A 55987-nucleotide genomic window follows, 5' to 3' on the forward strand; every position below is an offset into this window, starting at 1 on the left:
CTGATGACCATAGCGAGTCGGTACCACCCCTTCCCATCCCGAACAGGACCGTGAAACGACTCCACGCCGATGATAGTGCGGATTCCCGTGTGAAAGTAGGTAATCGTCAGGCTCCCAAGCAGCAAGCACAAACCCCACCCCTTCAAGGTGGGGTTTTTGCGTTTAACAGCGGCAGAAAAATGCCATATAAGTGAGAGCTGTGAGTTTGGGGCTGTCAAGCAAGTCTTGACAATGAGCGTCTGTTCCCTCATAATCGTCAGTTCTCTGCGGAGGGGTGCCCGAGTGGCTAAAGGGGGCAGACTGTAAATCTGTTGGCTTACGCCTACGTTGGTTCGAATCCAACCTCCTCCACCAGAATGCAGGTTGTAGCTGTTGTTGGGAATCCAGAAGTTCTTGCGGGTGTAGCTCAATGGTAGAGCAGAAGCCTTCCAAGCTTACGACGAGGGTTCGATTCCCTTCACCCGCTCCAGCAACACGAAAGTAGCGCCCATGTGGCTCAGTGGTAGAGCACTCCCTTGGTAAGGGAGAGGTCGGCAGTTCGATCCTGCCCATGGGCACCAGAAGTACTCGGTGATTGTTTGCGCGCGGCGCAACGTACGGATAAATCCTCTTAGGAGTCGAAAATGGCCAAGGGTAAGTTTGAGCGGACCAAGCCGCACGTGAACGTCGGCACGATCGGTCACGTTGACCACGGCAAGACCACGCTGACGGCAGCGATCACGACGGTTCTGACCAAGAAGTTTGGTGGCGAAGCGAAGGCATATGACCAGATCGACGCGGCGCCGGAAGAAAAGGCACGTGGTATCACGATCAACACGGCGCACGTCGAGTACGAAACGGCTAACCGCCACTACGCACACGTCGACTGCCCGGGCCACGCTGACTATGTGAAGAACATGATCACGGGTGCAGCGCAGATGGACGGCGCGATCCTGGTGTGTTCGGCTGCAGACGGCCCGATGCCGCAAACGCGTGAGCACATCCTGCTGGCGCGTCAGGTTGGCGTTCCGTACATCATCGTGTTCCTGAACAAGTGCGACATGGTGGACGACGCTGAGCTGCTGGAGCTCGTCGAGATGGAAGTCCGCGAACTTCTGTCGAAGTACGACTTCCCGGGCGACGACACGCCGATCATCAAGGGTTCGGCCAAGCTGGCGCTGGAAGGCGACACGGGCGAGCTGGGCGAAGTGGCAATCATGAACCTGGCCGATGCACTGGACACGTACATCCCGACGCCGGAGCGCGCAGTTGACGGTGCGTTCCTGATGCCGGTGGAAGACGTGTTCTCGATCTCGGGTCGTGGCACGGTGGTGACGGGTCGCGTTGAGCGCGGCATCGTGAAGGTCGGCGAAGAAATCGAAATCGTCGGTATCAAGCCGACGGTGAAGACGACCTGCACGGGCGTGGAAATGTTCCGCAAGCTGCTCGACCAGGGTCAGGCGGGCGACAACGTTGGTATCCTGCTGCGCGGCACGAAGCGTGAAGACGTGGAGCGTGGTCAGGTTCTGGCGAAGCCGGGCTCGATCAACCCGCACACGCATTTCACGGCTGAAGTGTACGTGCTGAGCAAGGACGAAGGCGGCCGCCACACGCCGTTCTTCAACAACTATCGTCCGCAGTTCTACTTCCGTACGACGGATGTGACGGGCTCGATCGAGTTGCCGAAAGACAAGGAAATGGTCATGCCGGGCGACAACGTGTCGATCACGGTGAAGCTGATCAACCCGATCGCGATGGAAGAAGGCCTGCGTTTCGCTATCCGCGAAGGCGGTCGTACGGTCGGCGCCGGTGTGGTTGCCAAGATTCTCGAGTAACGCCAGATAGTTCTCGTTGATCAGTGGTTTCGGGGTTGGCGATGTCGTCAGCCCCAAATGGTTTAGGGGTATAGCTCAACTGGCAGAGCGTCGGTCTCCAAAACCGAAGGTTGGGGGTTCGATTCCCTCTGCCCCTGCCAACTCTCGCGTCGTATGTGACGCTTCGTTAAGGTGTTATGGCGAATCCTTCCGTCGAAACTGTAAATACATCCGGCGACAAGCTGATGCTCGTCGCGGGCGTATTCTTGGTCTTGGCCGGGTTCGTGGGGTTCTTCTGGCTCGGTGGCCAGGAATGGTACGTCCGCGGAGCTGCCTTGGCTGTTGGTGCGATCGCGGGTGTTGCAGTCGGTCTTCTCTCCGCGCCTGGCAAGGGTTTCATCGCTTTCGCCAAAGATTCTTATAAGGAAGTCCGTAAGGTTGTCTGGCCGACTCGCAAAGAGGCAACGCAGACAACGCTTGTAGTGTTCGGCTTCGTCTTCGTCATGGCAATCTTTCTTTGGGTTAGCGACAAATCCATCGAATGGGCGATTTTCTCGGTGATTCTGGGTTGGAAATGATATGAGCGACATTCCGGTATCTCCGAGCGGCAAGCGTTGGTACGTGGTGCACGCCTACTCCGGCATGGAGAAGAGCGTGCAACGTGCGCTTCAGGAGCGCATCGATCGTGCTGGCATGCAAGATCAATTTGGTCAAATCCTCGTCCCGACCGAAGAAGTGGTTGAGGTGAAAGGCGGTCACAAATCAGTGACTGAGCGTCGTTTCTTCCCCGGTTATGTGCTGGTGGAGATGGAAATGACGGACGAAACGTGGCACCTCGTGAAAAACACGGCAAAGGTGACGGGTTTTGTGGGTGGTGCACGCAATCGTCCTAGCCCGATTTCTCCGCGAGAAGTCGAAAAGATCATGTCGCAAATGCAGGAAGGCGTGGAAAAACCGCGTCCGAAGACCCTGTTTGAAGTGGGCGAGATGGTGCGGGTGAAGGATGGTCCGTTCACGGATTTCAACGGCAGCGTCGAAGAAGTGAATTACGAAAAATCACGCGTGCGCGTTTCCGTTACAATCTTCGGCCGCGCAACGCCGGTCGAGCTTGAGTTCGGTCAAGTCGAAAAGCTGTAGACAGAATTCTACGGAGCGCATCATTCGGTGCGTTTCGTATTTCGCGCTTATGGTCCGCGTAATGGCCGTTGAGGAGCGTAAGTAGCCAGTTTTTTGGGTGAACGCGCGCTACTACTCACTGAATGACTGCACGTATCGCTGCGTCGTTCCAAAGAGGTTTCCAATATGGCAAAGAAAATCATTGGCTTTATTAAGCTGCAGATTCCTGCAGGTAAAGCCAACCCGTCGCCGCCGGTCGGTCCGGCATTGGGCCAGCGCGGCCTGAACATCATGGAGTTCTGCAAGGCGTTCAACGCGCAGACTCAAGCCATGGAGCCGGGTCTGCCGATTCCGGTCGTGATCACCGCGTTTGCTGACAAGAGCTTCACGTTCGTTCTGAAGACGCCGCCGGCTACGGTTCTGATCAAGAAGGCAGCCAAAATCGACAAGGGTTCGAGCAAGCCGCATACCGATAAGGTCGGTAAGATCACCCGCGCTCAGGCTGAAGACATCGCCAAGGCCAAGATGCCCGATCTGACGGCAGCTGATCTGGACGCAGCGGTTCGTACGATCGCTGGCAGCGCCCGCTCGATGGGCATCACCGTGGAGGGCGTGTAAATGGCTAAGCTTTCGAAGCGTCTGCAAGCATTTGCAGCCAAGGTTGACGGTCAAAAGCTGTACGCGATCGACGAAGCTCTGTCGCTCGTGAAGGAATGTGCAAGCGCGAAGTTCGATGAATCGATCGACGTCGCAGTGCAGCTCGGCATTGACGCGAAGAAGTCGGACCAAGTGGTTCGTGGTTCCGTCGTGCTGCCCGCTGGTACTGGCAAGTCGGTCCGTGTCGCAGTGTTTGCGCAAGGTGAAAAGGCTGAGCAAGCACGTGCAGCCGGCGCTGAAATCGTCGGCATGGAAGACTTGGCTGAACAAGTCAAGGCCGGCAAGCTGGATTTCGACATCGTGATTGCTTCGCCGGACACGATGCGCGTCGTCGGTACGCTTGGCCAGATCCTTGGCCCACGCGGCTTGATGCCGAACCCGAAGGTCGGTACCGTTACGCCGGACGTCGCTACGGCAGTGAAGAACGCCAAGGCTGGTCAGGTGCAATTCCGTGTCGACAAGGCCGGTATCATCCACGCCACGATCGGCCGCGCTTCGTTCGAGTCGACGGCTCTGCGTAGCAACCTGAATGCTCTGGTCGACGCGCTGCAAAAAGCGAAGCCGGCAACGAGCAAGGGTGTGTACCTGCGCAAAGTTGCGCTGTCGAGCACGATGGGTGTTGGCGTTCGCGTCGACCAGACATCGATCGCAGCACAGTAAGTTTTCATCGTCTCGACGGAAGTCGAGGCGGTTTTATGGGCTTTGGGCGGTTGTGTCGTGGCTGTTTGCACGGCGCAGCCGGTTGTCAAAGACCGTTGGCGGGCACGCATCAGGTAGGCGAGTCCTTAATGTAAAGCCAACGCAGATGGCGAACCCGAAAAGGTTTTGTAGTGATGAAGCTGTTTGGTGGTTGCAGCAATGCAAACATTAAGTGGTCGAAATACTCCTGACTGGTCGGACGCCGTTATTGAACGCGGTACACAAGGCGCACGCTGCGTGTATCGAATCTGGAGGTTAACCGTGCCACTTAACAAAGAAAGCAAGCAGGCCGTCGTCGCTGAGGTTGCCGCGCAAGTCGCGAAAGCCCAGACCGTGGTTCTGGCTGAGTATCGTGGAATCGCGGTTGGCGATCTGACCAAGCTGCGCGCGAAAGCGCGTGAGCAACAGGTTTACCTTCGCGTGTTGAAGAACACGTTGGCGCGCCGCGCTGTCGAAGGTACCCCGTTTGCTTCGCTGGCAGAGCAGATGACTGGTCCGCTGATCTACGGCATCTCGGAAGATGCAATTGCTGCTGCTAAGGTCGTCAACGACTTCGGCAAAACCAATGACAAGTTGATCATCAAGGCTGGTTCCTACGAAGGCAAGGTGATGGACAAGGCTGGCGTGCAAGCGCTGGCAAGCATCCCGAGCCGCGAAGAACTGCTCTCCAAGCTGTTGTACGTTATGCAAGCACCTGTTTCTGGCTTCGCGCGGGCTTTGGCCGCGCTGGCTGAAAAGAAACAAGGCGAAGAAACCGCTGCGTAACGCACATCAGTCGAGCGTGATTGATCGCTGGCTGTATCCGAATTCAATTTAGGAGTATTTCAAATGGCAATCGCAAAAGATGACATCCTCGAGGCAGTAAGCTCGATGTCGGTTCTGGAACTGAACGAGCTGGTTAAGGCGTTCGAAGAAAAGTTTGGCGTGTCGGCAGCTGCTGTTGCAGTGGCAGGCCCGGCTGGCGGCGCTGCAGCCGTTGCTGAAGAGCAAACCGAATTCACGGTCAACCTGACGGAAGTCGGCGCGAACAAGGTTTCGGTCATTAAGGCAGTTCGCGAACTGACGGGTCTTGGCCTGAAGGAAGCGAAGGATCTCGTCGACGGTGCACCGAAGCCTGTGAAGGAAGCGGTACCGAAGGCAGCTGCTGAAGAAGCCAAGAAGAAGCTGGAAGAAGCCGGCGCGAAAGCTGAAATCAAGTAAGTTTCAGCGCGTTGTGCGAAGGCTGGCGGTTTTCCACCGCCGGCCTTTTTGTGCTTTGTGGGAAGCGCGTTTTTGCAGAGTTGTATCGGCAGAAACGTGACTCCCAGAAGCCAAAGAAAATCGCCATTCGGCAACATTGACCGGCGTTTCTCTTTGTCTTCTGAAGCGACTGCAGAAGGCAAGTTTGGTCGGGTAGCGGGCAACATAGGCATCCGCTGCCGTCAGCCAGCGGTTGGTAGCGGCCAACCACCAAGCTTCTAGGCTCGTTCAGGCCATCGGACGGCCATCGGGTCTCAGTCGGTGAACACTCGGGTTGTCTCATCAAGGTATCCTGCCTCGACAACAATGCCCGCCGTGATTCGGAGATCGTATGCAATATTCCTTCACCGAGAAGAAGCGTATTCGCAAGAGTTTTGCGAAACGCCCCATCGTTCACCAAGTACCTTTCCTGCTGGCTACCCAGCTTGAATCATTCAGCACGTTTCTGCAAGCAGACACGTCGCCCACGCAACGCAAGCCGGAAGGCCTGCAAGCTGCGTTTACTTCCGTTTTTCCGATTGTTTCGCATAACGGGTTCGCTCGTCTAGAGTTCGTCAGCTACATGCTGTCGCCGCCGGCATTCAACATCAAGGAATGTCAGCAGCGCGGTTTGACGTACTGCTCGGCACTACGCGCGAAAGTGCGCCTGGTGCTGCTCGACAAGGAATCGCCGAGCAAGCCGGTCGTCAAGGAAGTGAAGGAACAGGAAGTCTACATGGGCGAAATTCCGCTCATGACGCCGACCGGTTCGTTCGTCATCAACGGCACGGAACGTGTGATTGTTTCGCAGTTGCACCGTTCACCTGGCGTTTTCTTCGAACACGACAAGGGCAAGACGCACAGTTCGGGCAAGCTCCTGTTCTCGGCACGTATCATTCCTTACCGCGGTTCGTGGCTCGATTTCGAGTTCGACCCGAAGGACGTGCTGTACTTCCGCGTCGACCGTCGCCGCAAGATGCCGGTCACGATCCTGCTGAAGGCCATCGGCCTCACGCCGGAACAGATCCTCGCCAACTTCTTCGTGTTCGACAATTTCACACTGATGCCGGAAGGCGCGCAGATGGAATTCGTGCCGGAGCGTCTGCGTGGCGAAGTCGCACGTTTCGACATCACGGACCGTGACGGCAACGTGATCGTCCAGAAGGACAAGCGGATCAACGCGAAGCACATTCGCGATCTCGACAACGCGAAGACCAAGTTCATCTCGGTCCCGGAAGACTATTTGCTCGGCCGCGTGCTGGCGAAGAACGTCGTCGACGGCGACACGGGTGAAGTCATCGCTAACGCGAACGACGAAATCACGGAAACGGTCCTCGAGAAGCTCCGCGAATCGAAGATCAAAGACATTCAGACGCTCTACACGAACGATCTGGATCAAGGTCCGTACATCTCGTCGACGCTGCGTATCGACGAAACCGCGGACAAGATGGCTGCACGCATCGCGATCTATCGCATGATGCGTCCGGGCGAACCGCCGACCGAAGAAGCGGTCGAGGCACTGTTCAACCGCCTGTTCTACAGCGAAGACGCATACGACCTGTCCAAGGTGGGTCGCATGAAGTTCAATCGTCGCGTGGGTCGCGACGAGATCATCGGACCGATGACGCTGCAAGACGACGACATCCTCGCAACGATCAAGATCCTGGTCGAGCTGCGTAACGGCAAGGGCGAAGTGGACGACATCGACCACTTGGGCAATCGTCGTGTGCGTTGCGTCGGCGAACTGGCGGAAAACCAGTTCCGCGCAGGTCTCGTGCGAGTCGAACGTGCTGTGAAGGAACGTCTGGGTCAGGCTGAAAGCGAAAACCTGATGCCGCACGACCTGATCAACTCGAAGCCGATTTCGTCGGCGATTCGCGAGTTCTTCGGCTCGTCGCAGCTGTCGCAGTTTATGGACCAGACCAACCCGCTGTCGGAAATCACCCACAAGCGCCGTGTTTCGGCACTTGGCCCGGGCGGTTTGACGCGTGAGCGCGCTGGCTTTGAAGTCCGCGACGTGCACCCGACCCACTACGGCCGTGTGTGCCCGATTGAAACGCCGGAAGGTCCGAACATTGGCCTGATCAATTCGCTGGCTCTGTACGCTCACCTGAATGAATACGGCTTCCTCGAAACGCCGTATCGCAAGGTTGTGGACAGCAAGGTCACGGATCAGATCGATTATTTGTCGGCGATCGAAGAAGGCCGTTACGTGATCGCTCAGGCGAACGCGGCGGTGGCTGCCGACGGCTCGCTGACCGACGAACTGGTGTCGTCGCGTGAAGCTGGCGAAACGCTGATGGTCACGCCGGACCGCATCCAGTACATGGACGTGGCGCCGTCGCAGATCGTCTCCGTGGCTGCTTCGCTGATTCCGTTCCTGGAGCACGATGACGCGAACCGCGCATTGATGGGTTCGAACATGCAGCGTCAGGCTGTGCCGTGTCTGCGTCCTGAAAAGGCCGTGGTCGGTACGGGTATCGAACGCACGGTGGCAGTCGACTCGGGTACGACGGTTCAGGCATTCCGCGGTGGCGTGGTCGATTACGTCGACGCAGGCCGTATGGTGATTCGCGTGAACGACGATGAAGCCGTTGCTGGCGACGTCGGCGTGGACATCTACAACCTGATCAAGTACACGCGTTCGAATCAGAACACGAACATCAACCAGCGCCCGATCGTGAAGGTCGGCGACATCGTGTCGCGTGGCGACGTGCTGGCTGACGGTGCATCGACCGATCTCGGCGAACTGGCTCTCGGTCAGAACATGCTGGTCGCGTTCATGCCGTGGAACGGCTACAACTTCGAAGATTCGATCCTGATCTCGGAGAAGGTGGTTGCTGACGACCGTTACACGTCGATCCACATCGAAGAACTGAACGTCGTAGCTCGCGATACGAAGCTCGGACCGGAAGAAATCACGCGCGACATCTCGAACCTGGCCGAAGTGCAACTTGGCCGTCTCGACGAGTCGGGCATCGTCTACATCGGCGCGGAAGTCGAAGCGGGCGACGTGATGGTCGGCAAAGTTACGCCGAAGGGTGAAACCCAGCTGACGCCGGAAGAAAAGCTGCTGCGCGCGATCTTCGGCGAGAAGGCTTCGGACGTGAAGGACACGTCGCTGCGCGTGCCGTCGGGCATGAGCGGCACGGTCATCGACGTGCAAGTGTTCACGCGTGAAGGCATTCAGCGCGATAAGCGTGCGCAACAGATCATCGACGATGAACTGAAGCGTTATCGCCTCGACCTGAACGACCAGTTGCGCATCGTGGAAGGCGACGCGTTCCAGCGTCTCGCACGTATGCTGAGCGGCAAGGTCGCGAACGGCGGTCCGAAGAAGCTCGCGAAGGGCACCAAGATCGACCAGGCTTACCTGGAAGATCTGGATCATTACCACTGGTTCGACATCCGCCTCGCGGACGAAGAAGCAGCGGCACAGCTCGAAGCCATCAAGGACTCGATCGAACAGAAGCGTCACCAGTTCGATCTGGCGTTCGAAGAAAAGCGCAAGAAGCTCACGCAAGGCGACGAATTGCCGCCGGGCGTGCTGAAGATGGTCAAGGTGTATCTGGCAGTCAAGCGTCGTCTGCAGCCGGGCGACAAGATGGCCGGCCGTCACGGTAACAAGGGTGTGGTGTCGAAGATCGTTCCGATCGAAGACATGCCGTACATGGCTGATGGCCGTCCGGCCGACGTCGTGCTGAACCCGCTGGGCGTTCCGTCGCGGATGAACGTGGGTCAGGTTCTCGAAGTGCATCTGGGTTGGGCCGCGAAGGGTCTCGGCTGGCGTATCGGCGAAATGCTGCAGCGTCAGGCGAAGATTGCTGAACTGCGCGAATTCCTGACCAAGATCTACAACGAGTCGGGCCGCGCTGAAGAGCTGGACAGCTTCACCGACGACGAAATCGTCGAACTGGCAAAGAACCTGCGCGAAGGCGTGCCGTTCGCTACGCCGGTGTTCGACGGTGCGACGGAAGAAGAAATGTCGCGCGCGCTGGATCTGGCATTCCCGGACGACATCGCGAAGAACCTCGGCATGACGCCGTCGAAGAATCAGGTTCGTCTGTACGACGGCCGCACGGGCGAGATGTTCGAACGTACGGTGACGGTCGGCTACATGCACTACCTGAAACTGCACCACTTGGTCGACGACAAGATGCACGCGCGTTCCACGGGCCCGTACTCGCTCGTGACGCAGCAGCCGTTGGGCGGTAAGGCGCAATTCGGTGGCCAGCGTTTCGGTGAAATGGAAGTGTGGGCGCTCGAAGCGTACGGCGCATCGTACGTGCTGCAGGAAATGCTGACGGTGAAGTCGGATGACGTGGCAGGCCGGACCAAGGTGTATGAGAACCTGGTCAAGGGCGATCACGTGATCGATGCAGGCATGCCGGAATCCTTCAATGTGTTGGTGAAGGAAATCCGCTCGCTCGGTATCGACATCGACCTCGACCGCAACTAATCGGACTACGGAGAGAAGGCAATGAAAGCTCTGCTCGATCTATTCAAGCAAGTCCAACAACCCGAAGTTTTTGACGCGATCAAGATCGGTCTGGCTTCGCCAGACAAGATCCGTTCGTGGTCGTTCGGCGAAGTGAAGAAGCCGGAAACCATCAACTACCGGACATTCAAGCCGGAACGCGATGGTCTGTTCTGCGCGAAGATCTTCGGGCCGATCAAAGACTACGAATGTCTGTGCGGCAAGTACAAGCGCCTGAAGCACCGTGGCGTGATCTGCGAGAAGTGCGGCGTGGAAGTCACGCTGGCGAAGGTGCGTCGCGAACGGATGGGCCACATCGAACTGGCCTCGCCGGTTGCGCACATCTGGTTCCTGAAGTCGCTGCCGTCGCGTCTGGGCATGGTGCTCGACATGACGCTGCGCGACATCGAACGCGTGCTGTACTTCGAAGCGTACGTGGTGATCGATCCGGGCATGACGCCGCTGAAAGCGCGGCAGATCATGACCGAAGAGGATTACTACAACAAGGTCGAAGAGTACGGTGACGAATTCCGTGCCGAGATGGGCGCGGAAGGCGTTCGCGAACTGCTGCGCGCGATCAACATCGACGAACAGGTCGAGATGCTGCGCACCGAACTCAAGAACACGGGCTCGGAAGCGAAGATCAAGAAGTACGCGAAGCGCCTGAAGGTGCTCGAGGCTTTCCAACGTTCGGGCATCAAGCCTGACTGGATGGTGCTCGAAGTGCTGCCGGTGCTGCCGCCGGAACTGCGTCCGCTGGTGCCGCTCGACGGCGGCCGTTTCGCGACGTCGGACCTGAACGACCTGTATCGCCGCGTGATCAACCGTAACAACCGGTTGAAGCGTCTGCTCGAACTGAAGGCTCCTGAAATCATCGTCCGCAACGAAAAGCGGATGCTGCAGGAAGCCGTCGATTCGTTGCTCGACAACGGTCGTCGCGGTAAGGCCATGACTGGCGCGAACAAGCGCCCGCTGAAGTCGCTCGCTGACATGATCAAGGGTAAGGGCGGTCGTTTCCGTCAGAACTTGCTCGGTAAGCGCGTTGACTATTCGGGCCGTTCGGTGATCGTGGTCGGCCCGACGCTCAAGCTACATCAGTGCGGTCTGCCGAAGCTGATGGCGCTCGAACTGTTCAAGCCGTTCATCTTCAACAAGCTCGAAGTGATGGGTGTTGCTACCACCATCAAGGCTGCGAAGAAGGAAGTCGAGAACCAGACGCCGGTGGTGTGGGACATCCTCGAAGAGGTGATCCGCGAACATCCGGTCATGCTGAACCGTGCACCGACGCTTCACCGTCTCGGTATTCAGGCTTTCGAGCCGGTGCTGATCGAAGGTAAGGCAATCCAGTTGCACCCGCTCGTTTGCGCGGCATTCAACGCCGACTTCGACGGTGACCAGATGGCCGTTCACGTGCCGCTGTCGCTGGAAGCGCAGATGGAAGCGCGCACGCTGATGCTGGCGTCGAACAACATTCTGTTCCCGGCCAACGGCGATCCGTCGATCGTGCCGTCGCAGGATATTGTGCTCGGCCTGTATTACGCGACCCGCGAAGCGGTGAACGCCAAGGGCGAAGGCCTGACGTTCACCGGCGTTTCGGAAGCGCTGCGTGCGTACGAGAACAAGGAAGTCGAGCTGGCATCGCGCGTCAACGTGCGGATCACGGAAATGGTCCACAACGAAGACACGTCGGAAGGTGCGCCGAAGTTCGTGCCGAAGATCACGCTGTACGCGACGACCGTCGGCCGTTCGATTCTGTCGGAAATTCTGCCGCCGGGCCTGCCGTTCTCGGTGCTGAACAAGCCGCTGAAGAAGAAGGAAATCTCGCGCCTCATCAACACCGCATTCCGCAAGTGCGGTCTGCGTGAAACGGTGATTTTCGCCGATCAGTTGATGCAGTCGGGCTTCCGTCTGGCCACGCGCGCTGGTATCTCGATCTGCGTCGACGACATGCTCGTGCCGCCGCAGAAAGAGCAGATCGTCGGCGACGCCGCGAAGAAGGTGAAGGAATACGACCGTCAGTACATGTCGGGTCTCGTCACGTCGCAAGAGCGCTACAACAACGTGGTCGACATCTGGTCGGCAACGTCGGAAGCGGTCGGCAAGGCGATGATGGAGCAGTTGTCGACGGAACCGGTCACGGATCGCGACGGCAACGAAACGCGTCAGGAATCGTTCAACTCGATTTACATGATGGCGGACTCGGGTGCTCGTGGTTCCGCAGTTCAGATTCGTCAGCTGGCCGGTATGCGTGGCCTGATGGCGAAGCCGGACGGCTCGATCATCGAGACGCCGATTACGGCGAACTTCCGTGAAGGCCTGAACGTGTTGCAGTACTTCATCTCGACCCACGGTGCACGTAAGGGTCTGGCTGATACGGCATTGAAGACGGCAAACTCGGGTTACCTGACACGTCGTCTGGTCGACGTGACGCAGGATCTGGTGGTGGTCGAGGACGATTGCGGTACGTCCAACGGCGTTGCCATGAAGGCGTTGGTCGAAGGCGGTGAAGTCGTCGAAGCCCTGCGTGACCGTATTCTCGGTCGCGTGACGGTGGCTGACGTCGTCAATCCGGAATCGCAGGAAACGCTGTACGAAACGGGCACGTTGCTCGACGAAGATGCGGTCGAAGAAATCGAACGCCTCGGCATCGACGAAGTGCGCGTGCGTACGCCGCTGACTTGCGAAACGCGCTACGGTCTGTGCGCGGCCTGTTATGGCCGTGACCTGGGCCGCGGCTCGTCGGTCAACGTCGGTGAAGCAGTCGGCGTGATCGCTGCTCAGTCGATCGGTGAACCGGGCACGCAGCTCACGATGCGTACGTTCCACATCGGTGGTGCGGCGTCGCGTGCGGCAGTGGCTTCGTCGGTTGAAGCGAAGTCGAACGGTACGGTGCGTTTCACGGCAACGATGCGTTACGTCACGAATGCAAAGGGCGAGCAGATCGTCATCTCGCGTTCGGGCGAAGCGATGATCACCGACGACCACGGTCGCGAGCGCGAACGTCACAAGGTGCCGTACGGCGCGACGCTGTTGCAACTCGACGGCGCGCAGATCAAGGCCGGCACGCAACTGGCAACGTGGGATCCGCTGACCCGTCCGATCATCACCGAGTGGGGCGGTACGGTGAAGTTCGAAAACGTCGAAGAAGGCGTGACGGTTGCGAAGCAGATCGACGATGTGACGGGTCTGTCCACGCTGGTCGTGATCGACGTGAAGCGTCGTGGTTCGCAGGCTGCGAAGACGGTGCGTCCGCAGGTCAAGCTGCTCGACGCGAACGGCGACGAAGTCAAGATCCCGAACACCGAGCACTCGGTGCAAATCGGCTTCCAGGTCGGCGCTCTGATCACCGTGAAGGACGGTCAGCAAGTGCAGGTCGGTGAAGTGCTCGCACGTATCCCGGTTGAATCGCAGAAAACGCGTGACATTACCGGTGGTCTGCCGCGGGTGGCTGAACTGTTCGAAGCGCGCTCGCCGAAGGACGCCGGTATTCTGGCGGAAGTCACGGGCACGACGTCGTTCGGTAAGGACACGAAGGGCAAGCAGCGTCTCGTTATCACGGACCTCGAAGGCAATCAGCACGAGTTCCTGATCGCGAAGGAAAAGCAGGTTCTGGTGCACGATGGTCAGGTCGTCAACAAGGGCGAAATGATTGTCGACGGTCCGGCTGATCCGCACGACATTCTGCGTTTGCAGGGCGTCGAAGCGCTGGCGCGCTACATCGTGGACGAAGTGCAGGACGTGTATCGTCTGCAGGGCGTGAAGATCAATGACAAGCACATTGAAGTGATCGTCCGCCAGATGCTGCGCCGCGTGCAGATCGTCGACAACGGTGATACGCGCTTCATCATGGGCGAACAAGTCGAGCGCTCGGATATGCTCGACGAGAACGACCGGATGGCTGCCGAAGACAAGATCCCGGCAACGTACGAAAACGTCTTGCTCGGTATCACGAAGGCGTCGCTGTCGACCGATTCGTTCATCTCTGCGGCATCGTTCCAGGAAACGACCCGCGTGCTGACCGAAGCGGCGATTATGGGCAAGCGCGACGACCTGCGTGGTCTGAAGGAAAACGTGATCGTCGGCCGTCTGATTCCGGCCGGTACGGGTCTCGCGTTCCACAAGGCGCGCAAGACCAAGGAACTGTCCGACCGCGAGCGTTTCGACCAGATCGCAGCAGAAGAGTCGTTCGAATTCGGTACGCCGGAAACCCCGGCCGCCGAACAGCAGCACTCCGGCGAGTAAGTACGAGCGGCGCAAGCCACTTTTACTGAAGGCTGACAGAACCGCCCGGTTTCGACCGGGCGGTTTTTTTTCGTCCGTCGATCTGTCACATTGGTGATTCAGATCCCCTGGCTAAGCTCAAATTGGCATTAGCCGATCGTCATTAATTCGGAATCCTCTTATATTTAGCGAAAATCACCGTGCCTAGTATGCGGGATCGTCGGCGCGTGCCGACATCACGCTAAGCCTGGTGGTCGAATGAGTTTTGATGTCCGGAAGGTGCCGCTATGCGACGCGGCTTTGTGGGTAGGTCTTTATCTCGTCGCCGGTGTCGTGTCGGGGCAGTTCAATGTTCCAACCGTTGCCCGCGCCCCCTACGTCTGGTTGCCCGCGGGTGTCAGTCTCGCGGCCATGGTCCTGTCGCGTTCAGGTTCAAGCGCTCTGCTCGCCGTCGCTTTCGCGCTGGTTCAGTCCGTTCTCTCGCATTTAGGTGGGCGCGATATTCCGTCGTCGCTCGTACTCGGCGCGCTGGCAGGCGTTGCGCCATGGATCGCTTCGGCCGTTGTTCGTCGGATGGAGGTGCCGCTGGAAGGGCTGCATCTTCTGCGCGCGGTCGTCGTGGCAGCATTGGTGAGCGCCGTGTTGCTCGGCGGCGGAGGTGCGCTCTTCTTTGCCGTGACGAAAGGCACGCCGTTCGTGTCGCCATTGCGCGAATGGAGCGCCGCGATTTTCGTCGGCGTCTGCATCACGACACCTTTGATCGCGGTTTGGGCGCAGCTCCGGCCTAAGCGATCCATTCGGCACAATTGGAGGCGTGAGTGGGTTGGCTACGCCGCCTTCGGCACGATGGTCCTTTTGACGTGGGGCGTTTTCGATGGCGCCACGGCCGAATGGCTCGGGTCGGTTGCGAGTCCCCTGTATCTGCCGATGTTCTGCGTCGTCATCGTCGCCATTGTGGGCGGGGCACGAGGCGGTACGCTCGCCGTTCTCGTGCTGACGCTGATCTGCCTTGGCCATACCGCTCACGGCGAGGGGCCCTTCGCCTCCGGCTCAGCGTCGCCGGCTTTGTCGCTGTTGCAAGCGCAACTTTATGTCGGCGTGTCGGCGATGCTCGTGCTAATCGTGCACGCGTTGCGCGATGCCGAACTGCAGGCGTACGCCAACGCTGACCGCTGGCGTACGGACCTCGAGCTTGCGCTCGCGGGCAGCGCGCTCATCGCCTATACCGTCGACCCGCAGAGTCAATCAGTGCAATGGCGCGGCGACGTCCAATCCCTCACTGGCTATACCACCGGTTCGCTGTCCACAGTCGAAGGCGTGCTCGCCTGCGTGCACCCACTCGACCGCGATCGCCTGCGTGTTCGCTGGAGCGCGGACACACCGGCAACGTCGCCGGTGCAACTTCCGTTTCGTATGTCGAGGCCGCTCGCTGCGAACGATTGGCTCGAATTGATCGACCTCGGCTCGCCACTATCCGATAACGAAGGCCATGTCGCATTCGTAGCAGGCGTTTGGCAGCGCCAAGCGCGCGCAGCGGGGTAAGCCATGTCAACGCGTACCGGCGCTCTTCTGATTCACGGATTGGGCGGAACTCAGTTCGACCTCGGCTCCATGCACCGCCATCTGAAGCGCTGCGGCATCGAGACACACTCGTTGACGCTGCCAGGGCACGGTGCCACACCTGAAGCGCTCGTTTCGGTTCGCGCCGAAGATTGGATCGACGCGGTGACCGACAAATACCGCGAACTCGTCGGCCAATACGATACTTTCCATGTGATGGGCATGTGCATGGGCGCATTGCTCGCAGCCGCGTTATGCGCTCGGGAGGGACACAGTAAAGGTCGCCTCGTGACCTTGGCGCCGCCAATCTACATTGACGGATGGAGCACGCCCTGGTGGCGATTCGCGCGATACGTTGTCTACTGCCTGCCGCTGCTGCCCGCCAGAATGAAGATCGAAGAGGGCGAGCCCTACGGGATCAAGAATGCGCTGGTCCGGAACATCGTCAAGGCGAAGTTCGAGCGCGGCGACAACTTCCACTACCGGTGGGTCCCGCTTGCATGCATCCGCGAAGTGGACCGCTTGCGCCGTTGGGTCATGCGCGATTCGTCGCAGATCCAATGTCCAACGCTGGTCGTCCATGCGCGCGAGGATGAGCTGACCAGCCTTAAGTCGGCGGAGTTTATTCGGCGCACCGCTGGGGACGCACGCGTCGTCGTGCTCGAAAACAGTTATCACATGATCTGCGTCGACAACGATCGCGAGCAGGTTGCCAGCAGCGTGCTGGATTTCCTTGGCGTCGCGAGGCGCGAGTCGGCTGTGTCTGTCGCGGTAGAACCTTGTTCGCCGGACGAGATTCATTCGCTCGTTGAGCGCTTTGTCGAGGGAATGCGTGCACAACGGTATGAGGACGTATTCCCCCTGTTCGCCGCCGACGTTCGATGGGATCAGCGCGGCTCGAATCCATTGGCACGTGTCTACGCTGATCGCAATGCACTGATCGACCTGTTTTCGCAGTTTGTGACTTTGTCCGCCAACACGTTCGCGGTGACGGGGTTTGCGGAACCTTCGTTTGGCCCTGACGGCGTGCACCTGGCGATTCGTAGCGAAGCCTCGGCGGACGGCGCAAAGCTGGTGGCGAACGGTACTCTGGAAATGGGTTTCGGCAACCACCGGATTCGCACGGTCACGTACATCGCGGATCATCCCGCCGACGAAGACGCGTTCTGGTGTGCGGTAGCTCGTGCGGCAAGCAACGCTTCCGCGCCGGCTGGGCCGCATCGCGAGCACGATCGCATTGCGTCGCTTATGACGGGCGCGGCGCTCGATTCGGCGTTCAAGCAGGCAATTGCCCAAGTCGGAATAATCAGACGCCCGCTTACGCCATCCGTCATGCTCCGTTTGCGCGGGCTATACAAGCAGGCCCTCGAGGGCGACGTCAGCGGAGATCGCCCAGGTGTAACGGACGTAATTGGGCGCGCGAAATATGATGCATGGGCCGGATTGCGAGGCACCGCGCGCGAGTTCGCCATGAACGAGTACGTGACGCTCGCACGAAAATTGGCGGCCGAGTAGCGACGTGTTGCGAAGTTTTCTCTGCGTAGTACTGCTGGCCGCAAGCAGCTTGCTGACGAATGCCACGCTTGCTGCAGTCGTGACGCCGGTATCGAGGCAAATGGCGGATCCGGCAGCGTTGCATGCAACTCAAGCGCGTCCGCGAATCTGTCTCGCGCTGTCTGGTGGTGGCGCGCGTGGTTATGCGCACATCGGCGTGTTGAAGCAACTCGAAGCGCTGCACGTGCCGATCGATTGCATCGCGGGCACGAGTATGGGCGCCGTGATCGGCGGGCTGTACGCGAGCGGGATGTCGGCTGCGGAAATCGAGGGAGCACTAGCCGGTATCGACTTGACCGACGTCGCATTCGACCGTGAGGCACGCACCAATCAACCCCAGGAAGTGCGCAAGGATAACCTCGACTATCCCGTTGGATTTCCGCTTGGTTTCGGCAGCGGTGGCATACGTTCCGCAAAGGGGCTGATTCAGGGCAATCAGTTGCTGGCGCTTTTGCAGGAACACACTAGCCGGGTTGCTGGCGACGTCGATTTCGACGATCTTCCAGTGCCTTTCCGGGCCATAGCGACCGACATCGAAACCGGTGATCGGGTTGTCCTTCACAAGGGCTCGTTGCCGCAGGCGATCCGGGCCAGCATGGCCGTGCCGGGGCTATTTGCACCCGTTGTGCTTGGCCGTCGCACGCTCGTGGATGGCGGTATCGTCGACAATCTGCCGGTCGACGTCGCGCGCCAGATGGGCGCCGATATCGTAATTGCTGTCGATATCGGCACGCCGCTCAAGCATGCGGACGAACTGACCTCGATCGCAAGCGTCACGCAACAGGTGCTCGGCGTGCTGGTCAGCCAGAACGTGAAGAGGCAGAAAGCGCAGCTTGGCGCATCGGACATTCTGTTGCAACCGGATCTCTCCGGTCTGGCATTCGCAGATTTCGCCGACGCTGCTCGGGGCATTGCCGCGGGCGCTGCCGCGGTCGCGGCGTCGCGGGAAAAAATCGATGCGCTGTCGCTCGACTCGAACGGGTGGTCGGCTTATCTCACCGGGCGCAATGGGCGCGCGTTTTTGCCCGACGGCGTAAAGATCGACCGTATCGAGGTGGTTACGAACGGTCGAGTGCCGGCTGCGCGGGTTCGCCAGGTCCTGCGGGCGAAGCCCGGCGATGTCTACGATCCTGTCGAAATCGACCGGGACCTGGCCAAGTTGACCAGTGCGAGCGACTTCGAAAGCGTCGCGCACAACCTTGCCGGGTCGGAAGGCGAGCGCGTGCTGCAGGTCAGCGCGAACTCGAAGAGCTGGGGCCCCAACTTCCTGCTATTCGGTCTCGGTCTTTCCAGCAACTTCAGCGGTGACGGCGCATTTTCGTTGCGCATTGGACACCGCATGCCATGGATCACGCCAAGCGGACTCGCCTGGCGTAACGACGTGGTACTCGGCAGTCGCGATCTGATGCTGAAAACCGAACTACGTCAGCCGCTCTTCTCGCAGGACGGCATCTACGTGGCGCCGTTTGCAACGTTCAAACGAAACCAGTTAGACGTCTATGACGATGACGCACCCGACGGCCAACCTCCCGCGATGAAGCTTCGTCTGCAGGAGATGAGGGTGGGGCTCAATGCCGGCCTGCCGCTAGGAAAGCTCGGTGAAATACGCGCCAGCGTCGAGCGCGTCAAAACGTCTTACAGTCTATTGACCGCAGCGCCGATGTTCGTTATTCCGCTCGACGGAGACGAAACCGAGGTGATACAGCAAACGCCGGGTTCATCTTCGCAGACCGTCGGTCGCCTCGAGGTAGAAATCGATCAACTCGACGACGCGTTGTTTCCCCGGCATGGGTACTACATCGACGGATATGCGGAGATGGCGCTCGACCAGTCGGAAGGTAGCTACAACACGGCGCACCTCCGTACGCGCTGGGCGGCCAGTTACGGAGCGCACACTGTGAATGCCGCGTTCGAAGCGGGTGGCCAATTCGGCAACAAGGATGTGAATGCCTACACGTTCAGTCTGGGTGGCTTCCAGCATCTGGCGGCATACGCACAAGATCAGTTCAATGGCAATTACGTCATGTATGGTCGCTTGACTTATCTCGCGCAATTGAAGCACTTCAACTCTGCGCCGATACGTGACACGTTCGGCGGCGCCAGTGCGGAAGTCGGAAATGTCTGGAACGGCGGCGCCTCGTTCGGGCGCGGACCATGGCGTTCCAGCGCCAGCGTCTTTCTCGGCGCGACGACTTCATTGGGGCCGATCTACCTCGGCTTCGCAATGGCGCCCGGCGGCGTCCGCAATGTCTATTTTCAACTCGGCAATCAGTTCTGAGGCGAATCGGCGCGGGGTCCGAATTTCCTAATCCGAATGGCTAACGTAGGCAAACGTTTCGGGCGGGACGCGTGGGGGTTGGTAAAATCCGGTCACCGGCATCGCGCTGTTCAATCCCTACTCCATGTCCCGTCCGCTCGAAATCCTCAACGAAGTATTCGGTTACCCCGCGTTCAGAGGGCAGCAGGGCGAAATTGTCGACCATGTTTCCAATGGCGGCGACTGTCTCGTGCTGATGCCAACGGGCGGCGGCAAGTCGTTGTGCTATCAGATTCCTTCGCTGGTGCGCCGTGAAAGCGGCTTTGGCGCCGGTATCGTCGTTTCGCCGCTGATCGCGCTGATGCAGGACCAGGTGGCAGCGCTCACTGAAGTGGGCGTGCGCGCGGCTTATCTGAATTCGACCCTTTCCAGCGCCGAAGCGATGGCGACCGAACGCGCCTTACGCGAAGGCGAAATCGATCTGCTATATGTCGCGCCCGAGCGGCTGATGACGCCCCGTTTCCAGGAGTTGCTGGAACGCACTCGCATTGGCCTCTTCGCGATCGACGAAGCGCATTGCGTTTCACAATGGGGGCACGATTTCCGGCCGGAATATATCCAGCTGTCCGTGCTGCACGAGCGTTTCCCGAACGTGCCGCGCATCGCGCTCACGGCAACAGCGGATGCGATTACGCGCGACGAGATCATCCACCGCCTCGCGCTCGATGACGCGCGCATCTTCGTCTCGAGCTTCGACCGGCCGAACATCCGCTATCGGATTGTCGAAAAGGACAACGCGCGGACCCAATTGCTGGATTTCATTCGCGCCGAGCATTCGAAGCCCGATGGCACCACCGACGCCGGCGTGGTCTATTGCCTGTCGCGGCGCAAGGTCGAAGAAACTGCGGAGTGGCTCAAAGAGAAGGGCATGCGCGCGCTGCCGTATCACGCCGGTATGGAATTCGAGATTCGCCAGAAGCATCAGGAGATGTTCCAGCGCGAGGAAGGCATCGTGATGTGCGCGACGATTGCATTCGGCATGGGTATCGACAAGCCTGACGTGCGGTTCGTGGCTCACCTCGATTTACCGAAGAGCGTTGAAGGCTATTACCAGGAAACGGGTCGTGCGGGGCGCGACGGCATGCCGGCGAACGGCTGGATGGCCTATGGTCTCGGCGACGTCGTGCAGCAGCGCAAGATGATCGACGAATCGGACGCCGATGACGCACACAAGCGCGTGCAAACCGGCAAGCTCGATGCGCTGTTAGGCCTGTGCGAAGCCGCAACTTGCAGACGCGTGCGGCTGCTCGCGTACTTTGGCGAGTCGAGCGAGCCTTGCGGCAACTGCGACAACTGCCTCGAGCCGCCAGACACGTGGGACGCAACGCGCGAGGCGCGAATGGCGCTTTCATGCGTGTTCCGTGCGCAGCGGGCCAGCGGCTTCCATTTCGGCGCGGGCCATTTGATTGACATCTTGCGGGGCAATCGCGGCGAGAAGATTCTTCAGCGTGGGCACGAAAAACTCACGACATTCGGGATTGGCGCGGAGCTTGGTGAGGCGGAGTGGCGCGCGATATTTCGTCAACTGGTCGCATTCGGCTACCTCACGGTGGACCACGAAGGCTTTGGCTCGCTGGTGCTGACCGAAGCAAGCAAGCCCGTGCTCAAAGGCGAACAAAACGTCACGATGCGACGTTACGTGAAGCCGACGCGAACCCGTCAGTCGTCCGGCCGCACCAGCGAGCGCGCCGATCCCACGATCGGCATGGGACCGCGCGAACGCGCCCGCTGGGACCGCCTGCGCACATGGCGCACCGAAACCGCAAAGAGCGACGGCGTGCCAGCCTACGTGATTTTTCACGACGCGACGCTGGCGGAAATTGCTCGCAACGGCCCCGATTCCATTGAGGATTTACGCGGCATTCCGGGCATGGGCGTACGCAAGCTTGACCGTTTCGGCGACGAATTGCTCGAGGTCGTGGCAGCTGATTGAGCGGCTGACGGGCCCGCGGAACGCAAGACAGAGGTGCAAAACATCGCAACCTGTTGACTCCCTTAGCATTTTCGGAATATTATGCTAGGTTCCGGTTCTTGGGATGCCTATGTGCGTGGTCAATCCATGCAATGCACTCAGGGTCAGGAAGTTCGATGCGCAATCGTTTCTGCTTTGCCCGGAAACAGATGCGTCGATTTTGTTCAATTTCAGGAATAAACAATGCCAACCATCAATCAACTGGTTCGCAAAGGCCGCGCGTCGGAAACGACGAAGAGCAAGAGCCCGGCTTTGCAGGACTGCCCCCAGCGTCGCGGCGTGTGCACCCGTGTGTACACCACGACGCCTAAGAAGCCTAACTCGGCACTGCGTAAGGTTGCCAAGGTTCGTCTGACGAACGGCTTCGAAGTTATTTCGTACATCGGTGGTGAAGGCCACAACCTGCAGGAACACTCGGTCGTGCTGATTCGCGGCGGCCGTGTCAAGGACTTGCCGGGTGTGCGTTACCACATGGTTCGCGGCTCGCTGGATACCCAGGGCGTCAAGGATCGTAAGCAGGCTCGCTCGAAGTACGGTGCGAAGCGTGCCAAGGCTGGCAAGTAATTAGCCGGTCAGTAGTTTCAGGTCGCCTGTAAAGGCGGTAATAGCGGTGGTGCCGGAATCGCCGGTGCTGTCGAGTAAGTGGTCACCCGACCAGGCTGGTAAGTCGTTAGAGATGAATCGGGTTAGTTGGTGACCGTGGGGCTAAATAGCTCCAACTGAAAAGTCAAAGGAAGAAACATGCCGCGTCGTCGCGAAGTCCCCAAGCGGGAAGTGTTGCCGGATCCGAAGTTCGGTAACGTTGATGTAGCTAAGTTCATGAACGTGCTGATGCTCTCCGGCAAGAAGTCGGTTGCTGAGCGCATTGTGTACGGCGCTTTCGAACAGATCCAGACCAAGGGTGGCAAGGACCCGCTGGAAGTGTTTACGGTAGCGCTCAACAACGTCAAGCCGGTGGTCGAAGTGAAGAGCCGCCGCGTTGGTGGTGCGAACTACCAGGTTCCGGTCGAAGTGCGCCCGTCGCGTCGTATGGCATTGGCGATGCGTTGGCTGCGTGAAGCCGCGAAGAAGCGTAGCGAGAAGTCGATGGCCCTGCGTCTGGCAGGTGAACTCTCCGAAGCGGCCGAAGGCCGTGGCGGCGCGATGAAGAAGCGCGACGAAGTTCACCGGATGGCAGAAGCCAACAAGGCGTTCTCGCACTTCCGTTTCTAAGCTTCCCGGTCCCGGGTTTAGCAGAAAAAGCGGAAAGAAATTCCGGGCGGGTGCGCTTACAAAGCGCCTCGCCCGTTTGTGTTACAGCGCGATGGGTATTTTCTCGCATCGCGTCATCCCAATAGAGGATCAAAGTGGCTCGCAAGACACCTATCGAGCGCTACCGTAACATCGGTATTAGCGCTCACATCGACGCCGGCAAAACGACGACGACCGAGCGCATCTTGTTCTATACCGGCGTGAACCACAAGATTGGTGAAGTTCACGACGGCGCTGCCACCATGGACTGGATGGAGCAGGAGCAGGAACGCGGCATTACGATCACGTCCGCTGCTACCACGGCGTTCTGGAAAGGCATGGCCGGCGACCGCGCTGAGCACCGCATCAACATCATCGACACCCCGGGCCACGTTGACTTCACGATTGAAGTTGAACGCTCGATGCGCGTGCTCGACGGTGCATGCATGGTCTACTGCGCAGTGGGCGGCGTTCAGCCCCAGTCGGAAACCGTGTGGCGCCAAGCTAACAAGTACAAGGTTCCCCGTCTCGCGTTCATCAACAAGATGGACCGTACCGGCGCGAACTTCTTCAAGGTTTATGACCAGCTGAAGCTGCGTCTGAAGGCAAACCCGGTTCCGGTCGTGGTGCCTATCGGTGCAGAAGAAAACTTCACGGGCGTCGTCGATCTGCTGAAGATGAAGGCGATCATTTGGGATGAAGCGTCCCAAGGCACGAAGTTCTCGTACGAAGAAATCCCGGCTGAGCTGGTTGATACGTGCAACGAATGGCGCGAGAAGATGGTCGAGGCTGCCGCTGAGTCGAGCGAAGAGCTGATGAACAAGTACCTCGAAGAAGGCGAGTTGACGGAAGCGGAAATCGTTAAGGGTCTGCGCGACCGTACGATCGCTTGCGAAATTCAGCCGATGCTGTGCGGCACCGCCTTCAAGAACAAGGGTGTGCAACGGATGCTGGACGCCGTGCTCGACTTCCTGCCGTCGCCGATCGACATTCCGCCGGTTACGGGCGAACTCGAAAACGGTGAGAAGGCTGAGCGTCGTGCCGCTGACGACGAGAAATTCTCGTCGCTCGCATTCAAGATCATGACCGACCCGTTTGTCGGCCAGCTGATCTTCTTCCGTGTGTACTCGGGCACGACGAAGTCCGGCGACACGCTGCTGAACGCGACCAAGGACAAGAAGGAACGTCTCGGTCGTATTCTGCTGATGCACGCAAACCAGCGCGAAGAAATCAAGGAAGTGCATGCAGGCGACATCGCTGCTGCGGTTGGCCTGAAAGATGCAACCACGGGCGACACGCTGTGCGATCCGCTGCACCCGATCGTGCTCGAACGCATGATTTTCCCGGAGCCGGTGATTTCGCAGGCTGTTGAGCCGAAGACGAAGCCGGACCAGGAAAAAATGGGCTTGGCACTGAACCGTCTGGCTCAGGAAGATCCGTCGTTCCGCGTTCAAACGGACGAAGAATCGGGCCAAACCATTATTTCGGGCATGGGCGAGCTCCACCTGGAAATTCTGGTTGACCGTATGAAGCGCGAATTCGGCGTGGAAGCAACTGTCGGCAAGCCGCAGGTTGCATACCGCGAAACGATTCGTGGCAAGGCGGAAGACGTTGACGGCAAGTTCGTCAAGCAGTCGGGTGGTCGCGGCCAGTACGGTCACGCGGTCATTACGCTCGAGCCGAATGAGCAAGGCAAGGGCTACGAGTTCCTGGACGAGATCAAGGGCGGTGTGATTCCGCGCGAGTACATCCCGGCAGTGGACAAGGGTATCCAGGAAACGCTGAAGGCAGGCGTGCTGGCGGGCTTCCCGGTCGTCGACGTCAAGGTTCACCTGACGTTCGGTTCGTACCACGACGTTGACTCGAACGAAAATGCATTCCGCATGGCCGGTTCGATGGCGTTCAAGGAAGCGATGCGCAAGGCTCAACCGGTCATCCTCGAACCGATGATGGCCGTGGAAGTCGAAACGCCGGAAGACTACATGGGCAACGTGATGGGCGATTTGTCGGGCCGTCGCGGTATTGTTCAGGGCATGGAAGACATGATCGGCGGCGGCAAGATCGTTCGCGCCGAAGTGCCGTTGTCGGAAATGTTCGGTTATTCGACGTCGCTGCGTTCGCTGAGCCAAGGTCGTGCAACGTACACGATGGAGTTCAAGCACTATTCCGAAGCACCGCGCAACGTGTCTGAAGCGATCATCAACGCGAAGTCGAAGTAAGCGCGCGGCAAGTCATTCAACGATTAACTTTTGAAAGAAGAGAAACATGGCTAAAGGTAAATTCGAACGGACCAAGCCGCACGTGAACGTCGGCACGATCGGTCACGTTGACCACGGCAAGACCACGCTGACGGCAGCGATCACGACGGTTCTGACCAAGAAGTTTGGTGGCGAAGCGAAGGCATATGACCAGATCGACGCGGCGCCGGAAGAAAAGGCACGTGGTATCACGATCAACACGGCGCACGTCGAGTACGAAACGGCTAACCGCCACTACGCACACGTCGACTGCCCGGGCCACGCTGACTATGTGAAGAACATGATCACGGGTGCAGCGCAGATGGACGGCGCGATCCTGGTGTGTTCGGCTGCAGACGGCCCGATGCCGCAAACGCGTGAGCACATCCTGCTGGCGCGTCAGGTTGGCGTTCCGTACATCATCGTGTTCCTGAACAAGTGCGACATGGTGGACGACGCTGAGCTGCTGGAGCTCGTCGAGATGGAAGTCCGCGAACTTCTGTCGAAGTACGACTTCCCGGGCGACGACACGCCGATCATCAAGGGTTCGGCCAAGCTGGCGCTGGAAGGCGACACGGGCGAGCTGGGCGAAGTGGCAATCATGAACCTGGCCGATGCACTGGACACGTACATCCCGACGCCGGAGCGCGCAGTTGACGGTGCGTTCCTGATGCCGGTGGAAGACGTGTTCTCGATCTCGGGTCGTGGCACGGTGGTGACGGGTCGCGTTGAGCGCGGCATCGTGAAGGTCGGCGAAGAAATCGAAATCGTCGGTATCAAGCCGACGGTGAAGACGACCTGCACGGGCGTGGAAATGTTCCGCAAGCTGCTCGACCAGGGTCAGGCGGGCGACAACGTTGGTATCCTGCTGCGCGGCACGAAGCGTGAAGACGTGGAGCGTGGTCAGGTTCTGGCGAAGCCGGGCTCGATCAACCCGCACACGCATTTCACGGCTGAAGTGTACGTGCTGAGCAAGGACGAAGGCGGCCGCCACACGCCGTTCTTCAACAACTATCGTCCGCAGTTCTACTTCCGTACGACGGATGTGACGGGCTCGATCGAGTTGCCGAAGGACAAGGAAATGGTCATGCCGGGCGACAACGTGTCGATCACGGTGAAGCTGATCAACCCGATCGCGATGGAAGAAGGCCTGCGTTTCGCTATCCGCGAAGGCGGTCGTACGGTCGGCGCCGGTGTGGTTGCCAAGATTCTCGAGTAAAATCGCGGATCGAATTTGCAGTACGTGGTGCCCGGAGCCGGGCATCAGCCCACAGCGGGTGCCCGGCTCTACGTTCTTTTACTATCTGGCGGTGCAATACCGCCTCGCTCTTTCCAAGGAATTGTCATGCCGAACCAAAAAATCCGTATTCGCCTGAAGGCGTTCGACTATCGCCTGATCGACCAATCGGCAGCTGAAATCGTCGACACGGCAAAGCGGACTGGCGCAATCGTTCGTGGTCCGGTGCCGCTGCCGACCCGCATCCAACGCTTCGACATTCTGCGTTCGCCGCACGTCAACAAGACGTCGCGTGATCAGCTCGAAATTCGCACGCACCAACGCCTGATGGACATCGTCGACCCGACGGATAAGACCGTCGACGCATTGATGAAGCTCGATTTGCCGGCTGGTGTGGACGTCGAAATCAAGCTGCAGTAAGGCTTTCAGCGGTTGTCCGTCTTGCTGGACAACGCTAAGTCATTGATTGCTTGCGGAAAACGAAAGGTCTCGCTATAATAGTGGGCTTTTCGCGCATTTGCGCAAAAAAGTCGGTGCGCTGCAGCATGATTTCATGCCCGAAACGGCACCGGCATTTGTAAATTAGCCCCGACCAATCGCAGTCGGGAATGGAGAAAACGATGAGCCTTGGACTCGTAGGTCGCAAGGTTGGCATGACCCGTATCTTCACGGCAGAAGGGGATTCGATTCCCGTTACCGTGCTGGACGTGTCCGACAACCGCGTGACGCAGATCAAGACTGTTGAAACCGACGGCTACACGGCCGTGCAGGTTGCATTCGGTACGCGCCGTGCATCGCGCGTGACGAAGCCGTTGGCCGGTCATCTCGCCAAAGCCGGTGTTCAAGCCGGTGAAATCCTCAAAGAATTCCAGATCGATGCCGCTAAGGCTGCCGAGTTGTCGAATGGCACCGTGGTTGGTCCCGAGCTGTTCGAAGTAGGCCAGAAGGTCGACGTGCAAGGCGTGTCGATCGGTAAGGGCTACGCCGGTACCATCAAGCGTTACAACTTCGCATCCGGCCGTGCATCGCACGGTAACTCGCGCTCGCACAACGTGCCGGGTTCGATCGGTATGGCGCAGGATCCGGGTCGTGTTTTCCCGGGTAAGCGCATGACCGGTCACATGGGTGACGACACGGTAACGGTGCAAAACCTCGAAATCGCTCGTATCGACGCTGACCGCAAGCTGTTGCTGGTCAAGGGCGCCGTTCCGGGTGCGAAGGGTGGCAAGGTATTCGTTACGCCGGCCGTGAAGACGCGTGCCGTGAAAGGAGCGAAATAATGGAACTTAAGCTCCTGAACGCCAATGGTCAGGAAGGTGCAGGCGTTAGCGCGTCGGACGTAGTGTTCGGTCGTGACTACAACGAAGCCCTGATTCACCAGGTCGTGATCGCGTACCAGGCGAATGCCCGTAGCGGCAACCGCGCGCAGAAGGATCGTGAGCAAGTCAAGCACACGACCAAGAAGCCGTGGCGCCAAAAGGGCACGGGCCGTGCTCGTGCCGGTATGTCGTCGAGCCCGTTGTGGCGCGGCGGTGGCCGTATCTTCCCGAATTCGCCGGAAGAAAACTTTTCGCATAAGGTCAACAAGAAGATGCATCGCGCAGGTCTCTGCTCGATCTTCTCGCAGCTGGCCCGCGAAGGCCGTATCTCGGTGGTCGACGAGCTGACGCTCGAGGCGCCGAAGACGAAGCTGCTGGCCGAAAAATTCAAGGCGATGGGTCTCGACTCCGTGCTGGTTATCACCGACACAGTTGACGAAAACCTGTACCTCGCGTCGCGCAACCTCGCCCACGTGGCGGTTGTCGAGCCGCGTTACGCCGACCCGCTGTCGCTGATCTACTTCAAGAAGATCCTGATCACGAAGGCTGCGGTCGCCCAGATCGAGGAGTTGCTGTCATGAGCGAGATTCGCAAAAACGATCATCGTTTGATGCAGGTCCTGCTCGCGCCGGTGATCTCCGAAAAGGCGACGCTGGTGGCCGACAAGAACGAGCAAGTCGTGTTCGAAGTCGCGCCCGATGCTACGAAGCAGGAAGTGAAAGCTGCAGTCGAGCTGCTGTTCAAGGTGGAAGTCAATTCCGTCAACGTGCTGGTCTCGAAGGGCAAAGCCAAGCGCTTTGGTCGCTTCATGGGTAAGCGCAAGGACGTGAAGAAGGCATATGTCTGCCTGAAGCCCGGCCAGGAAATCAACTTTGAAGCGGAGGCCAAGTAATCATGGCAATCGTTAAAGTTAAGCCGACTTCGCCGGGTCGCCGCGCGATGGTCAAGGTGGTCAACAAGGATTTGCATAAGGGCAAGCCGTTCGCACCGCTGCTCGACGCGCAATCCTCGACTGCCGGCCGTAACAACAACGGTCACATCACCACGCGTCACAAGGGTGGTGGTCACAAGCATCACTATCGCGTCGTCGATTTCCGTCGCAACAAGGACGGTATCGCAGCGAAGGTCGAGCGTCTTGAGTACGATCCGAACCGTAGCGCAAATATCGCGCTGGTTCTGTACGCGGACGGCGAACGTCGCTACATCATCGCTCCGAAGGGTATCACCGTCGGTCAGCAACTGATGTCGGGTTCGGAAGCACCGATCCGCGCAGGCAACGCACTGCCGATCCGCAACATTCCGGTCGGTACGACGATTCACTGCATCGAAATGCTGCCGGGCAAGGGCGCGCAAATGGCGCGTTCGGCTGGTACGTCGGCGATGTTGCTGGCTCGTGAAGGCATCTACGCACAGGTCCGCCTGCGCTCGGGTGAAATCCGCCGCGTTCACGTTGAATGCCGCGCGACGATTGGTGAAGTTGGCAACGAAGAACACAGTCTCCGTCAGATCGGTAAGGCTGGCGCAAATCGCTGGCGCGGTATCCGCCCGACGGTGCGTGGCGTTGCAATGAACCCGGTCGATCACCCGCACGGTGGTGGTGAAGGCAAGACGGCTGCAGGTCGCGATCCGGTGAGCCCGTGGGGCACGCCTGCTAAGGGTTATCGCACCCGCAGCAACAAGCGCACGACGAGCATGATCGTCCAGCGCCGTCACAAGCGTTAAGGAGTAGGCAATGGCACGTTCTGTAAAAAAAGGTCCGTTCTGCGACGCCCATTTGCTGAAGAAAGTTGAGTCGGCAGCTGCTGCGCGTGACAAGAAGCCGATCAAAACCTGGTCGCGTCGTTCGACGATTTTGCCGGATTTCATCGGTTTGACGATTGCTGTGCATAACGGCCGTCAACACGTTCCGGTGTACATCTCGGAAAACATGGTCGGCCACAAGCTTGGCGAGTTCGCACTGACCCGTACGTTTAAGGGTCATGCAGCCGACAAGAAGGCTAAGAAATAAGGGGATCATGATGGAAGTGAAAGCAATTCATCGCGGTGCCCGCATCTCGGCGCAGAAAACGCGCCTTGTGGCTGACCAGATCCGCGGTTTGCCGGTCGACAAGGCGCTGAACGTTCTGACGTTCTCGCCGAAGAAGGCTGCGGGAATCGTGAAAAAGGTTGTGCTGTCGGCGATCGCGAATGCGGAGCATAACGAAGGCGCTGATATCGACGAGCTCAAGGTAACGAGCATCATGGTCGACAAGGCTGCCTCGCTGAAGCGTTTTACTGCGCGCGCTAAAGGCCGCGGTAACCGCATCGAGAAGCAATCCTGTCACATCACTGTGACGGTCGGGAATTAAGGGGTCATACGATGGGACAGAAAATTCATCCGACTGGCTTCCGTTTGGCCGTCAGCCGCAATTGGGCGTCGCGTTGGTACGCGAACAACAACAATTTCGCGGCGATGTTGCAGGAAGACATCGGTGTTCGTGAATACCTGAAGAAGAAGCTGAAGAACGCTTCGGTTGGTCGCGTCGTCATCGAGCGTCCGGCGAAAAACGCGCGCATTACGATTTATAGCTCGCGTCCGGGTGTGGTCATCGGTAAGAAGGGCGAGGATATCGAGTTGCTGAAGTCGGAACTGCAACGCCGTATGGGCGTTCCGGTCCACGTCAACATCGAAGAAATCCGTAAGCCGGAAACCGATGCGCAACTGATCGCGGATTCGATCACGCAGCAACTCGAGCGCCGGATTATGTTCCGCCGCGCGATGAAGCGTGCGATGCAAAACGCCATGCGTCTGGGTGCCCAAGGCATCAAGATCATGAGCGCAGGCCGCCTGAACGGTATCGAAATCGCTCGTACGGAATGGTATCGCGAAGGTCGCGTTCCGCTTCATACGCTGCGTGCTGATATCGACTACGCAACTTCGGAAGCGAAGACGACGTACGGCATCATTGGCGTGAAGGTGTGGGTCTACAAGGGCGACACGCTCGGTCGCAACGACGCTCCGGTGGTTGAAGAAACCGCCGAAGAAAAGCGTCCGCGCCGTAACGCACGTCCGGGTGGCGATCGCCGTCCGCGTCGCGATGGTGAAGGTGGTGGCCCGGCAGGTGCACGCCGTGGCGCTCCTCGTCGTGCTGGCGGTGCCGGCGGCGACGGGAAGACTGGAGAATAACGATGCTGCAACCGAAACGCAGAAAGTATCGCAAAGAGCAGAAGGGTCGTAACACCGGCATCGCTACCCGCGGCAACGCGGTGTCGTTCGGTGAATTCGGCCTGAAGGCTGTCGGTCGTGGTCGCTTGACCGCGCGCCAGATTGAAGCGGCACGTCGTGCAATGACGCGTCACATCAAGCGTGGTGGCCGCATCTGGATCCGCATCTTCCCGGACAAGCCAATCTCGCACAAGCCGGCTGAAGTACGGATGGGTAACGGTAAAGGTAACCCTGAGTACTATGTCGCAGAGATTCAACCGGGCAAGATGCTGTACGAAATGGACGGCGTAACCGAAGAGCTGGCACGCGAAGCGTTCCGTCTGGCTGCAGCTAAGCTGCCGCTTAAGACGACGTTTATCGTGCGTCAGCTCGGCGCCTAAGGAGCAAATGATGAAGGCTTCCGAACTTCACCAGAAAGATCAGGCCGCGCTCAACAAGGAGCTGTCGGACCTGTTGAAGGCGCAATTCGGCCTGCGCATGCAACTCGCGACCCAGCAGCTCACGAACACGAGCCAGCTGAAGAAGGTCCGTCGCGACATCGCACGTGTGCGGACCGTCCTGACTGAGAAGGCGAACCAGAAATGAACGATAGCGTAAAAACCTCGCTCAAGCGGACGCTGGTCGGCAAGGTCGTCAGCAACAAGATGGACAAGACGGTCACCGTGCTGGTTGAGCACCGCGTGAAGCACCCGATCTACGGTAAGTACGTTGTGCGCTCGAAGAAGTACCACGCGCACGACGATGCGAACACGTACAACGAGGGTGACCTCGTTGAAATCCAGGAAACGCGTCCGATTTCGAAGACGAAAGCTTGGGTTGTGGCTCGCCTGGTCGAGGCTGCTCGCGTCATCTGACGCCGCAAAGTTGTAGAAGTAATTGAAATCGCAGTAAGTTTCGCTTGCAAGGCCGGGATTATGTGATATGATCTCGGTCTTCCCTCTTTTATGGGAGCCCCGTCGCGGGCGAAGTTGGTGGGGGAAGCGGTTCAGGCGCCAGTCTGTTCCGAAGGATTCACCGGATTGCGATGGCGGGTTTCGTTTGCCGTCGCTGCTGTTCTAACCCAAGCAGCCGATTGGCTGACGGGACCAAGACTGACCGGGTACGCCATGGTGGTGTGACCGGATTAAGTTGGGAAAGATAAACCATGATCCAGACCGAAACTCGGCTTGAAGTGGCCGACAACACGGGTGCGCGTGAAGTTATGTGCATCAAGGTGCTCGGCGGCTCGAAGCGTCGTTATGCCAGCATTGGCGACATCATTAAGGTGACCGTCAAAGAAGCAACGCCGCGCGGGCGCGTGAAGAAAGGCGAAATTTATAACGCCGTGGTGGTTCGCACCGCTAAGGGCGTGCGCCGTCAGGACGGCTCGCTGATCAAGTTCGATGGCAACGCCGCCGTGTTGTTGAATGCCAAGCTCGAACCTATTGGCACCCGTATTTTCGGGCCTGTCACGCGCGAGTTGCGTAGCGAACGATTCATGAAGATCGTTTCGCTGGCACCTGAAGTGCTGTAAGGAGTCGCGATGAACAAGATTCGCAAAGGTGACGAAGTTATCGTCATCACCGGCAAAGATAAAGGCAAGCGCGGCGTCGTGCTGTCCGTTGGCGAAGACAAAGTTATTGTCGAGGGTATCAACCTCGTCAAGAAGCACGTCAAGCCGAACCCGATGAAGGGTACGACGGGCGGTGTTGAAGCCAAGACGATGCCGCTGCAAATTTCGAACGTCGCATTGGTCGACGCGAATGGCAAGGCGTCGCGTGTAGGCATCAAGGTCGAAGGAGACAAGAAAGTCCGTTTCCTTAAAACGACCGGTGCCGAGCTGAGCGCCTGACGCTGCGGAGTAAAAAAATGGCTCGTTTGCAAGAGTTTTACAAAGAAAAGGTTGTACCCGGTCTCATCGAGAAGTTCGGTTACAAGTCCGTGATGGAAGTGCCGCGCATTACCAAGATCACCCTGAACATGGGCCTTGGCGAAGCGGTTGCTGACAAGAAGATCATCGAAAACGCCGTCGGCGACCTGACGAAGATCGCAGGCCAGAAGCCGGTGATCACGAAGGCACGCAAGGCAATCGCTGGCTTCAAGATCCGTCAAGGCTATCCGATCGGTGCAATGGTCACGTTGCGTGGTCAGGCAATGTACGAATTTCTGGACCGTTTCGTGACGGTTGCGCTCCCCCGTGTGCGTGACTTCCGTGGCGTTTCGGGTCGTGCGTTCGATGGTCGCGGCAACTACAACATCGGTGTGAAAGAGCAGATCATTTTCCCCGAAATCGACTACGACAAGATCGACGCACTGCGTGGGCTGAACATCAGCATCACGACAACTGCGAAGACCGACGACGAAGCAAAGGCTCTGCTCGCCAGCTTCAAGTTCCCGTTCAGAAACTGAGGTTACCGTGGCTAAACTGGCACTGATCGAACGTGAAAAGAAGCGTGCTCGCCTCGCTGCTAAATACGCTCCCAAGCGTACGGAGCTGAAGGCGATCATTAGCGATATGAGCAAGTCGGACGAAGAGCATTACGCAGCACGTCTAGAACTGCAACAACTGCCGCGTAACTCTAACCCGACCCGTAAGCGCAATCGTTGTGCAATTACCGGTCGTCCGCGCGGTACGTTCCGTAAATTCGGGCTGGCGCGTAACAAGATTCGCGAAATCGCGTTCCGCGGCGAGATCCCTGGCCTGACCAAGGCGAGCTGGTAATAGGAGAAACGTAAATGAGCATGAGTGATCCTATCGCCGATATGCTGACTCGCATCCGCAATGCGCAGATGGTTGAGAAAGTCTCGGTGACTATGCCCTCGTCGAAAGTCAAGGTTGCGATTGCGCAGGTCCTGAAGGACGAAGGCTATATCGATGATTTCGCAGTGAAGTCCGAAGGTGCGAAGTCTGAATTGAACATCGTGTTGAAGTACTACGCTGGCCGTCCGGTGATCGAGCGCATTGAACGCGTTTCGAAGCCTGGTCTGCGTGTGTACCGCGGCCGTAACGACATCCCCGTGGTCATGAATGGCCTCGGCGTGGCAATCGTGTCGACGCCGAAGGGCGTGATGACGGACCGCAAGGCGCGTGCAACGGGCGTTGGCGGCGAAGTCATCTGCTACGTCGCTTAAGGCCGAAAGGAGAGAAACATGTCTCGAGTAGGTAAAAGCCCGATCGCGCTGGAAGGCGCAGAAGTGGCCCTGAGCGACGAACGCATCACCGTCAAGGGTCCGCTGGGTACGATTTCGCAGGCTGCTAACAGCCTCGTGAAAGTGGTGAACGACAATGGCACGCTGAAGTTTGAGCCGGTTGACGAAAGCCGCGAAGCGAATGCGATGTCGGGCACGATGCGCGCACTGGTTGCGAACATGGTGAACGGCGTGACGAAGGGTTTCGAGCGCAAGCTGACGCTGGTTGGCGTCGGTTACCGCGCACAGGCGCAAGGCGACAAGCTGAACCTGTCGCTGGGTTTCTCGCACCCCGTGGTGCACCAGATGCCGGAAGGCGTCAAGGCTGAAACCCCGACGCAAACCGAAATCGTGATCAAGGGGATCAATAAGCAACAAGTTGGCCAAGTCGCTGCAGAAGTGCGCGGCTATCGCCCGCCGGAGCCCTACAAGGGCAAGGGTGTGCGTTACGCCAATGAGGTTGTGATCCTCAAAGAAACGAAGAAGAAGTAAGGGTGCGCAATCATGGATAAGACTCAATCTCGCCTGCGCCGCGCTCGTCAGACGCGTATCAAGATCTCTGAGCTGCAGGTCGCGCGTCTCGCCGTGCATCGCACGAACACGCACATTTATGCGCAAGTGTTCTCGCCGTGCGGCACCAAGGTGCTCGCCAGCGCGTCGACGCTCGAGGCCGAAGTGCGTGCGCAACTGGCTGATCAGACAGGCAAGGGCGGCAACGTCGCTGCTGCGACCCTGATTGGCAAGCGCATCGCAGAAAAGGCTAAGGCTGCCGGCATCGAATCCGTCGCCTTTGATCGTTCGGGTTTCCGTTACCACGGCCGCGTGAAAGCGCTGGCTGATGCGGCGCGCGAAGCCGGACTCAAGTTCTAAGGGAAGAATTCGTCATGGCAAAGATGCAAGCGAAAGTTCAGGCTGACGAACGCGACGACGGCCTTCGTGAAAAAATGATTTCGGTCAACCGCGTGACCAAGGTCGTGAAGGGTGGCCGGATTCTCGGCTTCGCCGCACTGACCGTGGTTGGCGACGGTGATGGCCGCGTCGGTATGGGCAAGGGCAAGGCAAAAGAAGTGCCGGTCGCTGTTCAGAAGGCGATGGAACAGGCTCGCCGCAACATGTTCAAGGTGCCGCTTAAGAACGGTACCCTGCAACACGAAGTGCACGGTAAGCACGGCGCATCGATGGTCCTCTTGGCTCCGGCCAAGGACGGTACCGGTGTGATCGCCGGCGGTCCGATGCGCGCAGTGTTCGACGTGATGGGCGTGCAGAACGTTGTGGCCAAGAGCCACGGTTCGACGAACCCTTACAACCTCGTTCGTGCAACGCTGGACGGTCTGCGCAAGCAGTCCACTCCGGGCGACATCGCGGCGAAGCGTGGTAAGTCCGTCGAAGATATTCTGGGCTAAAGGTGGGCACCATGTCTGATAAAACTGTCAAGGTTCAGCTCGTCAAGAGCCTGATCGGCACCCGTGAAACGCACCGTGCTACGGTGCGAGGCTTGGGTCTGCGCCGACTCAACTCGGTTAGCGAGTTGCAGGACACGCCCGCTGTGCGCGGCATGATCAACAAGGTTTCGTACCTCGTTAAGGTCATCGGCTAAGCGGCTGACCAGGACTCAAGGAGTTGATAATGGAATTGAATAACCTGAAGCCGGCTGAAGGCGCGAAGCACGCAAAGCGTCGCGTTGGTCGCGGCATTGGCTCTGGCCTCGGCAAGACTGCTGGCCGTGGTCACAAGGGTCAGAAGTCGCGTTCGGGCGGCTTTCACAAGGTTGGCTTCGAAGGCGGTCAAATGCCGCTGCAACGTCGCCTGCCGAAGCGCGGCTTCACCTCGCTGACGAAGGAATTCGTCGGTGAAGTGCGCCTCTCGGATCTGGAAAAGCTGCCGGTCGACGAGATCGATCTGTTGGCCCTGAAGCAAGCCGGCCTGATTGGCGAGATGATCACGAGCGCCAAGATCATCAAAACCGGCGAGCTGAAGCGTAAGGTCGTTGTGAAGGGTCTGGGTGCGACGAAGGGTGCGCGCGCTGCTATTGAAGCAGCCGGCGGCTCGTTCGCCGAGTAACGCGCAAGTCGATTTTGCCGTCACTAGCATTAGCATCGGAGAAGGTACTTGGCTAACAGCCCGAGTCTCGCAAAACCCGGTCGTAGCGCGGCGAAGTTTGGCGATCTGCGTCGGCGTGCAGTGTTCCTGCTGCTGGCGCTGATCGTCTACCGTATCGGCGCGCACATTCCGGTGCCGGGTATTGACCCGGACCAGCTGGCAAAGCTGTTCCAAAGCCAGTCCGGCGGCATCCTTGGCATGTTCAACATGTTCTCGGGTGGTGCGCTTTCGCGGTTCACGATTTTTGCGCTGGGGATCATGCCGTACATTTCGGCGTCGATCATCATGCAGTTGTTGGCAATTGTTTCGCCGCAGCTGGAAGCGCTGAAAAAAGAAGGGCAGGCAGGTCAACGGAAGATTACGCAGTACACGCGCATCTTTACGGTCCTGTTGGCGACGTTCCAGGCTTTCGGCATCGCCGTGGCACTGGAAAATCAGCCGGCTCTGGTGATCGATCCGGGGATGGTGTTTCGTTTGACGACGGTCGTGACGCTGGTGACCGGCACGATGTTCCTGATGTGGCTGGGTGAGCAGATCACGGAGCGCGGGCTTGGTAACGGTATCTCGATCATCATTTTCGGCGGAATTGCAGCGGGTTTCCCAAATGCAATCGGTGGCTTGGTCTCGCTGGTGCAAACCGGCTCGATGAGTCCTGTATCCGCGATTATCGTCGTCGCGCTGATTGCTGCTGTGACGTATCTGGTGGTGTTCATCGAACGCGGCCAGCGCAAGATTCTTGTGAACTACGCAAAGCGGCAGGTCGGTAACAAGATTTACGGCGGACAGTCTTCGCATCTGCCGCTGAAGTTGAATATGTCGGGTGTGATTCCGCCGATCTTTGCATCGTCGATCATTCTCTTCCCGGCAACTATCCTGAACTGGTTTAGTTCGGGATCGCGTACCAGCTGGTTCGCAGACACGTTGCACAATGTGGCCGAAGCCCTTAAGCCCGGTCAGCCCGTGTACGTGTTGCTGTACGCGTTGGCGATCGTTTTCTTCTGCTTCTTCTACACCGCATTGGTGTTCAACAGCAGAGAGACGGCCGACAACCTGAAAAAGAGTGGCGCTTTCGTCCCAGGCATCCGCCCGGGCGATCAAACAGCGCGATATATCGACCGCATCCTCACGCGTTTGACGCTGGCCGGTGCGATCTACATCGTGTTCGTTTGTCTGCTGCCCGAGTTTTTGGTACTGCGCTGGAACGTGCCGTTTTATTTTGGTGGAACGTCGCTGCTGATCATTGTCGTCGTCACAATGGATTTCATGGCGCAGGTGCAGTCGTACGTTATGTCGCAACAGTATGAATCGCTGCTGAAGAAAGCTAATTTCAAAGGCGGCGGCGTCCCGATGCGTTGAAAGGACTTATGGCCAAAGACGATGTTATCCAGATGCAGGGTGAAGTCATCGAAAACCTGCCTAACGCTACCTTCAGGGTGAAGCTGGAAAACGGCCATGTCGTATTGGGACACATATCGGGCAAGATGCGGATGCACTACATCCGAATCTTGCCGGGCGATAAGGTGACGGTTGAATTGACGCCTTACGATCTGTCGCGTGCGCGGATCGTGTTCCGGGCGAAGTGATTTGAAAAAAGGGTAATATCATGAAAGTGATGGCATCGGTTAAGCGCATTTGCCGCAATTGCAAGATCATCAAGCGCAAAGGCGTTGTGCGCGTGATTTGCAGCTCTGATCCGCGCCACAAACAGCGTCAAGGCTGAACGCCGCGCTTTTTGCTGCGCTTTTTGTTTGAGGAAAAACAATGGCTCGTATCGCAGGGGTTAACATCCCGAATCACCAGCACACCGAAATCGGCCTCACGGCAATTTACGGTGTAGGCCGCACGCGCTCGCGCGACATTTGCGTCGCTGCTGGTGTGGCATTTTCGAAGAAGGTCAAAGACCTGAACGACGCAGACCTCGAAAAGCTGCGTGAAGAAGTCGGCAAGTTCATCGTTGAAGGCGATCTGCGCCGTGAAACGACGATGAACATCAAGCGCCTGATGGATCTCGGCTGCTACCGTGGCGTCCGGCATCGTAAGGGCTTGCCCCTGCGCGGCCAACGTACGCGTACGAATGCCCGTACGCGCAAGGGTCCGCGTCGTGCAGCGCAATCGCTGAAGAAGTAAGCGGAACTGACAGTTACAGGAAAACGTAATGGCTAAGGCTTCGAACAACTCCGCGGCGCAACGCGTTCGCAAGAAGGTCAAGAAGAACGTCGCCGAGGGCGTGGTTCACGTTCACGCGTCGTTCAACAACACCATCATCACGATCACTGATCGTCAAGGCAATGCACTTGCTTGGGCAACATCGGGTGGTCAGGGCTTCAAGGGTTCGCGTAAATCGACCCCGTTTGCAGCCCAGGTGGCAGCCGAATCGGCTGGCCGCGTGGCGATGGAATACGGCGTGAAGAACCTTGAAGTGCGGATCAAGGGCCCCGGTCCTGGCCGTGAATCGGCGGTGCGCGCATTGCATGGTCTTGGCATCAAGATTACAGCAATCTCGGACGTGACTCCGGTCCCGCACAACGGCTGCCGTCCGCCGAAGCGTCGTCGTATCTAAGACGCCGATTTTGCTAGCGCCTGTTGCCGCTCTGCGCGGCGGCAGGCTGCTTGCGCTATTGAATTGACTAAGCCCACCGTTCGACCCAAAGGGTTCGGACTAGCGCGAGTGCCTGCATTCGTGTGATTAATCATAGAAGGAATCAACGTGGCACGTTATATCGGCCCTAAGGCCAAGCTGTCCCGCCGTGAAGGCACTGACCTCTTCCTGAAGAGCGCCCGTCGTTCGCTCGCTGACAAGTGCAAGCTTGACAGCAAGCCCGGCCAACACGGCCGCACCTCGGGTGCACGTACGTCCGACTACGGCACGCAGCTGCGCGAAAAGCAAAAAGTTAAGCGCATCTACGGCGTTCTCGAGCGTCAATTCCGTCGTTACTTCGCTGAAGCCGACCGCCTGAAGGGCAACACGGGTGAAAACCTGCTGCAATTGCTCGAATCGCGTCTGGACAACGTCGTGTATCGCATGGGCTTCGGCTCGACGCGCGCTGAAGCGCGTCAGCTGGTCAGCCACAAGGCGATCACGGTGAACGGCGTCGTGTCGAACATCCCGTCGATGCAAGTGAAGGCAGGCGACGTCGTTGCCGTGCGCGAACAGAAGAAAAAGCAAGCGCGTATTCTCGAAGCGCTGTCGCTGGCTGAGCAAGGTGGTCTGCCGAGCTGGGTCGCTGTCGATTCGAAGAAGTTCGAAGGCACGTTCAAGTCGAAGCCGGAACGCAGCGACATCGCTGGCGATATCAACGAAAGCCTGATCGTCGAATTGTATTCGCGGTAATCGGATTAATGGCCGGGGCACCCCGATTGCGTTGCGCAAGGGGGCGTCTCGGCTGTTTATTTTCAGGTTGTTACCGGTCAGCCTTATCGGTGTAACGAGCCGAGGGTATTGAAAAGGAAAACCTATGCAAACCAGTTTGTTGAAGCCCAAGATCATCGCAGTTGAATCGCTTGGTGAGAGCCACGCGAAAGTGGTCATGGAACCGTTTGAACGCGGTTATGGCCACACCTTGGGTAACGCGCTTCGGCGCGTGCTGCTGTCGTCGATGATCGGCTATGCGCCGACCGAAGTGACGATCGCAGGCGTCGTTCATGAATATTCGACGCTCGACGGTGTGCAAGAGGACGTAGTCAACCTGTTGTTGAACCTGAAAGGCGTGGTGTTCAAGCTGCATAACCGTGACGAAGTGACGGTTACGCTGCGCAAGGAAGGCGAAGGCGTTGTCACCGCTGGTGACATCGAACTCGCGCACGATTGCGAAGTGATCAATCCGGATCACGTGATTGCGCATCTGTCGAAGGGCGGCAAGCTCGACGTGCAGATCAAGGTTGAGAAGGGCCGCGGTTACGTGCCGGGCAATGTGCGTCGTTACGGCGAAGAGTCGGCCAAGATCATCGGTCGTATCGTGCTGGACGCTTCGTTCTCGCCGGTTCGCCGCGTGAGCTACGCAGTTGAAAGCGCTCGCGTCGAACAGCGTACCGACCTCGACAAGCTCGTGATGAACATCGAAACCAACGGTGTGATCTCGCCGGAAGAAGCGATCCGTCAATCGGCGCGCATTCTGGTTGATCAGCTGTCGGTGTTCGCTGCACTGGAAGGCACCGAAGCAACGGCGGAAGCGCCGTCGCGTGCGCCGCAGATCGATCCGATCCTGCTGCGTCCGGTCGATGATCTCGAATTGACGGTTCGTTCCGCGAACTGCCTGAAGGCCGAGAACATCTACTACATCGGCGACCTGATCCAGCGTACGGAAAACGAGCTGCTCAAGACGCCGAATCTGGGCCGCAAGTCGCTGAACGAAATCAAGGAAGTACTGGCGTCGCGTGGTTTGACGCTCGGCATGAAGCTCGAGAACTGGCCGCCGGCTGGTCTGGACAAGTAATACCGGGACAGAGCCCGCCGCTGCACTGGCAAAGACGCGGATTTTCCTTTAAAATCCGCGTCTTGTCTTTTTTTACTACCGGCCCGTGCGCTCACTACTTTAGGTAGATCGAAGCGCGATAGAAGAGCTGGACCAAAACTTTGAATCAAAGGAATTAACATGCGTCACCGTCATGGTCTGCGGAAACTGAACCGCACGAGCAGCCACCGTCTGGCAATGCTCCGTAATATGTCGAACTCGCTGATCGAGCACGAAGTCATCAAGACCACGCTGCCGAAAGCCAAAGAACTCCGTAAAGTTGTCGAGCCGCTGATCACGCTCGGCAAGAAGCCGTCGCTGGCAAATCGTCGTCTGGCGTTCAACCGTCTGCGCGATCGTGACTCGGTCACGAAGCTGTTCGAAGTTCTGGGCCCGCGTTACGCTACCCGTCCGGGCGGCTATCTGCGCGTGCTGAAGTTCGGCTTCCGCAATGGCGACAATGCACCGATGGCACTGGTCGAACTGCTCGACCGTCCGGAAGTCGAAGACGTCGAAGTGCAAGAAGCTGAGTAAGCTTCCAGCATCAAGAAAAAGCCAGGCATGTAGCCTGGCTTTTTTGCTTTCTGCCGTCCGCATCGGTCTTGCGGTGGCTGCCCGCGGTGACTACGTGCCACAAGAGAATGCCGGCGGGACCTTCAGCGGCGTTATAAGGCTAGGTGATACGATATCGCCACATGAATCGTGCGAGCTGGAGCCTGTTGTGACTGTGAGCGAGAGTGTGACCTTGATCCTGACGACGGTGCCCGATGCGGCCACCGCGCAGACGCTAGCAGCCGAAGCGCTGGCTGCGCGCCTCTGCGCTTGCGTCACGGAACTAGGCGCCGTGCAATCTCGCTATCACTGGCAAGGCGCGATCGAAACGGCGGAGGAAATCCAGCTGCTATTCAAGACGAGCGCCGCGCGTGCAGTGGAGCTCGAGCGGTACATCCACGCGCATCATCCCTACGACACCCCGGAAGTCCTCTCCTGGCAAGCGACGGCATCCGCCGCATACGGCCAGTGGATTGCTGCTGAAACCCAACGTCCCCTCCATGTTTAACGGTCTCGACCGGCGCGCGCGCGCCGCGCTGCGCACGGTTTTCTTCCTGCTTGGCTGTCTTATCCTCGCCCAATTCGGCCCCGTCGCTCGCGCCGCGGACGACTTTCTCGATCCAGCGGTCGCATTCAAGTTCAGCGCCACTGAGAAGCCGGGCGAAGTCGATGTCACGTACAAGATCGCCGACGGCTACTACATGTACCGTGAGCGATTCGCTTTCGCGACCCGCAATGGCACGAGCACGATCGGCGAAGCGCAATTGCCGGCGGGACACGTCAAATTCGATCAGACCTTCAACAAGAACGTCGAGACGTACCGCAACGAGTTGACCATTCGCATTCCCGTCAAGCAGGCCGCAGGACCGTTCGATCTGGCGGTCACATCGCAAGGTTGCGCCGACGCCGGCATTTGCTATCCGCCGATGGAGCGTGTCTATCACGTGAGCGGCGCAGCCCTGCAGCCCGCGACTGGCGCGACGACCGCCGCCCCGCAAAAAGCTGCCGCGAACACTACATCGGCCGACACGCCCTGGTACGAGCGCGCCACCAGCGCCGACTACGCACAGTCGCTTTTGCAAGGCGGTGGCTTCTTCGCGATCATCGGTTTGTATTTCGTGGCCGGCGCCGTGCTGAGTCTGCTGCCTTGCTCGTATCCGATGATCCCGATCCTGTCGGCGATCATCATTGGCGAGGGTGCACGTGTGACGCGTGCGCGTGGGTTTGCGTTGTCGCTGTCCTACGTGATCGGGATGGCGCTCGTGTACACGGCGCTCGGCGTCGCCGCAGCGCTGGTCGGGCAAAGTCTCGGCGCGTGGCTGCAAAATCCGTGGGTCCTCGGGATTTTCGGCGTCCTCCTGACTGTATTCGCGCTGACGTTGATCGCCGGCGTCGACATTGCGTTGCCGGCACGCTGGCAGGACGGCGTGTCGCAAGCATCGACGGGACGGTCGGGCGGGAAATTCGCAGCCGTCGCTGTGATGGGCGCGCTGTCCGCGCTGGTCGTAGGCGCCTGCATGACGGCGCCCTTGTTCGCGGTGCTGGCGTTCATCGCGCATACCGGCAGTGCCGTACTTGGCGGTGCTGCGCTGTTCGCCATGGGCCTCGGCTTGGGCGTGCCGCTTCTGATCATCGGTCTCGGCGCAGGTACGCTTTTGCCGCGCGCCGGCGCCTGGATGGACGGCGTCAAGGTGTTCTTCGGTGTGGTGCTGCTGGCGGCTGCGCTGTGGATCGTTTGGCCCGTACTTGGCGCTGGGGCGACGATGCTGCTCAGTTCGCTGTGGCTGCTGGTCGCGGCCGCGGCGCTCGGTCTGTTTTCGGCGGCGAAGCCGCAGGCGTCGGTATGGGATCGCCTGGGACGAGGCGTCGGCGCGGCGCTGGCCATCTGGGCGGCGGTGCTACTCGTCGGACTGGCTGCGGGTTCGTCCGATCCGTTGCGCCCGCTTGGCGTGCTGGCCGCACGCGGCGGCGTAACTGGCGTTGGCGTAGCGAGCGCGTCCGGGCAGTCGGGAACGGCACCACAGAGCGACCTGACGTTCGCATCGGTGCGCTCCTCCAATCAACTCGATGAGGCCGTCAAAACCGCCGCGCAGCCCGCCATGCTCGATTTTTACGCGGACTGGTGCGTCAGCTGCAAGGAAATGGAGAAGTTCACCTTCAGCGATCCGCGTGTGCAAGCCAAATTGAAGCAGATGAACCTGCTGCGCGCCGACGTCACCGCCAACAATACCGACGACCAGATGCTGCTCAAGCGCTTCAGCCTGTTCGGGCCGCCTGGCATCATCTTCTTCGATCAAGGCGGCAAGGAAGTGTTGCGCGTGGTCGGCTACGAGTCGGCGGACAAGTTTCTGAAGACGCTGGATCAGGCCAACACACCGGGCGCGTAGTCTGCCGCAGCGTCTGAGCAATGCGCGCTAGTTCTGCGAGCGCAAGATCCGGGCGGCATCGAGCGCGAAATAGGTCAGCACACCGTCCGCGCCCGCCCGTTTGAACGCCAGCAACGACTCCATCATCGCCTTGTCGTGATCGAGCCAGCCGTTCTGCGCGGCGGCCTTCAGCATCGCGTACTCGCCGCTCACCTGATACACGTAAGTCGGAAACTGGAACTCGTCCTTCACGCGCCTCACGATATCCAGATACGGCATGCCCGGCTTGACCATCACCATGTCCGCGCCTTCGTTGATGTCAGCCTGCACTTCGCGCAGCGCTTCGTTCGAATTGGCCGGGTCCATCTGATACGTCATCTTGTTGCCCTTGCCGAGGTTCGTCGCCGAGCCGACGGCATCGCGGAACGGGCCGTAAAACGCCGACGCAAACTTGGCGGCGTACGCCATGATGCGCGTGTGGATATGGCCTTCGCTTTCCAGCATCTCGCGGATCGCGCCGATGCGCCCGTCCATCATGTCCGACGGTGCGACGATATCGACGCCCGCTTCCGCCTGCACCTGCGCCTGTTCGACCAGAATCTCGACGGTTTCGTCGTTGATCACGTAGCCGGCCGCGTCTAGCACGCCGTCCTGACCATGACTCGTGTACGGGTCGAGCGCGACATCGGTGAGCACGCCCAGTTCGGGGAAATGCTGCTTCAGCTCACGCACTGCCCGCGGCACCAGCCCGGCTGGGTTGGCGGCTTCGCGGCCGTCAGGCGTTTTCAACGACGGGTCGATCGCCGGAAACAGCGAGAGCACCGGCACGCCCAGTTCGACGCACTGCGCGGCGACACCCATCAGCAGATCGACGGATACGCGCTCGACGCCAGGCATCGACGGCACGGCTTGCCGCACGGTGGTCCCCTCGACGATGAACACGGGGTAGATCAGATCGTTGGTGGTGAGGATGTTTTCCCGCATCAGACGGCGCGAGAAGTCGTCGCGGCGCATACGGCGCGGACGGTAGTGCGGATAGAAGCTCATATCGAATCGAAAACACGTGGATGTGTGGAGCGGGCGCGTCACGCCTGCCACCGCTCCAGGAAACTTTTCGAGACAATGGTATATCATACCGATCGAGCAAGGCGCGATGCGCTGACCTCCCCGCTTCTCCTCCCTGAGCGGGTGCCTGTCGTTTTTTCGATTAGGCTGTTTGACCCGCCGTTAAAGCGGCGGGTTTTTTTATGGGCGGCCGGAAATGGTGTTGTTGGCCAGACCGACAGGCGCTGTGGGATTTATTGCGCGCCGTCCGCTTCTTCTTTGGCGTTGGGAATCAGCCAACCTTCGATCAGTTCGTGCGCTTCGTCGATCCCGATGCGCTTGAGCGCCGAGAACAACTGAGCCGTCAGCTCGCCTTGGTAGCCGGCGGCACTGTATTCAGCCAGACCCTTCTGTGTAGCGCGCAAGGCGTTCACGCTTTCCTGCCGTGTCAATTTGTCGCATTTGGTCAGCAGCGTGTGGATCGGTTTGCCGGTCGGCGCAAACCATTCGATCATCCGGCGATCCAGATCCGTCAACGGACGGCGCGAATCCATCATCAGAATCATGCCGCGCAATTGCGAACGCGATTGCAGGTACGTGGACAGCAGCGCCTCCCAGTGGGCCTTGGCCGCGCCCGGCACTTCCGCATAACCGTAACCCGGCAGGTCGACCAGATGCGCGGTCGGCTCGTCTGCCTTGCCCACCGAAAAATAATTGATGTGCTGCGTGCGCCCCGGCGTCTTACTGGCGAAGGCGAGGCGCTTCTGATTGCACAGAATATTGATCGCCGTCGACTTGCCCGCGTTCGAGCGTCCCGCAAAGCAGATCTCGGGTTGCGAAGTGGCCGGCAGATCGCGCAAATGATTGACGGTCGTGAAAAAACGGGATTGGTGGAGCAGGAAGGACATGATCAGGCCGGTATTCGAGACGCCGGGGAACCCGGAGTGGGGACGGGTCAAGCCCGACTGGCGTCTTAGCGATTAGCGAGTTATTGTACAATACGATGGTTTACTGAAAACCTGAGGGGGCCAGCCCGCATGCCTTTTGGCGGCTCCTGGCGGTCACTCGGTCGCTGTCGTATTTTGCAAAACCTCTAAAATCCCACAAGACGAGACAGGGTGTGCGAATGAATCGACTGAGCAAGACTCTGATGGTGCTTCATGTAGCGGCAGGTCTTTCAGGTTTGGCAATTCAGGCACGAGCAGCAGATCCGGCGAAACCGGACGTCAATCGGGGGCAGGCAATCGCGGTGCAGGTTTGCGCCTCATGCCACGGCGCAGACGGCAACAGTGCCGGTGGCGCCTATCCCAAGCTGGCGGGCCAGCATCCCGAATATCTCGTCAAGCAGCTCAAAGATTTCAAGACTCAGCCGGGCGCAAAGCAACCTGCGCGCAACAATGCGATCATGGCGGGCATGGCCGCGGCGCTGTCCGATCAGGACATGGTCAACGTGGCCGCCTATTTCGCCGCGCAGACCCCGAAGCCCGGCTACGCGCATAACAAAGACACGGTGCCGATCGGTCAGAAAATTTATCGTGGCGGGATCGCCGACAAGGGCGTGCCGGCCTGCGCAAGCTGCCACGGACCCACCGGTCAGGGCATTCCTTCGCAGTATCCGCGTCTGTCTGGGCAGTGGTCCGAATACACGGTGGCGCAGTTGCTGGCGTTCACGCAAGGTCCGGGCGCGCGGAACAATAATGAGCCGATGCATGCAATTGCCACGCGTCTGTCGGATAGTGACATCAAGGCTGTAGCCGATTACATCGCGGGCTTGCATTAAGAGGCCCACACGCCAGTACAACCGGTCCGACGAGACCGGTACAAACAAGAAAAGGGTGGGGGCGTCGTGCCTACGACAGCCCTGCACCCTTTTTTGCTGTTCAGTCGGAGTATGAATGAGCGTCACCACGTCGGGTTTGCAGTCGAAGTCGGGCAATCGCGTCTCGCGCAGCGTCATCGAAGTCATGAGTTCGATGCGTTTCGCCATCTCGCTGCTCGTGATTCTGTCGATCGCCAGCATCATCGGTACCGTCCTCACGCAGGACGACCCCTATCCCAACTACGTCAATCAGTTCGGCCCGTTCTGGGCGGACATCTTCCGCTCGCTGAGTCTGTACACCGTGTACAGCTCGTGGTGGTTCATGCTGATCCTCGGTTTCCTGATGGTGTCCGTGTCGCTGTGCGTGATCCGCAATGCGCCGAAGATGGTGGCCGACGCGAAGAGCTGGAAGGACAAGGTCCGCGAAGCGAGTCTGCGCGCGTTCCATCACAAGGGCGAGTTCGTGGTCGAGGCGCCGCGCGCTCAGACCACGGTGACGCTCGCCCGGCTGTCGGCCAAGTTCGGCTACAAGTTCGTCACGCGCGAATCGGAAGGTGCGACGCTGATCGCGGCCAAACGCGGCGCGTTGACCAAGTTTGGCTACATCTCCGCGCACATTGCGATCGTCGTGATCTGTCTGGGCGGTCTGCTCGACAGCAATCTGCCGATCAAGCTGCAAATGTGGATGTTCGACAAGTCGCCGATCCGCTCCAACACGGTGATCAACGACATCACGCCGGATCATCGCCTGTCGCAATCCAACCCGACCTTCCGCGGCTACGCATGGGTACCGGAAGGCCAGCATGTATCCACGGCGATTCTGAACCAGCCCGACGGCTCGCTGATCCAGGACCTGCCGTTCTCGATCGAACTCAACAAATTCATCGTCGATTACTACTCGACGGGTATGCCGAAGCTGTTCGCGAGCGACATCGTCGTGGTCGATCATAAGACCGGTGCGCGCGTGCCGGCGCGCGTCGAAGTGAACAAGCCGTTCACCTACGACGGCGTCTCGATCTTCCAGTCGAGCTTCCAGGACGGCGGCTCGCAAATGCAGATGACCGCTTACCCGATGTCCGGAGCAACCGCGAAGACCGCACCGTTCGGCGGCACGATCGGCGGTAATGCGCCGCTCAGCACGGCCACCCCGCTCGCCGACGGTCAAACCGTGGAGTTCACCGATTTCCGCGCGATCAACGTCGAAAACACCTCGAACGGCAACGGCCAGAACGACGCCCGTGGCGTCGCGCATCGCACGCTGAAGGAAGCTTTCGACGAGCGCCTCGGCTCCGGCGCGAAGTCGTCGAACCCGCTCGATCTGCACAACGTCGGCCCGTCGGTGCAATACAAGGTGCGCGACAAAGACGGCCAGGCGCGCGAGTACAACAACTACATGCTGCCGGTGGATGTCGCCGGCGAAAAGATGTTCCTCGCGGGCATGCGCCTGAACCCGGACGATCCGTTCCGCTATCTGCGCATTCCCGCCGACAGCGGCGGCACCGTCAAGGAATGGATGAACCTGCGCGCCACGCTCGAGGACCCGGCGGCGCGCGTGGCCGCCGCTCATAGCTTCGCGTTGCGCTCCGTGCCGGGTTCCAACACCGAATTGCAGCAGCATCTGGAAGAAAGCGCACTGCGCGTGCTGACCCTCTTTGCAGGCGCGGACAATAGCATCAAGATGCCGAACGGCCAGACGGTCGGCGGCTTCCAGGCAATCGCGGCGTTCATCGACCATTCGGTGCCGAAGGGCGAGCAGGAAAAGGCCGCGGGCCTGTTGCTGCGTATGCTGGAAGGCTCGACGTGGGATCTGTGGCAATTGTCCCGCCAGCAACTCGGCGAGCCCGTGGCCCCGGCCAATGCGGACGCCAGCCGTTTCATCCAAAGCTCGATCAACGCGATATCCGACAGCTTTTTGTATGGATCGCCGGTCTATTTACAGCTTGATTCATTCAAGCAGGTGCAAGCTTCGGTATTTCAGTTGACGCGCGCGCCGGGCAAAAAAGTCGTGTATCTTGGCAGCCTGCTCCTCGTGTTGGGCATCTTCTCGATGTTCTACGTCCGCGAACGGCGGCTGTGGTTCTGGCTTAGAGATACCGACCACGGCACGAATGTCGTGATGGCGATGTCGAGTGCACGCAAAACGCTCGACTTCGAAAAGGAGTTCGTCCAGACGCGCGACGCTGTCGGCGCCGCACTGGGCGCCAGACTCACTGACGCATCCGACGCCGCCGGCGGCACAAACCCAACCGGCCACGCCGGCGCGCCGCCCACAAGCTCACAAGATTCGACCCGGTAAGATCATGGACTTGACTCAGGTTTCCTCATCCTCCTCTTCGCCCGCGCGCCCCAGGAGGGCCGCCGCGGACGAGGCCGTCAACACGCTCAACATCGGGCAGTACGACGAGCGGCCGTTTCTGAAACGGCTCGGCATCGTCGACTGGCTGTTCGCCGTCGCGATGGTGGCGGGCGCCGGGTTTGCGCTCACGCGCTACTACCCGTTCATGAACTACTACGACAAGCTGGTGCTGGTGTGCGCCGTGCCCGTGTTCATGGTGCTCGGCTGGCGCTGGAAACCGGTGCGTCCGCTGATGGTGGGTATCACGGCGCTGTCTTTGCTGGCGATCCAGATCTATCACGGCGACCTCAGCCGCGCGGATAGCGCCTTCTTCCTCAAGTATTTCCTGTCGAGCCAGTCAGCGATTCTGTGGATGAGCGCGCTTTTCGTGTTCGCCACGGTGTTCTACTGGATCGGTCTGTTGTCGCGCTCGCCGACTGGCGCCGCGATCGGTTCGAAGATGACGTGGGCCGCGGTGCTGATGGGCTTCGTCGGCCTGATGGTGCGCTGGTACGAGTCGTACCTGATCGGCGCGGACGTCGGCCATATTCCTATTTCGAACCTCTACGAAGTGTTCGTGCTGTTCAGCCTGATCACCGCGCTGTTTTATCTGTACTACGAGCAGCACTACAACACCCGCGCGCTCGGCGCGTTCGTGCTGCTGGTGATCGGCGCCGCCGTCGGCTTCCTGATGTGGTACTCGGTCGCGCGTGATGCGCAGCAGATCCAGCCGCTCGTGCCGGCGCTGCAAAGCTGGTGGATGAAGATTCACGTGCCGGCGAACTTCATCGGCTATGGCAGCTTTGCGCTGTCGGCGATGGTTGCCGTCGCGTATATCTCGAAGGAGCGTGGCGTGCTGGCTGACCGCCTGCCGGCGCTCGAAGTGCTCGACGACCTGATGTACAAGTCGATCGCCGTCGGCTTCGCGTTCTTCACGATCGCGACGATTCTCGGCGCGCTGTGGGCCGCGGAAGCGTGGGGCGGCTACTGGAGCTGGGATCCGAAGGAAACCTGGGCACTGATCGTCTGGCTGAACTATGCGGCCTGGCTGCATATGCGTCTGATGAAAGGCCTGCGCGGCGCGGTCGCGGCATGGTGGGCGCTGACCGGTTTGCTGGTCACCACTTTCGCCTTCCTAGGCGTGAATATGTTCCTGTCGGGCTTGCATAGTTACGGCAAGCTGTAAGATCGGCCGCGCTGAACCGACTTAAAACCGCCGAGTGCTTAGCACCGGCGGTTTTTTTATTGCCGATGGAATATTCGCTACGTCCAGCGTGTTCGCCACAGGAGTAACGATGGACGGCGCGCGATCATTAATATGGCCCCGTCACGGGCATCAGCCGATGGATCAGCTAGGAGCAGCACGATGTGGATCAAGCGAAGCGACAGATTTCAACTGAACGGCGACGACATCGCGCGTAGCGAGATCACGCCCCAGCATGTGTTCGAGAACCGGCGCCGTGTGCTGCAGGCGGCCGGCGCGCTGGCGCTCGGTAGCATGATCGGCGTGAATGGCGAAGCGTTGGCGGCGTACGCGCCCGGGGACCCGAAAGCGCAGAAGCTGGCGGCAAAGACCAACGCCAGATTCGTCGCGCCCGACAAGGTGACGCCGTACAAGGACGTCACCACGTACAACAACTTCTACGAATTCGGTACCGACAAAGCCGATCCGGCGCAAAACGCCGGGACTCTGCGGGCGCATCCGTGGAAGGTGAGCGTTGAAGGCGAGATCAAGAATCCGAAGGTGTACGACATCGACGAATTGCTCAAGCTCGCGCCGCTCGAGGAACGCGTGTACCGGATGCGCTGCGTCGAGGGCTGGTCGATGGTGATTCCGTGGATCGGCGTGCCGCTCGCGGAATTGATCAAGCGCGTGCAGCCGACCGGCAACGCCAAATACGTCCAGTTCATCACCCTGGCTGATCCTTCGCAGATGCCGGGACTCTCGACGCCGGTGCTCGACTGGCCGTACACCGAAGGCCTGCGCATGGACGAGGCGATGAATCCGCTGACGCTGCTGACCATGGGCCTCTACGGTCAGGTGCTGCCCAATCAGAACGGCGCGCCGATTCGCGTCGTGGTGCCGTGGAAGTACGGCTTCAAGAGCGCGAAATCGCTAGTGAAGATCCGCTTCGTCGACAAGCAGCCGCCGACCAGTTGGAACACGTATGCTTCGAGCGAATACGGGTTCTATTCGAACGTGAATCCGAACGTGGATCATCCGCGCTGGAGTCAGGCAACGGAGCGTCGCATCGGCGAAGACGGCTTTTTCACGCCCAAGCGTAAGACGCTGATGTTCAATGGCTACGGTGATCAGGTGGCGTCGCTGTATCAGGGCATGGACCTGAAGAAGAATTTTTGAGCGCAAGGATCATGGCTTCCGACACGCAATCTGCTACCGAGAACGAGCAACACACAGCGCCGCGTGCGACGCAGGCGGGCGCGTCGTCTTCTGCTGCGGCACGGCGCCCCGCGACTGGCCCACGCTGGATCGTGCCGGCCAAAGTCGCTGTGTTTATCGCAGCGTGGTATCCGCTCGCGCGCATCGTGCTGTTCGGCATGACGGACCGGCTCGGCGCAAATCCGATCGAGTTCATCACGCGCTCGACGGGCCTCTGGACGCTGGTCTTTTTGTGCATCACGCTGGCGGTGACGCCGTTGCGCCGGCTTACGGGCGTCGCTGCGTTCGTGCGTTTTCGCCGCATGCTCGGGCTCTACGCGTTCTTTTACGCCACGCTGCACTTCACCACGTATATCTGGTTCGACAAGTGGTTCGATGTCGCCGCGATTCTGAAGGACATCGGCAAGCGGCCGTTCATTACGGTGGGCTTCGCGGCATTCGTGTTGTTGATCGCGCTTGCCGTCACGTCGCCACGAGCGATGGTGCGCAAGCTCGGCCGTCGCTGGCAAACGCTGCATCGCGCAATCTACGCGATCGCCATGCTCGCGATCCTGCATTTCTGGTGGATGAAAGCCGGCAAACACGATCTGATCTTGCCGAAGATTTACGGTGCGATCGTCGTGGCGCTGCTCGGTTGGCGTGTGCTGGTCTGGCTGCGAGAGCGGCGCAGACGGCTTAAATAGAAAAAGGCGATGCCGCCGTGGCATCGCCTTTTTTTTATGGCGTAGCGCTTACTTTACTGGTTACGCCGGCAAGATCGTTTCGCCTGCAAACAGTTGCTTGACCTCTTCGCGGGCGCGAACCAGATGCACCTGTGTACCATCCACCATCACTTCCGCTGCGCGCGGACGCGTGTTGTAGTTGGAGCTCATTACGAAGCCATACGCGCCGGCCGAGCGGATCGCCAGCAGGTCGCCGGGTTCAACCGCCAGCAGTCGTTCACGGCCCAGCCAGTCACCGCTCTCACAGACCGGACCCACCACGTCGTACACGTGCGCCGGCACCTCGTGCTTAACGACTGCGTCGATTGCGTGGTACGCCTCGTACATGGCGGGACGCGCGAGATCGGTCATCGCCGCGTCGACGATGGCGAAGTTCTTTTCCGCGCCCGGCTTCAAAAATTCGACGCGCGTGAGCAGCACGCCGGCATTGCCGACCAGCGAGCGGCCCGGCTCGAACCACACTTCACGCTGACCGTGACCGCGCGCTTCGATACGATCGAGCACGGTGCGCACGAACTCGCCGATTTCCGGTGGCGTTTCGTCGTCGTATGTAATGCCCAGACCGCCGCCGACGTCGACGTGGCGAATCTTCACGCCGTCCTGTTCGATCTGCCCGACCAGTTCCAGTACCTTGTCGACCGCGTCCAGATAGGGCGCGACTTCGGTGATCTGCGAGCCGATATGGCAATCGATGCCGACCACTTCCAGATTCGCCATCGCCGCCGCCGCTTGATACGTGGCGCGTGCATCTTCGAAGGCGACGCCGAATTTGTTCGACTTCAGGCCGGTGGAAATATACGGATGCGTCTTCGCATCGACGTCCGGATTCACGCGCAGCGAAACCGGCGCTTTCTTGCCCATTTCGGCGGCAACCGCGTTCAGGCGATCCAGTTCAGGAATCGACTCGACGTTGAAGCATTTGACGCCCGCTTCGAGCGCCTCGCGCATTTCGTTCGCATGCTTGCCGACGCCGGAAAACACGGTGTTTTCCGCTTTGCCGCCGGCGGCCAGCACGCGCGCGAGTTCGCCGCCCGACACGATGTCGAAGCCCGCGCCGAGACGTGCGAACACGTTCAGCACCGCGAGGTTGCTATTCGCTTTGACGGCCACGTGCACCTTCGCGCGACGGCCGGCGCAAGCGCCCGCGTACGCGTTCCATGCCGCGGTGAGCGCGGCGCGCGAGTAGACGTACAGGGGCGTGCCGAACTGCTCGGCGAGAGAGACGGCGGACACGCCTTCGGCGTGCAGCACGCCGTCGACGTAGTCAAATGCGGATCGAGTCATGCGAAAGTCTTATTGAGCAGGTGTGGCGGCAGAGGCAGGCAGCGGCGCATCCGTAGCGGAGGCAGCAGAAGCGGGCGGCGCGGCGAGTTCGGTTTCCGGCGCCAACGAGAGCGGTGAGCCCGACGTGTCCGGTATCTCACCCACGGCTGCGGGGTTCTGCGCGGCGGGATCGGTTGTGTCCGGCGACGGCGCTGGCGTGCGATCGATCGGCTTGGCGGGGAGCGGCGGCACGGTAGGTAAATAGAGCGGTCCGCGTTGTCCGCAACCGCCGAGTGCACAACCTGCGAGAATGGCTAAACCCGCTACAATCGCGCGGCCGGGCGCCGCCGCGCGCATCCGAGATACGACTCGCATGACTGTCCCTGAATAAATAATCGATGGAGTTTAGCATGTCCGATAGTGAATACCTGACCCGTGCGGAAGCCGCGCTAGCCGCCATCGAACGCGCGCTCGACGACACCGAGGTCGACATCGAACTCGAGCGTAGCGGCAACGTCCTGACCCTCGAATTCGAGAATCGCTCGAAGATTATCGTGAACCTTCAGCCGCCGATGAGCGAGATCTGGATCGCCGCGAAAGCGGGCGGTTTCCACTTCCGTTTCATCGATGGTGAATGGCGCGATACCCGCGGCGGCACGGAGTTTTTCGCGGCGCTGTCGGAGTATGCGACGCAACAGGCCGGCGAGCCGGTTCACTTCGAAGCGTGACATGGGCGGCTTGAGATAGCGGCCCCAGTGCCGCTATCGCCGTTAAGTCAGCTGCAAGAAAAAACCGCCGCGCATCGAGCGCGGCGGTTTTGTTTTTTTTACGGTCTGCGAGATCGCGTCAGTGTCCGCGGAACAGATTCATGATGTCCTGCTTCTCCTGCTCGCCGACCTGCTCGGGCGCCGCCGACGCGGCACTCGCTGCGGCATCCAGCGCCGCCTGGCTGATGCCGACCGTCGAGACAAAGCCATTGCCCGGCGTGAATTCTTCGAAGTACAACTCCGAGCCGAGTTGCGTCACGCCGTCGGGCATCGGCATCTTGTACTCGGGCACGCCTTTGAGCGCGCGCCCCATGTACTCGACCCATACCGGCAATGCCAGGCCGCCGCCGGTTTCCTTGTCGCCAAGACTGCGCGGGTTGTCGTAGCCGATCCAGGCGATGGCGGTGAGCGTGTGCTGGTAGCCGGCGAACCACGCATCGCGCGAGTCGTTGGTCGTACCCGTTTTGCCACCGAGGTCGGTGCGCTTGAGTACGTTGGTTTTCGCACCCGTACCGCGTTGCGCGACGCTTTGCAGCAGGCTGTTCATGACATAGGCGTTGCGCGGTTCGATTGCGTGAGGCGCGCTTTGCGCGGCAACCAGCGGCTGGGCGTGCGCCACCACCATGCCGCGCTGATCGGTCACTTCGGCAATCAGATACGGGTTCACGCGGTAACCGCCGTTGGCGAAAACCGAGAACGCCCCCGCCATCTGCAGCGGTGTGACGAGACCCGCGCCGAGCGCCATCGGCAGATACGCGGGGTGACGGTCCGCGTCGAAGCCGAATCGCGTGATGTACTGCTGCGCGTACTTCGTGCCGATCTGGTTGAGGATGCGGATCGACACCAGATTCTTCGACTTCTGCAACGCGGTGCGCATGGTCATCGGACCATCGAAGCCGCCGCCGTAGTTCTTGGGCTCCCACGCCTGACCGCCGGTTTCGGCCGCGGTGAAAAACAGCGGCGCGTCGTTGATGATGGTGGCCGGGCCTAGGCCCTTTTCGAGCGAAGCCGAGTAGATGAACGGCTTGAAGCTCGACCCCGGCTGACGCCATGCCTGGGTCACGTGATTGAACTTGTTCTTGTTGAAGTCGAAGCCACCCACCAGCGCGCGGATCGCACCGTCTTGCGGCACCACTGAGACAAACGCGCCTTCTACTTGCGGTAATTGCGTGATCGACCAGTTGCCGTCTTCGTTCTTGACGAGACGGATGACCGCCCCTGGCCGCACCCGCTGATTCGGTTGCGCGCGCGGACCGAGCGCGGCCTGCGCGAAGCGCAAGCCGTCGCCCTGAACGGTCGCCACATTGCCGTCGATGAACGCGGCCTGTACCTGTTTCGGGCTCGCGGACGTTACCACCGCTGCGATGATTTCGCCGTTGTCCGGATGCTCGAGCAGCGCGTCGTCGATTGCCTGTTCGCGCTCTTCCTTGTCGGACGGCAGATCGATGAACGCCTCCGGGCCACGATAACCGTGACGCCGTTCGTAGTCCATCAGACCTTTGCGCAGTGCGCGGTAGGCGACGTCCTGATCGGCCGAGTCGATCGTGGTCACCACGTTCAGGCCGCGCGTGTACGCTTCTTCGCGATACTGCGCGTACATCATCTGACGCACCATTTCCGCGACATACTCCGCGTGCACGCTGAATTCCTTGCCTGCGCCCTTGACCACGAGCGGCTGCTTGCTCGCCTCGTCGTACTGTTCCTGAGTGATGTAGTGCAACTCGTACATGCGCTGCAGGATGTACTCCTGACGCACCTTCGCACGCTTGGGATTGACAACCGGGTTATAGGCCGACGGAGCCTTGGGCAAGCCCGCCAGCATCGCGGATTCAGCCAGTGTCAGGTCCTTCAGGTCCTTGCCGAAATAGACCCGCGCCGCGCTCGCAAAACCGTAGGCGCGCTGACCGAGATAGATCTGATTCATGTACACCTCGAGAATCTGATCTTTCGACAGCTTCGACTCGATCTTGTACGCGAGCAGCATCTCGTAGATCTTGCGCGTGTAGGTCTTTTCGCTCGACAGGAAGAAGTTGCGCGCCACCTGCATGGTGATCGTGCTCGCGCCTTGCGTAGCGTGACCATTGGTCAGCGCGACGACGCCGGCGCGCGCGATGCCGGTGAGATCGACGCCGCCGTGATCGTAGAAGCGCGCGTCTTCGATCGCGAGGATCGCCTTCTTCAGACTAT

60 protein-coding genes, 4 tRNA genes and 1 rRNA gene (1 of these 65 cut by a window edge) are annotated in these 55987 nt (G+C 59.4%); 59 read left to right on the top strand and 6 right to left on the bottom strand.

Annotation, left to right across the window (positions count from 1 at the left end; all coding sequences use genetic code 11):
• The 12 genes from rrf (at nt 1) to rplL (ending at nt 5465) form a co-directional block, all read left to right on the top strand.
• Nucleotides 1-112: ribosomal RNA gene (gene rrf, locus FQ705_RS02925) — 5S ribosomal RNA — on the top strand.
• A 156-nt stretch (nt 113-268) separates the two neighbouring features.
• Nucleotides 269-354 (top strand) — tRNA-Tyr (locus FQ705_RS02930).
• Nucleotides 355-395: 41 nt separating this feature from the next.
• Nucleotides 396-469, top strand: a tRNA-Gly gene (locus tag FQ705_RS02935).
• Nucleotides 470-485: 16 nt separating this feature from the next.
• Nucleotides 486-560: transfer RNA gene (locus FQ705_RS02940), tRNA-Thr, on the top strand.
• 63 nt (nt 561-623) lie between these two features.
• Complete coding sequence (gene tuf, locus FQ705_RS02945; RefSeq protein WP_111932934.1) at nt 624-1814, top strand: elongation factor Tu; 1191 nt, start codon at nt 624-626, stop codon at nt 1812-1814.
• A gap of 64 nt (nt 1815-1878) precedes the next feature.
• Nucleotides 1879-1954: transfer RNA gene (locus tag FQ705_RS02950), tRNA-Trp, on the top strand.
• 36 nt (nt 1955-1990) lie between these two features.
• A complete protein-coding gene (gene secE, locus FQ705_RS02955) occupies nt 1991-2371 on the top strand; it encodes a preprotein translocase subunit SecE (protein ID WP_144137954.1) in 381 nt (126 codons plus the stop codon).
• Between the two features lies 1 nt (nt 2372).
• Nucleotides 2373-2930 carry a transcription termination/antitermination protein NusG gene (gene nusG / locus FQ705_RS02960; protein WP_144137955.1) on the top strand — a complete coding sequence of 186 codons (558 nt, stop codon included), beginning with the start codon at nt 2373-2375 and terminating at the stop codon, nt 2928-2930.
• A gap of 165 nt (nt 2931-3095) precedes the next feature.
• Entirely contained in the window at nt 3096-3527 is a 432-nt protein-coding gene (rplK, locus tag FQ705_RS02965) for a 50S ribosomal protein L11 (protein WP_111932936.1), read from the top strand.
• Nucleotides 3528-4226: a 50S ribosomal protein L1 gene (rplA, locus tag FQ705_RS02970; protein ID WP_144137956.1), complete on the top strand. Its 699-nt coding sequence runs from the start codon at nt 3528-3530 to the stop codon at nt 4224-4226. It begins immediately after the preceding gene.
• Nucleotides 4227-4526: 300 nt separating this feature from the next.
• Nucleotides 4527-5030, top strand: a complete 504-nt coding sequence (gene rplJ, locus FQ705_RS02975; protein WP_144137957.1) for a 50S ribosomal protein L10 — start codon at nt 4527-4529, stop codon at nt 5028-5030.
• 63 nt (nt 5031-5093) lie between these two features.
• The gene (gene rplL / locus FQ705_RS02980) at nt 5094-5465 is read left to right on the top strand and encodes a 50S ribosomal protein L7/L12 (RefSeq protein WP_144137958.1); all 372 of its coding nucleotides are present in this window, start codon (nt 5094-5096) and stop codon (nt 5463-5465) included.
• Nucleotides 5466-5468: 3 nt separating this feature from the next.
• On the opposite strand, the gene FQ705_RS02985 is transcribed toward rplL, so the two are convergent.
• Nucleotides 5469-5711, bottom strand: a complete 243-nt coding sequence (locus FQ705_RS02985; RefSeq protein WP_144137959.1) for a hypothetical protein — start codon at nt 5709-5711, stop codon at nt 5469-5471.
• Between the two features lie 124 nt (nt 5712-5835).
• On the opposite strand from FQ705_RS02985, the gene rpoB reads away from it, so the two are divergent.
• The 41 genes from rpoB (at nt 5836) to dsbD (ending at nt 43470) form a co-directional block, all read left to right on the top strand.
• Entirely contained in the window at nt 5836-9942 is a 4107-nt protein-coding gene (gene rpoB / locus FQ705_RS02990; RefSeq protein WP_144137960.1) for a DNA-directed RNA polymerase subunit beta, read from the top strand.
• A 21-nt stretch (nt 9943-9963) separates the two neighbouring features.
• Nucleotides 9964-14202, top strand: coding sequence for a DNA-directed RNA polymerase subunit beta' (rpoC, locus tag FQ705_RS02995; protein WP_144137961.1), 4239 nt, complete (start codon nt 9964-9966; stop codon nt 14200-14202).
• A gap of 237 nt (nt 14203-14439) precedes the next feature.
• The gene (locus FQ705_RS03000; RefSeq protein ID WP_144137962.1) at nt 14440-15723 is read left to right on the top strand and encodes an MASE1 domain-containing protein; all 1284 of its coding nucleotides are present in this window, start codon (nt 14440-14442) and stop codon (nt 15721-15723) included.
• Between the two features lie 3 nt (nt 15724-15726).
• Nucleotides 15727-17256, top strand: coding sequence for an acyl-CoA-binding protein (locus FQ705_RS03005; RefSeq protein ID WP_186307768.1), 1530 nt, complete (start codon nt 15727-15729; stop codon nt 17254-17256).
• 100 nt (nt 17257-17356) lie between these two features.
• The gene (locus FQ705_RS03010; protein ID WP_144137963.1) at nt 17357-19573 is read left to right on the top strand and encodes a patatin-like phospholipase family protein; all 2217 of its coding nucleotides are present in this window, start codon (nt 17357-17359) and stop codon (nt 19571-19573) included.
• Nucleotides 19574-19697: 124 nt separating this feature from the next.
• Complete coding sequence (gene recQ / locus FQ705_RS03015; protein ID WP_144137964.1) at nt 19698-21545, top strand: DNA helicase RecQ; 1848 nt, start codon at nt 19698-19700, stop codon at nt 21543-21545.
• Nucleotides 21546-21767: 222 nt separating this feature from the next.
• Nucleotides 21768-22148, top strand: a complete 381-nt coding sequence (gene rpsL, locus FQ705_RS03020) for a 30S ribosomal protein S12 (protein ID WP_006998493.1) — start codon at nt 21768-21770, stop codon at nt 22146-22148.
• Nucleotides 22149-22325: 177 nt separating this feature from the next.
• On the top strand, nt 22326-22796 hold the full coding sequence (rpsG, locus tag FQ705_RS03025; RefSeq protein WP_006053291.1) for a 30S ribosomal protein S7: 471 nt from the start codon (nt 22326-22328) through the stop codon (nt 22794-22796).
• Nucleotides 22797-22930: 134 nt separating this feature from the next.
• On the top strand, nt 22931-25033 hold the full coding sequence (gene fusA / locus FQ705_RS03030; protein ID WP_144137965.1) for an elongation factor G: 2103 nt from the start codon (nt 22931-22933) through the stop codon (nt 25031-25033).
• 46 nt (nt 25034-25079) lie between these two features.
• Nucleotides 25080-26270 carry an elongation factor Tu gene (gene tuf / locus FQ705_RS03035; RefSeq protein WP_111932934.1) on the top strand — a complete coding sequence of 397 codons (1191 nt, stop codon included), beginning with the start codon at nt 25080-25082 and terminating at the stop codon, nt 26268-26270.
• Nucleotides 26271-26396: 126 nt separating this feature from the next.
• On the top strand, nt 26397-26708 hold the full coding sequence (rpsJ, locus tag FQ705_RS03040) for a 30S ribosomal protein S10 (RefSeq protein ID WP_091019600.1): 312 nt from the start codon (nt 26397-26399) through the stop codon (nt 26706-26708).
• A 200-nt stretch (nt 26709-26908) separates the two neighbouring features.
• Nucleotides 26909-27568: a 50S ribosomal protein L3 gene (rplC, locus tag FQ705_RS03045; protein WP_074301417.1), complete on the top strand. Its 660-nt coding sequence runs from the start codon at nt 26909-26911 to the stop codon at nt 27566-27568.
• Nucleotides 27568-28188 carry a 50S ribosomal protein L4 gene (rplD, locus tag FQ705_RS03050; protein WP_144137966.1) on the top strand — a complete coding sequence of 207 codons (621 nt, stop codon included), beginning with the start codon at nt 27568-27570 and terminating at the stop codon, nt 28186-28188. The genes rplC and rplD overlap by 1 nt, the downstream gene beginning before the upstream one ends.
• Nucleotides 28185-28499 carry a 50S ribosomal protein L23 gene (gene rplW / locus FQ705_RS03055; protein ID WP_007180135.1) on the top strand — a complete coding sequence of 105 codons (315 nt, stop codon included), beginning with the start codon at nt 28185-28187 and terminating at the stop codon, nt 28497-28499. Before rplD ends, rplW begins: the two co-directional genes overlap by 4 nt.
• 2 nt (nt 28500-28501) lie before the next feature.
• Nucleotides 28502-29329 carry a 50S ribosomal protein L2 gene (gene rplB / locus FQ705_RS03060; protein ID WP_144137967.1) on the top strand — a complete coding sequence of 276 codons (828 nt, stop codon included), beginning with the start codon at nt 28502-28504 and terminating at the stop codon, nt 29327-29329.
• A gap of 10 nt (nt 29330-29339) precedes the next feature.
• Nucleotides 29340-29615, top strand: coding sequence for a 30S ribosomal protein S19 (rpsS, locus tag FQ705_RS03065; protein ID WP_054036552.1), 276 nt, complete (start codon nt 29340-29342; stop codon nt 29613-29615).
• A gap of 7 nt (nt 29616-29622) precedes the next feature.
• On the top strand, nt 29623-29955 hold the full coding sequence (rplV, locus tag FQ705_RS03070) for a 50S ribosomal protein L22 (RefSeq protein ID WP_197070230.1): 333 nt from the start codon (nt 29623-29625) through the stop codon (nt 29953-29955).
• Between the two features lie 11 nt (nt 29956-29966).
• Nucleotides 29967-30773, top strand: a complete 807-nt coding sequence (rpsC, locus tag FQ705_RS03075) for a 30S ribosomal protein S3 (protein WP_144137968.1) — start codon at nt 29967-29969, stop codon at nt 30771-30773.
• 2 nt (nt 30774-30775) lie between these two features.
• Nucleotides 30776-31192 carry a 50S ribosomal protein L16 gene (gene rplP, locus FQ705_RS03080; protein WP_042329259.1) on the top strand — a complete coding sequence of 139 codons (417 nt, stop codon included), beginning with the start codon at nt 30776-30778 and terminating at the stop codon, nt 31190-31192.
• Between the two features lie 10 nt (nt 31193-31202).
• Nucleotides 31203-31397 (top strand): 50S ribosomal protein L29, encoded by a 195-nt coding sequence (gene rpmC, locus FQ705_RS03085; protein WP_007180130.1) that lies wholly within the window; start codon nt 31203-31205, stop codon nt 31395-31397.
• On the top strand, nt 31394-31666 hold the full coding sequence (gene rpsQ / locus FQ705_RS03090; RefSeq protein WP_007180129.1) for a 30S ribosomal protein S17: 273 nt from the start codon (nt 31394-31396) through the stop codon (nt 31664-31666). The genes rpmC and rpsQ overlap by 4 nt, the downstream gene beginning before the upstream one ends.
• A 290-nt stretch (nt 31667-31956) precedes the next feature.
• Nucleotides 31957-32325, top strand: a complete 369-nt coding sequence (rplN, locus tag FQ705_RS03095) for a 50S ribosomal protein L14 (protein WP_006052212.1) — start codon at nt 31957-31959, stop codon at nt 32323-32325.
• 9 nt (nt 32326-32334) lie between these two features.
• A complete protein-coding gene (gene rplX / locus FQ705_RS03100; RefSeq protein ID WP_074766156.1) occupies nt 32335-32643 on the top strand; it encodes a 50S ribosomal protein L24 in 309 nt (102 codons plus the stop codon).
• 17 nt (nt 32644-32660) lie between these two features.
• On the top strand, nt 32661-33200 hold the full coding sequence (rplE, locus tag FQ705_RS03105; RefSeq protein WP_006052214.1) for a 50S ribosomal protein L5: 540 nt from the start codon (nt 32661-32663) through the stop codon (nt 33198-33200).
• 7 nt (nt 33201-33207) lie between these two features.
• Entirely contained in the window at nt 33208-33513 is a 306-nt protein-coding gene (gene rpsN / locus FQ705_RS03110) for a 30S ribosomal protein S14 (protein WP_144137969.1), read from the top strand.
• A gap of 14 nt (nt 33514-33527) precedes the next feature.
• Nucleotides 33528-33923: a 30S ribosomal protein S8 gene (gene rpsH, locus FQ705_RS03115; RefSeq protein WP_006052216.1), complete on the top strand. Its 396-nt coding sequence runs from the start codon at nt 33528-33530 to the stop codon at nt 33921-33923.
• An 18-nt stretch (nt 33924-33941) separates the two neighbouring features.
• Nucleotides 33942-34472, top strand: coding sequence for a 50S ribosomal protein L6 (gene rplF, locus FQ705_RS03120; protein ID WP_144137970.1), 531 nt, complete (start codon nt 33942-33944; stop codon nt 34470-34472).
• A gap of 12 nt (nt 34473-34484) precedes the next feature.
• Nucleotides 34485-34850 carry a 50S ribosomal protein L18 gene (rplR, locus tag FQ705_RS03125; RefSeq protein ID WP_144137971.1) on the top strand — a complete coding sequence of 122 codons (366 nt, stop codon included), beginning with the start codon at nt 34485-34487 and terminating at the stop codon, nt 34848-34850.
• Between the two features lie 14 nt (nt 34851-34864).
• Entirely contained in the window at nt 34865-35383 is a 519-nt protein-coding gene (gene rpsE, locus FQ705_RS03130; protein ID WP_006052219.1) for a 30S ribosomal protein S5, read from the top strand.
• An 11-nt stretch (nt 35384-35394) separates the two neighbouring features.
• Complete coding sequence (gene rpmD, locus FQ705_RS03135) at nt 35395-35577, top strand: 50S ribosomal protein L30 (RefSeq protein WP_028199571.1); 183 nt, start codon at nt 35395-35397, stop codon at nt 35575-35577.
• Nucleotides 35578-35606: 29 nt separating this feature from the next.
• Nucleotides 35607-36041: a 50S ribosomal protein L15 gene (gene rplO, locus FQ705_RS03140; RefSeq protein ID WP_035554754.1), complete on the top strand. Its 435-nt coding sequence runs from the start codon at nt 35607-35609 to the stop codon at nt 36039-36041.
• 48 nt (nt 36042-36089) lie between these two features.
• The gene (secY, locus tag FQ705_RS03145) at nt 36090-37436 is read left to right on the top strand and encodes a preprotein translocase subunit SecY (protein ID WP_144137972.1); all 1347 of its coding nucleotides are present in this window, start codon (nt 36090-36092) and stop codon (nt 37434-37436) included.
• 8 nt (nt 37437-37444) lie between these two features.
• Nucleotides 37445-37663 carry a translation initiation factor IF-1 gene (gene infA, locus FQ705_RS03150; RefSeq protein ID WP_004521905.1) on the top strand — a complete coding sequence of 73 codons (219 nt, stop codon included), beginning with the start codon at nt 37445-37447 and terminating at the stop codon, nt 37661-37663.
• A gap of 20 nt (nt 37664-37683) precedes the next feature.
• Nucleotides 37684-37800, top strand: coding sequence for a 50S ribosomal protein L36 (gene rpmJ, locus FQ705_RS03155; RefSeq protein WP_004199844.1), 117 nt, complete (start codon nt 37684-37686; stop codon nt 37798-37800).
• 41 nt (nt 37801-37841) lie between these two features.
• Complete coding sequence (gene rpsM / locus FQ705_RS03160) at nt 37842-38207, top strand: 30S ribosomal protein S13 (RefSeq protein ID WP_012434566.1); 366 nt, start codon at nt 37842-37844, stop codon at nt 38205-38207.
• A gap of 28 nt (nt 38208-38235) precedes the next feature.
• The gene (gene rpsK / locus FQ705_RS03165) at nt 38236-38640 is read left to right on the top strand and encodes a 30S ribosomal protein S11 (RefSeq protein WP_006052224.1); all 405 of its coding nucleotides are present in this window, start codon (nt 38236-38238) and stop codon (nt 38638-38640) included.
• Nucleotides 38641-38787: 147 nt separating this feature from the next.
• A complete protein-coding gene (gene rpsD, locus FQ705_RS03170; RefSeq protein ID WP_027800372.1) occupies nt 38788-39411 on the top strand; it encodes a 30S ribosomal protein S4 in 624 nt (207 codons plus the stop codon).
• A gap of 124 nt (nt 39412-39535) precedes the next feature.
• Complete coding sequence (locus FQ705_RS03175) at nt 39536-40513, top strand: DNA-directed RNA polymerase subunit alpha (RefSeq protein ID WP_006052226.1); 978 nt, start codon at nt 39536-39538, stop codon at nt 40511-40513.
• 159 nt (nt 40514-40672) lie between these two features.
• On the top strand, nt 40673-41065 hold the full coding sequence (gene rplQ, locus FQ705_RS03180; protein WP_144137973.1) for a 50S ribosomal protein L17: 393 nt from the start codon (nt 40673-40675) through the stop codon (nt 41063-41065).
• A gap of 193 nt (nt 41066-41258) precedes the next feature.
• Nucleotides 41259-41591, top strand: coding sequence for a divalent-cation tolerance protein CutA (gene cutA / locus FQ705_RS03185; RefSeq protein ID WP_144138093.1), 333 nt, complete (start codon nt 41259-41261; stop codon nt 41589-41591).
• Nucleotides 41584-43470, top strand: coding sequence for a protein-disulfide reductase DsbD (dsbD, locus tag FQ705_RS03190; protein ID WP_144137974.1), 1887 nt, complete (start codon nt 41584-41586; stop codon nt 43468-43470). Before cutA ends, dsbD begins: the two co-directional genes overlap by 8 nt.
• Nucleotides 43471-43497: 27 nt before the next feature.
• Here dsbD and hemB read toward each other — a convergent pair whose 3' ends face one another.
• The gene (gene hemB / locus FQ705_RS03195) at nt 43498-44496 is read right to left on the bottom strand and encodes a porphobilinogen synthase (protein WP_144137975.1); all 999 of its coding nucleotides are present in this window, start codon (nt 44494-44496) and stop codon (nt 43498-43500) included.
• A 251-nt stretch (nt 44497-44747) separates the two neighbouring features.
• Nucleotides 44748-45401: a ribosome biogenesis GTP-binding protein YihA/YsxC gene (gene yihA / locus FQ705_RS03200; RefSeq protein WP_144137976.1), complete on the bottom strand. Its 654-nt coding sequence runs from the start codon at nt 45399-45401 to the stop codon at nt 44748-44750.
• 218 nt (nt 45402-45619) lie between these two features.
• Between yihA and FQ705_RS03205 the strand changes: the two genes are divergently transcribed.
• From FQ705_RS03205 to msrQ, 5 genes are all read left to right on the top strand, one after another.
• The gene (locus tag FQ705_RS03205; RefSeq protein ID WP_144137977.1) at nt 45620-46273 is read left to right on the top strand and encodes a c-type cytochrome; all 654 of its coding nucleotides are present in this window, start codon (nt 45620-45622) and stop codon (nt 46271-46273) included.
• Nucleotides 46274-46388: 115 nt separating this feature from the next.
• Nucleotides 46389-48608 (top strand): cytochrome c biogenesis protein ResB, encoded by a 2220-nt coding sequence (locus FQ705_RS03210; RefSeq protein ID WP_144137978.1) that lies wholly within the window; start codon nt 46389-46391, stop codon nt 48606-48608.
• Between the two features lie 4 nt (nt 48609-48612).
• Nucleotides 48613-49833 (top strand): c-type cytochrome biogenesis protein CcsB, encoded by a 1221-nt coding sequence (gene ccsB, locus FQ705_RS03215; RefSeq protein ID WP_144137979.1) that lies wholly within the window; start codon nt 48613-48615, stop codon nt 49831-49833.
• A gap of 180 nt (nt 49834-50013) precedes the next feature.
• Entirely contained in the window at nt 50014-51009 is a 996-nt protein-coding gene (gene msrP, locus FQ705_RS03220) for a protein-methionine-sulfoxide reductase catalytic subunit MsrP (RefSeq protein ID WP_144137980.1), read from the top strand.
• Between the two features lie 11 nt (nt 51010-51020).
• Nucleotides 51021-51731, top strand: a complete 711-nt coding sequence (gene msrQ / locus FQ705_RS03225) for a protein-methionine-sulfoxide reductase heme-binding subunit MsrQ (RefSeq protein WP_144137981.1) — start codon at nt 51021-51023, stop codon at nt 51729-51731.
• Nucleotides 51732-51791: 60 nt separating this feature from the next.
• Here the strand turns inward: msrQ and lysA are convergent, their stop codons facing one another.
• Both lysA and lptM read right to left on the bottom strand, forming a co-directional pair.
• Nucleotides 51792-53054: a diaminopimelate decarboxylase gene (gene lysA, locus FQ705_RS03230; RefSeq protein WP_144137982.1), complete on the bottom strand. Its 1263-nt coding sequence runs from the start codon at nt 53052-53054 to the stop codon at nt 51792-51794.
• Between the two features lie 9 nt (nt 53055-53063).
• Nucleotides 53064-53408: an LPS translocon maturation chaperone LptM gene (gene lptM / locus FQ705_RS03235; RefSeq protein WP_144137983.1), complete on the bottom strand. Its 345-nt coding sequence runs from the start codon at nt 53406-53408 to the stop codon at nt 53064-53066.
• 35 nt (nt 53409-53443) lie between these two features.
• Between lptM and cyaY the strand changes: the two genes are divergently transcribed.
• Complete coding sequence (cyaY, locus tag FQ705_RS03240) at nt 53444-53761, top strand: iron donor protein CyaY (protein WP_144137984.1); 318 nt, start codon at nt 53444-53446, stop codon at nt 53759-53761.
• 118 nt (nt 53762-53879) lie between these two features.
• On the opposite strand, the gene FQ705_RS03245 is transcribed toward cyaY, so the two are convergent.
• Nucleotides 53880-55987: the 3' portion of a penicillin-binding protein 1A gene (locus FQ705_RS03245; protein WP_144137985.1), read on the bottom strand. It continues 289 nt past the right edge of the window; 2108 of the gene's 2397 nt are visible here — the last part of the coding sequence; the start codon falls outside the window, past its right edge; its stop codon occupies nt 53880-53882.

The organism is Paraburkholderia sp. BCC1884 (genome assembly GCF_900996225.1).
In the GTDB taxonomy this organism is placed as follows: domain Bacteria; phylum Pseudomonadota; class Gammaproteobacteria; order Burkholderiales; family Burkholderiaceae; genus Paraburkholderia.

Coding starts and splice junctions, on each gene's coding strand:
- tuf (WP_111932934.1), top strand. CDS start 624: ATGGCCAAGGGTAAGTTTGAGCGGACCAAGCCGCACGTGAACGTCGGC.
- secE (WP_144137954.1), top strand. CDS start 1,991: ATGGCGAATCCTTCCGTCGAAACTGTAAATACATCCGGCGACAAGCTG.
- nusG (WP_144137955.1), top strand. CDS start 2,373: ATGAGCGACATTCCGGTATCTCCGAGCGGCAAGCGTTGGTACGTGGTG.
- rplK (WP_111932936.1), top strand. CDS start 3,096: ATGGCAAAGAAAATCATTGGCTTTATTAAGCTGCAGATTCCTGCAGGT.
- rplA (WP_144137956.1), top strand. CDS start 3,528: ATGGCTAAGCTTTCGAAGCGTCTGCAAGCATTTGCAGCCAAGGTTGAC.
- rplL (WP_144137958.1), top strand. CDS start 5,094: ATGGCAATCGCAAAAGATGACATCCTCGAGGCAGTAAGCTCGATGTCG.
- rpoB (WP_144137960.1), top strand. CDS start 5,836: ATGCAATATTCCTTCACCGAGAAGAAGCGTATTCGCAAGAGTTTTGCG.
- rpoC (WP_144137961.1), top strand. CDS start 9,964: ATGAAAGCTCTGCTCGATCTATTCAAGCAAGTCCAACAACCCGAAGTT.
- FQ705_RS03000 (WP_144137962.1), top strand. CDS start 14,440: ATGAGTTTTGATGTCCGGAAGGTGCCGCTATGCGACGCGGCTTTGTGG.
- FQ705_RS03005 (WP_186307768.1), top strand. CDS start 15,727: ATGTCAACGCGTACCGGCGCTCTTCTGATTCACGGATTGGGCGGAACT.
- FQ705_RS03010 (WP_144137963.1), top strand. CDS start 17,357: ATGGCGGATCCGGCAGCGTTGCATGCAACTCAAGCGCGTCCGCGAATC.
- recQ (WP_144137964.1), top strand. CDS start 19,698: ATGTCCCGTCCGCTCGAAATCCTCAACGAAGTATTCGGTTACCCCGCG.
- rpsL (WP_006998493.1), top strand. CDS start 21,768: ATGCCAACCATCAATCAACTGGTTCGCAAAGGCCGCGCGTCGGAAACG.
- rpsG (WP_006053291.1), top strand. CDS start 22,326: ATGCCGCGTCGTCGCGAAGTCCCCAAGCGGGAAGTGTTGCCGGATCCG.
- tuf (WP_111932934.1), top strand. CDS start 25,080: ATGGCTAAAGGTAAATTCGAACGGACCAAGCCGCACGTGAACGTCGGC.
- rpsJ (WP_091019600.1), top strand. CDS start 26,397: ATGCCGAACCAAAAAATCCGTATTCGCCTGAAGGCGTTCGACTATCGC.
- rplC (WP_074301417.1), top strand. CDS start 26,909: ATGAGCCTTGGACTCGTAGGTCGCAAGGTTGGCATGACCCGTATCTTC.
- rplD (WP_144137966.1), top strand. CDS start 27,568: ATGGAACTTAAGCTCCTGAACGCCAATGGTCAGGAAGGTGCAGGCGTT.
- rplW (WP_007180135.1), top strand. CDS start 28,185: ATGAGCGAGATTCGCAAAAACGATCATCGTTTGATGCAGGTCCTGCTC.
- rplB (WP_144137967.1), top strand. CDS start 28,502: ATGGCAATCGTTAAAGTTAAGCCGACTTCGCCGGGTCGCCGCGCGATG.
- rpsS (WP_054036552.1), top strand. CDS start 29,340: ATGGCACGTTCTGTAAAAAAAGGTCCGTTCTGCGACGCCCATTTGCTG.
- rplV (WP_197070230.1), top strand. CDS start 29,623: ATGATGGAAGTGAAAGCAATTCATCGCGGTGCCCGCATCTCGGCGCAG.
- rpsC (WP_144137968.1), top strand. CDS start 29,967: ATGGGACAGAAAATTCATCCGACTGGCTTCCGTTTGGCCGTCAGCCGC.
- rplP (WP_042329259.1), top strand. CDS start 30,776: ATGCTGCAACCGAAACGCAGAAAGTATCGCAAAGAGCAGAAGGGTCGT.
- rpmC (WP_007180130.1), top strand. CDS start 31,203: ATGAAGGCTTCCGAACTTCACCAGAAAGATCAGGCCGCGCTCAACAAG.
- rpsQ (WP_007180129.1), top strand. CDS start 31,394: ATGAACGATAGCGTAAAAACCTCGCTCAAGCGGACGCTGGTCGGCAAG.
- rplN (WP_006052212.1), top strand. CDS start 31,957: ATGATCCAGACCGAAACTCGGCTTGAAGTGGCCGACAACACGGGTGCG.
- rplX (WP_074766156.1), top strand. CDS start 32,335: ATGAACAAGATTCGCAAAGGTGACGAAGTTATCGTCATCACCGGCAAA.
- rplE (WP_006052214.1), top strand. CDS start 32,661: ATGGCTCGTTTGCAAGAGTTTTACAAAGAAAAGGTTGTACCCGGTCTC.
- rpsH (WP_006052216.1), top strand. CDS start 33,528: ATGAGCATGAGTGATCCTATCGCCGATATGCTGACTCGCATCCGCAAT.
- rplF (WP_144137970.1), top strand. CDS start 33,942: ATGTCTCGAGTAGGTAAAAGCCCGATCGCGCTGGAAGGCGCAGAAGTG.
- rplR (WP_144137971.1), top strand. CDS start 34,485: ATGGATAAGACTCAATCTCGCCTGCGCCGCGCTCGTCAGACGCGTATC.
- rpsE (WP_006052219.1), top strand. CDS start 34,865: ATGGCAAAGATGCAAGCGAAAGTTCAGGCTGACGAACGCGACGACGGC.
- rpmD (WP_028199571.1), top strand. CDS start 35,395: ATGTCTGATAAAACTGTCAAGGTTCAGCTCGTCAAGAGCCTGATCGGC.
- rplO (WP_035554754.1), top strand. CDS start 35,607: ATGGAATTGAATAACCTGAAGCCGGCTGAAGGCGCGAAGCACGCAAAG.
- infA (WP_004521905.1), top strand. CDS start 37,445: ATGGCCAAAGACGATGTTATCCAGATGCAGGGTGAAGTCATCGAAAAC.
- rpmJ (WP_004199844.1), top strand. CDS start 37,684: ATGAAAGTGATGGCATCGGTTAAGCGCATTTGCCGCAATTGCAAGATC.
- rpsM (WP_012434566.1), top strand. CDS start 37,842: ATGGCTCGTATCGCAGGGGTTAACATCCCGAATCACCAGCACACCGAA.
- rpsK (WP_006052224.1), top strand. CDS start 38,236: ATGGCTAAGGCTTCGAACAACTCCGCGGCGCAACGCGTTCGCAAGAAG.
- FQ705_RS03175 (WP_006052226.1), top strand. CDS start 39,536: ATGCAAACCAGTTTGTTGAAGCCCAAGATCATCGCAGTTGAATCGCTT.
- rplQ (WP_144137973.1), top strand. CDS start 40,673: ATGCGTCACCGTCATGGTCTGCGGAAACTGAACCGCACGAGCAGCCAC.
- dsbD (WP_144137974.1), top strand. CDS start 41,584: ATGTTTAACGGTCTCGACCGGCGCGCGCGCGCCGCGCTGCGCACGGTT.
- hemB (WP_144137975.1), bottom strand. CDS start 44,496: ATGAGCTTCTATCCGCACTACCGTCCGCGCCGTATGCGCCGCGACGAC.
- yihA (WP_144137976.1), bottom strand. CDS start 45,401: ATGTCCTTCCTGCTCCACCAATCCCGTTTTTTCACGACCGTCAATCAT.
- FQ705_RS03205 (WP_144137977.1), top strand. CDS start 45,620: ATGAATCGACTGAGCAAGACTCTGATGGTGCTTCATGTAGCGGCAGGT.
- FQ705_RS03210 (WP_144137978.1), top strand. CDS start 46,389: ATGAGCGTCACCACGTCGGGTTTGCAGTCGAAGTCGGGCAATCGCGTC.
- ccsB (WP_144137979.1), top strand. CDS start 48,613: ATGGACTTGACTCAGGTTTCCTCATCCTCCTCTTCGCCCGCGCGCCCC.
- msrP (WP_144137980.1), top strand. CDS start 50,014: ATGTGGATCAAGCGAAGCGACAGATTTCAACTGAACGGCGACGACATC.
- msrQ (WP_144137981.1), top strand. CDS start 51,021: ATGGCTTCCGACACGCAATCTGCTACCGAGAACGAGCAACACACAGCG.
- lysA (WP_144137982.1), bottom strand. CDS start 53,054: ATGACTCGATCCGCATTTGACTACGTCGACGGCGTGCTGCACGCCGAA.
- lptM (WP_144137983.1), bottom strand. CDS start 53,408: ATGCGAGTCGTATCTCGGATGCGCGCGGCGGCGCCCGGCCGCGCGATT.
- cyaY (WP_144137984.1), top strand. CDS start 53,444: ATGTCCGATAGTGAATACCTGACCCGTGCGGAAGCCGCGCTAGCCGCC.